Origin of the sequence: Klebsiella sp. BIGb0149 (genome assembly GCF_004362605.1) — a bacterium.
Taxonomy (GTDB): domain Bacteria; phylum Pseudomonadota; class Gammaproteobacteria; order Enterobacterales; family Enterobacteriaceae; genus Klebsiella; species Klebsiella terrigena.
In genome coordinates, this window is sequence record NZ_SNYG01000003.1 from 1 (window position 1) to 57,671 (window position 57,671).

The 57,671-nt window shown below is 58.3% G+C and carries 46 protein-coding genes, 3 tRNA genes and 2 pseudogenes (1 of these 51 running past the window's edge); 18 read left to right on the forward strand and 33 right to left on the reverse strand.

Annotated elements, in window-relative coordinates:
• Positions 1-1,196: molybdopterin-dependent oxidoreductase (locus EDF75_RS11770; RefSeq protein WP_166646172.1), on the reverse strand; the 1,196-nt coding region annotated here is incomplete at its 3' end.
• Between the two features lie 240 nt (positions 1,197-1,436).
• On the reverse strand, positions 1,437-2,882 hold the full coding sequence (locus EDF75_RS11775; RefSeq protein WP_133599468.1) for a nucleobase:cation symporter-2 family protein: 1,446 nt from the start codon (positions 2,880-2,882) through the stop codon (positions 1,437-1,439).
• Positions 2,883-3,294: 412 nt separating this feature from the next.
• On the opposite strand from EDF75_RS11775, the gene ygfT reads away from it, so the two are divergent.
• Positions 3,295-5,235: a formate-dependent uric acid utilization protein YgfT gene (gene ygfT / locus EDF75_RS11780; RefSeq protein WP_133599470.1), complete on the forward strand. Its 1,941-nt coding sequence runs from the start codon at positions 3,295-3,297 to the stop codon at positions 5,233-5,235.
• Positions 5,232-5,708: a 4Fe-4S dicluster domain-containing protein gene (locus tag EDF75_RS11785; protein WP_133599471.1), complete on the forward strand. Its 477-nt coding sequence runs from the start codon at positions 5,232-5,234 to the stop codon at positions 5,706-5,708. The genes ygfT and EDF75_RS11785 overlap by 4 nt, the downstream gene beginning before the upstream one ends.
• Before the next feature lie 489 nt (positions 5,709-6,197).
• Here EDF75_RS11785 and ssnA read toward each other — a convergent pair whose 3' ends face one another.
• Positions 6,198-7,532 (reverse strand): putative aminohydrolase SsnA, encoded by a 1,335-nt coding sequence (gene ssnA / locus EDF75_RS11790; protein WP_133599473.1) that lies wholly within the window; start codon positions 7,530-7,532, stop codon positions 6,198-6,200.
• Positions 7,529-10,633: a putative selenate reductase subunit YgfK gene (gene ygfK / locus EDF75_RS11795; protein WP_133599475.1), complete on the reverse strand. Its 3,105-nt coding sequence runs from the start codon at positions 10,631-10,633 to the stop codon at positions 7,529-7,531. Before ygfK ends, ssnA begins: the two co-directional genes overlap by 4 nt.
• Positions 10,634-11,294: 661 nt before the next feature.
• Here ygfK and EDF75_RS11800 point away from each other — a divergent pair.
• A pseudogene (locus EDF75_RS11800) lies at positions 11,295-12,074 on the forward strand (XdhC family protein); the annotation flags it as partial.
• 83 nt (positions 12,075-12,157) lie between these two features.
• On the opposite strand, the gene arcC reads toward EDF75_RS11800, so the two are convergent.
• The 5 genes from arcC to ygeW form a co-directional block, all read right to left on the reverse strand.
• The gene (arcC, locus tag EDF75_RS11805; protein ID WP_133599477.1) at positions 12,158-13,090 is read right to left on the reverse strand and encodes a carbamate kinase; all 933 of its coding nucleotides are present in this window, start codon (positions 13,088-13,090) and stop codon (positions 12,158-12,160) included.
• Positions 13,091-13,102: 12 nt separating this feature from the next.
• A complete protein-coding gene (gene hydA / locus EDF75_RS11810) occupies positions 13,103-14,509 on the reverse strand; it encodes a dihydropyrimidinase (protein ID WP_133599478.1) in 1,407 nt (468 codons plus the stop codon).
• 51 nt (positions 14,510-14,560) lie between these two features.
• A complete protein-coding gene (locus EDF75_RS11815) occupies positions 14,561-15,772 on the reverse strand; it encodes a YgeY family selenium metabolism-linked hydrolase (RefSeq protein ID WP_133599480.1) in 1,212 nt (403 codons plus the stop codon).
• A gap of 62 nt (positions 15,773-15,834) precedes the next feature.
• Positions 15,835-17,034, reverse strand: coding sequence for a diaminopropionate ammonia-lyase (dpaL, locus tag EDF75_RS11820; RefSeq protein WP_133599482.1), 1,200 nt, complete (start codon positions 17,032-17,034; stop codon positions 15,835-15,837).
• Positions 17,035-17,094: 60 nt separating this feature from the next.
• Positions 17,095-18,282 carry a knotted carbamoyltransferase YgeW gene (gene ygeW / locus EDF75_RS11825; protein WP_133599483.1) on the reverse strand — a complete coding sequence of 396 codons (1,188 nt, stop codon included), beginning with the start codon at positions 18,280-18,282 and terminating at the stop codon, positions 17,095-17,097.
• Positions 18,283-18,766: 484 nt separating this feature from the next.
• Here ygeW and EDF75_RS11830 point away from each other — a divergent pair, with 484 nt between their 5' ends.
• The 3 genes from EDF75_RS11830 (at position 18,767) to EDF75_RS11840 (ending at position 23,254) form a co-directional block, all read left to right on the forward strand.
• Positions 18,767-20,545, forward strand: a complete 1,779-nt coding sequence (locus EDF75_RS11830) for a sigma-54 interaction domain-containing protein (RefSeq protein ID WP_133599485.1) — start codon at positions 18,767-18,769, stop codon at positions 20,543-20,545.
• Between the two features lie 272 nt (positions 20,546-20,817).
• Positions 20,818-22,467 (forward strand): OFA family MFS transporter, encoded by a 1,650-nt coding sequence (locus EDF75_RS11835; protein WP_133599487.1) that lies wholly within the window; start codon positions 20,818-20,820, stop codon positions 22,465-22,467.
• A 151-nt stretch (positions 22,468-22,618) separates the two neighbouring features.
• Positions 22,619-23,254 carry a carbonic anhydrase gene (locus EDF75_RS11840; RefSeq protein ID WP_045858634.1) on the forward strand — a complete coding sequence of 212 codons (636 nt, stop codon included), beginning with the start codon at positions 22,619-22,621 and terminating at the stop codon, positions 23,252-23,254.
• A gap of 66 nt (positions 23,255-23,320) precedes the next feature.
• Here the strand turns inward: EDF75_RS11840 and EDF75_RS11845 are convergent, their stop codons facing one another.
• Together EDF75_RS11845 and EDF75_RS11850 are read right to left on the reverse strand one after the other, a co-directional pair.
• On the reverse strand, positions 23,321-24,538 hold the full coding sequence (locus tag EDF75_RS11845) for an MFS transporter (RefSeq protein WP_133599489.1): 1,218 nt from the start codon (positions 24,536-24,538) through the stop codon (positions 23,321-23,323).
• A gap of 223 nt (positions 24,539-24,761) precedes the next feature.
• Entirely contained in the window at positions 24,762-25,646 is an 885-nt protein-coding gene (locus EDF75_RS11850) for an SDR family oxidoreductase (RefSeq protein ID WP_133599491.1), read from the reverse strand.
• A 499-nt stretch (positions 25,647-26,145) separates the two neighbouring features.
• On the opposite strand from EDF75_RS11850, the gene EDF75_RS11855 reads away from it, so the two are divergent.
• Together EDF75_RS11855 and EDF75_RS27335 are read left to right on the forward strand one after the other, a co-directional pair.
• The gene (locus EDF75_RS11855; RefSeq protein ID WP_133599493.1) at positions 26,146-26,331 is read left to right on the forward strand and encodes a con-10 family general stress protein; all 186 of its coding nucleotides are present in this window, start codon (positions 26,146-26,148) and stop codon (positions 26,329-26,331) included.
• Positions 26,332-26,512: 181 nt separating this feature from the next.
• Positions 26,513-26,668 (forward strand): annotated as a pseudogene (locus EDF75_RS27335) (hypothetical protein); the annotation flags it as partial.
• 49 nt (positions 26,669-26,717) lie between these two features.
• Here EDF75_RS27335 and EDF75_RS11865 read toward each other — a convergent pair.
• Positions 26,718-28,328: an FAD-NAD(P)-binding protein gene (locus EDF75_RS11865; RefSeq protein ID WP_133599497.1), complete on the reverse strand. Its 1,611-nt coding sequence runs from the start codon at positions 28,326-28,328 to the stop codon at positions 26,718-26,720.
• 452 nt (positions 28,329-28,780) lie between these two features.
• A complete protein-coding gene (locus tag EDF75_RS11870) occupies positions 28,781-29,086 on the reverse strand; it encodes a hypothetical protein (RefSeq protein ID WP_133599499.1) in 306 nt (101 codons plus the stop codon).
• On the opposite strand from EDF75_RS11870, the gene EDF75_RS11875 reads away from it, so the two are divergent.
• On the forward strand, positions 29,085-31,352 hold the full coding sequence (locus EDF75_RS11875) for a TonB-dependent siderophore receptor (protein WP_133599501.1): 2,268 nt from the start codon (positions 29,085-29,087) through the stop codon (positions 31,350-31,352). The genes EDF75_RS11870 and EDF75_RS11875 overlap by 2 nt on opposite strands.
• 301 nt (positions 31,353-31,653) lie before the next feature.
• Here the strand turns inward: EDF75_RS11875 and EDF75_RS11880 are convergent.
• The 6 genes from EDF75_RS11880 to EDF75_RS11900 form a co-directional block, all read right to left on the reverse strand.
• Positions 31,654-31,730 (reverse strand) — tRNA-Val (locus EDF75_RS11880).
• A 3-nt stretch (positions 31,731-31,733) separates the two neighbouring features.
• A tRNA-Val gene (locus EDF75_RS11885) sits at positions 31,734-31,810 on the reverse strand.
• Positions 31,811-31,814: 4 nt separating this feature from the next.
• Positions 31,815-31,891: transfer RNA gene (locus EDF75_RS11890), tRNA-Val, on the reverse strand.
• A 400-nt stretch (positions 31,892-32,291) separates the two neighbouring features.
• On the reverse strand, positions 32,292-32,375 hold the full coding sequence (ydgU, locus tag EDF75_RS27605; protein ID WP_455430947.1) for a small membrane protein YdgU: 84 nt from the start codon (positions 32,373-32,375) through the stop codon (positions 32,292-32,294).
• Positions 32,376-32,444: 69 nt separating this feature from the next.
• Positions 32,445-32,927, reverse strand: coding sequence for an acid resistance repetitive basic protein Asr (asr, locus tag EDF75_RS11895; RefSeq protein WP_115192515.1), 483 nt, complete (start codon positions 32,925-32,927; stop codon positions 32,445-32,447).
• A gap of 186 nt (positions 32,928-33,113) precedes the next feature.
• Positions 33,114-33,743, reverse strand: a complete 630-nt coding sequence (locus tag EDF75_RS11900; protein ID WP_133599503.1) for an NADPH-dependent F420 reductase — start codon at positions 33,741-33,743, stop codon at positions 33,114-33,116.
• Between the two features lie 107 nt (positions 33,744-33,850).
• On the opposite strand from EDF75_RS11900, the gene EDF75_RS11905 reads away from it, so the two are divergent.
• Positions 33,851-34,759 carry a LysR family transcriptional regulator gene (locus tag EDF75_RS11905; RefSeq protein WP_133599505.1) on the forward strand — a complete coding sequence of 303 codons (909 nt, stop codon included), beginning with the start codon at positions 33,851-33,853 and terminating at the stop codon, positions 34,757-34,759.
• Positions 34,760-34,794: 35 nt separating this feature from the next.
• On the opposite strand, the gene mdtK is transcribed toward EDF75_RS11905, so the two are convergent.
• Positions 34,795-36,168 (reverse strand): MdtK family multidrug efflux MATE transporter, encoded by a 1,374-nt coding sequence (gene mdtK, locus EDF75_RS11910; RefSeq protein WP_133599507.1) that lies wholly within the window; start codon positions 36,166-36,168, stop codon positions 34,795-34,797.
• 217 nt (positions 36,169-36,385) lie between these two features.
• Between mdtK and EDF75_RS11915 the strand changes: the two genes are divergently transcribed.
• Positions 36,386-37,024 (forward strand): riboflavin synthase subunit alpha, encoded by a 639-nt coding sequence (locus EDF75_RS11915; RefSeq protein ID WP_133599509.1) that lies wholly within the window; start codon positions 36,386-36,388, stop codon positions 37,022-37,024.
• A 200-nt stretch (positions 37,025-37,224) separates the two neighbouring features.
• Here EDF75_RS11915 and cfa read toward each other — a convergent pair whose 3' ends face one another.
• Complete coding sequence (gene cfa / locus EDF75_RS11920; protein ID WP_123708177.1) at positions 37,225-38,373, reverse strand: cyclopropane fatty acyl phospholipid synthase; 1,149 nt, start codon at positions 38,371-38,373, stop codon at positions 37,225-37,227.
• Between the two features lie 297 nt (positions 38,374-38,670).
• Positions 38,671-39,855 carry a purine nucleoside transporter PunC gene (gene punC, locus EDF75_RS11925; protein ID WP_133599511.1) on the reverse strand — a complete coding sequence of 395 codons (1,185 nt, stop codon included), beginning with the start codon at positions 39,853-39,855 and terminating at the stop codon, positions 38,671-38,673.
• Positions 39,856-39,967: 112 nt separating this feature from the next.
• Between punC and punR the strand changes: the two genes are divergently transcribed.
• Complete coding sequence (gene punR, locus EDF75_RS11930; RefSeq protein WP_123708176.1) at positions 39,968-40,879, forward strand: DNA-binding transcriptional activator PunR; 912 nt, start codon at positions 39,968-39,970, stop codon at positions 40,877-40,879.
• A gap of 16 nt (positions 40,880-40,895) precedes the next feature.
• On the opposite strand, the gene purR is transcribed toward punR, so the two are convergent.
• The gene (gene purR, locus EDF75_RS11935) at positions 40,896-41,921 is read right to left on the reverse strand and encodes an HTH-type transcriptional repressor PurR (protein WP_045858607.1); all 1,026 of its coding nucleotides are present in this window, start codon (positions 41,919-41,921) and stop codon (positions 40,896-40,898) included.
• A gap of 294 nt (positions 41,922-42,215) precedes the next feature.
• On the opposite strand from purR, the gene cydH reads away from it, so the two are divergent.
• Both cydH and EDF75_RS11945 read left to right on the forward strand, forming a co-directional pair.
• Positions 42,216-42,305: a cytochrome bd-I oxidase subunit CydH gene (cydH, locus tag EDF75_RS11940; RefSeq protein ID WP_041145917.1), complete on the forward strand. Its 90-nt coding sequence runs from the start codon at positions 42,216-42,218 to the stop codon at positions 42,303-42,305.
• A 163-nt stretch (positions 42,306-42,468) separates the two neighbouring features.
• Positions 42,469-43,635 carry an MFS transporter gene (locus EDF75_RS11945; RefSeq protein WP_133599513.1) on the forward strand — a complete coding sequence of 389 codons (1,167 nt, stop codon included), beginning with the start codon at positions 42,469-42,471 and terminating at the stop codon, positions 43,633-43,635.
• Positions 43,636-43,674: 39 nt separating this feature from the next.
• On the opposite strand, the gene sodB is transcribed toward EDF75_RS11945, so the two are convergent.
• Positions 43,675-44,256 carry a superoxide dismutase [Fe] gene (gene sodB, locus EDF75_RS11950; protein WP_133599515.1) on the reverse strand — a complete coding sequence of 194 codons (582 nt, stop codon included), beginning with the start codon at positions 44,254-44,256 and terminating at the stop codon, positions 43,675-43,677.
• A gap of 120 nt (positions 44,257-44,376) precedes the next feature.
• Positions 44,377-45,261, reverse strand: coding sequence for a C40 family peptidase (locus tag EDF75_RS11955; RefSeq protein WP_133599517.1), 885 nt, complete (start codon positions 45,259-45,261; stop codon positions 44,377-44,379).
• A 337-nt stretch (positions 45,262-45,598) separates the two neighbouring features.
• On the opposite strand from EDF75_RS11955, the gene EDF75_RS11960 reads away from it, so the two are divergent.
• Positions 45,599-45,946, forward strand: coding sequence for a Grx4 family monothiol glutaredoxin (locus EDF75_RS11960; protein ID WP_041145851.1), 348 nt, complete (start codon positions 45,599-45,601; stop codon positions 45,944-45,946).
• 52 nt (positions 45,947-45,998) lie between these two features.
• On the opposite strand, the gene rnt is transcribed toward EDF75_RS11960, so the two are convergent.
• From rnt to EDF75_RS11995, 7 genes are all read right to left on the reverse strand, one after another.
• Positions 45,999-46,646, reverse strand: a complete 648-nt coding sequence (rnt, locus tag EDF75_RS11965) for a ribonuclease T (RefSeq protein ID WP_133599519.1) — start codon at positions 46,644-46,646, stop codon at positions 45,999-46,001.
• Between the two features lie 106 nt (positions 46,647-46,752).
• Entirely contained in the window at positions 46,753-47,160 is a 408-nt protein-coding gene (gloA, locus tag EDF75_RS11970; protein WP_041147656.1) for a lactoylglutathione lyase, read from the reverse strand.
• Positions 47,161-47,359: 199 nt separating this feature from the next.
• Complete coding sequence (locus EDF75_RS11975; RefSeq protein WP_133599521.1) at positions 47,360-48,535, reverse strand: YncE family protein; 1,176 nt, start codon at positions 48,533-48,535, stop codon at positions 47,360-47,362.
• Between the two features lie 71 nt (positions 48,536-48,606).
• The gene (locus tag EDF75_RS11980) at positions 48,607-50,826 is read right to left on the reverse strand and encodes a TonB-dependent receptor domain-containing protein (RefSeq protein ID WP_133599523.1); all 2,220 of its coding nucleotides are present in this window, start codon (positions 50,824-50,826) and stop codon (positions 48,607-48,609) included.
• Positions 50,827-51,051: 225 nt separating this feature from the next.
• Positions 51,052-51,816, reverse strand: coding sequence for an energy transducer TonB (locus tag EDF75_RS11985; protein ID WP_241723565.1), 765 nt, complete (start codon positions 51,814-51,816; stop codon positions 51,052-51,054).
• An 8-nt stretch (positions 51,817-51,824) separates the two neighbouring features.
• Entirely contained in the window at positions 51,825-52,673 is an 849-nt protein-coding gene (locus tag EDF75_RS11990; RefSeq protein ID WP_463671429.1) for a ChaN family lipoprotein, read from the reverse strand.
• A gap of 251 nt (positions 52,674-52,924) precedes the next feature.
• Positions 52,925-53,758: an oxidoreductase gene (locus EDF75_RS11995; protein ID WP_133599527.1), complete on the reverse strand. Its 834-nt coding sequence runs from the start codon at positions 53,756-53,758 to the stop codon at positions 52,925-52,927.
• Between the two features lie 164 nt (positions 53,759-53,922).
• Between EDF75_RS11995 and EDF75_RS12000 the strand changes: the two genes are divergently transcribed.
• A complete protein-coding gene (locus EDF75_RS12000; protein ID WP_133599529.1) occupies positions 53,923-54,855 on the forward strand; it encodes an AraC family transcriptional regulator in 933 nt (310 codons plus the stop codon).
• Here the strand turns inward: EDF75_RS12000 and EDF75_RS12005 are convergent.
• Positions 54,844-55,494 (reverse strand): GntR family transcriptional regulator, encoded by a 651-nt coding sequence (locus EDF75_RS12005; RefSeq protein WP_133599531.1) that lies wholly within the window; start codon positions 55,492-55,494, stop codon positions 54,844-54,846. The genes EDF75_RS12000 and EDF75_RS12005 overlap by 12 nt on opposite strands.
• A 227-nt stretch (positions 55,495-55,721) precedes the next feature.
• Between EDF75_RS12005 and EDF75_RS12010 the strand changes: the two genes are divergently transcribed.
• Positions 55,722-56,582 carry an alpha/beta hydrolase gene (locus EDF75_RS12010; RefSeq protein WP_133599533.1) on the forward strand — a complete coding sequence of 287 codons (861 nt, stop codon included), beginning with the start codon at positions 55,722-55,724 and terminating at the stop codon, positions 56,580-56,582.
• Between the two features lie 12 nt (positions 56,583-56,594).
• A protein-coding gene (locus EDF75_RS12015; RefSeq protein ID WP_045858584.1) for a C45 family autoproteolytic acyltransferase/hydolase crosses the window boundary here: on the forward strand, positions 56,595-57,671 show its 5' portion. The gene runs 30 nt beyond the window's last position; only the first 1,077 of its 1,107 coding nucleotides appear in the window; the start codon lies at positions 56,595-56,597; its stop codon lies off the right edge, out of view.

Sequence of the window (57,671 nt, forward strand, 5' to 3'; positions counted from 1 at the left end):
TAGGCCGCCCGCACTTCGCCGTGCGCCGCCCGGTGCGGCAGCTCGCTGATGCGGTAGCCGGCGTGCGCCGGCAGGCTCTCCACGCCCCAGGCTTTGGCGAACTTCTCCCGGTTTTCCGGGAACTTAACGTACTGGTAGCCCGGATAGGTATCCGGCAGGGCGCCCATATCGCAGGCGCCCTGGACGTTGTTCTGCCCGCGCACCGGGTTGACTCCGACGCTCGGCCTGCCGAGGTTGCCGGTCATGATCGCCAGGCTGGTCAGCGAGCGCACGGTTTCCACGCCCTGATAGAACTGGGTGACGCCCATGCCCCACAGGATGGCGGCGGATTTGGCGCTGGCGTACATCCGGGCGCAGGCGCGGATTTCCTGAGCGCTGACGCCGGTTATCTCTTCCACCGACTCCGGCGTATAGCCTTCAACGATTTTGCGATACTCCCCGAAGCCTTCCGAGCGGCTGGCGACGAAGGATTTATCGTAGAGATCCTCTTCAATAATGACGTGGCCAATGGCGTTGAGCAGCGCGATGTTGGAGCCGTTTTTCAAGGCAATATGCATATCGGCAATGCGCGCGGTTTCAATTTTGCGCGGATCGCAGACGATAATCTTCGCCCCGTTGCGTTTGGCGTTAATCACGTGATTCGCCACGATAGGATGCGAATCGGCCGGGTTATAGCCGAAGATAAACACGAGATCGGTATTATCAATCTCGGTGATGGCATTGCTCATAGCGCCGTTACCGACCGACTGGTGCAGACCTGCAACCGATGGGCCGTGTCAGACGCGAGCGCAGCAGTCGACGTTATTGGTGCCAATAACGGCGCGCGCGAATTTTTGCATCACATAGTTGGTTTCATTCCCGGTGCCGCGGGAGGAGCCGGTGGTCTGGATGGCATCCGGGCCGTACTTCTCTTTAATCGCGCTGAGGCGGGTGGCAACGTAGTCGAGGGCCTCGTCCCAGGAGACGGATTCCAGCCTGCCGCCGCGCTGGCGGCGGATCATCGGGGTTTTCAGGCGCGGGGTGAGGATCTGGGTATCGTTAATAAAGTCCCAGCCGTAGTAGCCCTTCAGGCACAGGGTTCCCCGGTTATTTTTGCCCATCGCCGGCTCGGCGCGGATAATCTGCCCCTCTTCGGTCACCAGCCTTATCTTGCAGCCGGCCGCGCAGTAGGGGCACACGGTTGTTACCATTTTCATTGTGACGGGACTCCTTTCAATCATGCGGCAGCGAGGTCGCGATTAAAAAAGCAAAAAAAAACCAAACCGGCTGCTGATAGCGAGATCGACAGCCGCTCGTACAGCCGGAAAGCTCAACATCAGCAGCAGGGTTGCGGCGAGGGTCAGGCGAAGTAGCATGGTGCTTTCTCCGGAAGCTGTTGTGCTTATTTGCAAAATGAAACGCGGCAGCGGGCCACCCCGATACCGCACCGTTCAGCGCTACTCCTCATGCTGCTGCTTTTTAACCTTGCGCATTAATAACCACATGCGCACCGTGCGCGGCGCGCGATGCGTCCCCTGGGCTTCCGGCACCAGCCCGGTGTGCTTGTTGTAGCCGTTGAAAAACAGGTTCAGGGTGACGGCGCTAAACGTAGCCAGCATGATCCCGCTGTGCAGCAGCGGCTGCAGTACCTCGGGGAATTTAGAGAAAAACTGCGTCGATAGCGTTGGCGTCAGGCCGACGCCAAGGCTGATGGCGACGATATAGAGGTTGTAGCGATTGGTGGAGTAGTTGATGCGCGCGAGAATGCGTATCCCCGTTGCCAGCACCATGCCGAACATGACCAGCCCCGCACCGCCCAGCACGAACTGCGGGATAGAGGCCACCAGTACCGCCATCTTGGGCACCATGCCAAAGATAATCAGAATGGCGCCAGATGCGACGCAGACCCAGCGGCTATGGACGCCGGTGACGCTGACCAGGCCCACGTTCTGCGAGAAGGAGGTGTGTGGAAAGCTATTAAACAGCCCGCCAAACAGGGTACCGATGCCGTCAACGCGCAGGCCGCGAATGATATCCTGCGGCGTCAGCTTGCGGCCGACAATTTCGCCAAGCGCCAAAAACATCCCCATTGATTCAATGAAAACGATGATCATGACGGCGGTCATCGTGATGATTGATATCGGATCGAAGACGGGCGTACCTAAGGCCAGCGGAGTGACCACGGCGAACCAGTGGGCGTCATGCAGGCCGTTGAGGTTCACCTCGTTCATCATCATCGACAGGCCGAAGCCGAAAACGATGCCTAACAGTACGGCGACGTTAGACATAAAGCCTTTGGCAAAGCGGGTGACCAGCAGAATAAACAGCAGTACGGCAAACGAAATGCCCAGATAGATGGGGCTGCCGTATTCCGGATTACCTTTCCCTCCGGCCGCCCAGTCGATCCCCACCTGCATAATGCTTAGGCCGATGGACGTGATGACGACGCCGGTGACCAGCGGGGGAAAAAGCGGCATCAATCGGCCGATCAGCGGCGCCAGCAGGGTGGTTATTATCCCGGCCGCAATCGTCGCGCCGAAAATACCCATCAGTCCGATATCGGGATTCATGCCGATGGCCAGCATCGGCGTCACGGCGGCGAAGGTCACCGACATAATAACCGGCAGGCGAATGCCCATAAAACGCCCGACGCCGATACACTGCAGCAGGGTAACGACGCCGCAGCAAAACAGATCGGAGCTGATCAGCAGCGCGACCGTTTCTTTGCTTAGCCCCAACCGGTCTCCAATCATTAAAGGGACGGCGACGGCGCCGGCATACATAACCAGAACGTGTTGCAAACCAAGAACGACCAGCTTCCCCGGGGATAAGACGCGATCCACCTCATCAATTGTGTGGGGGCTACCAGTGACCGATGGTGGTTGAGAATCAATGGCGCTCATAATGTATTTCTCCTTAATATCCAACGGCGGGCTCAGGAGCCAACCGGGAGGGGGGTGAATAGAGAGAGTGCAAAGCTCGCTATTACCTATGCTTAGGCAGTGCCAGTTTTAATTCCTGCCGGAAAAATAATGTTGAAATGAGTCAACTATCACAGAAAGAGACGATAACGGCGGCGAGTGGCGGGAGAAAAAACGCCGTGGAGAAAATAGCGTCTCATAATGAGAGGGATATAATCATTCTGACTCACAATATGATTCTGAGGCGCTCCTCCCTGATATTTATGCCGGATAAAGGCGATATTTTTTTGAGGCTGCTCGCAAAAATAAGCTCGCCACGATTGAGAATGTAAAAATCGCCTGATTATTGCATCGCGACCCCTTGTCAATTTCGGAATAATAACAAGGGAAGCCAATGAACCGATTTATTGTTGCCGACGCTGCGAGCTGCATCGGCTGCCACGCCTGCGAAGTGGCCTGCGCTGTCGCCCACAGCGAGGACTGCTGGCCGCAGCGGCGGCATGATTTTCTTCCGCGTATCCACCTGGTTTCTCACCGCGGCGTCAGCCGAGTGACCACCTGCCGTCACTGCAACGATGCGCCCTGCGTTGCCTCCTGCCCGACCCGGGCGCTCTGTTTCGCCAACGACAGCATCCAGCTTAAGCCGGCGGCGTGTATCGGCTGTAAAAACTGCGCCGTTGCCTGTCCCTTTGGCGCGATCGAGATGGTGGCCGCCGGCGAGGATGCGCCACAGCTGGCGCAGAAATGCGATCTTTGTCACCAGCATCCGTCGGGCCTGCAGGCCTGCGTCAGCAGCTGCCCCACCGAGGCGCTGCGGCTGATGGATGAATCCGGGCTAAACCAGCTGCGTCGTGAAAGGCAGGCCCGTGCCGCCCAGGGTCAGCCGGTGCGGATGCGGGGCGACGACCGGCGTTCGGCCTTCTTGCGTAAGCCGCCGCGCGTGGGGGGGCAAAAGATCGCCGCCGAGGAGCGCAAGGCGCATTTCGCGGAGATCTATCACCCACTCGGCGCCGGTGAGGCGGAATATGAGAGCGATCGCTGCCTCTACTGCGCGCAGAAAGCGTGGTGCAACTGGACCTGTCCGCTGCATAACCACATCCCGGATTTTATTCGCCTGGTGAATGAAGGAAAGATTATTGAGGCCGCGGAGCTGTGCCATCAAAGCAGCTCATTGCCGGAAATCTGCGGCCGGGTCTGCCCGCAGGACCGGCTGTGCGAAGGGGCCTGTACCATGAAGGAGCGGGGCGGGGCGGTGGCGATCGGCAACCTTGAGCGCTATATCACCGATAGCGCGCTGGCGATGGGCTGGCGGCCGCAGGCAGGGGACGTCAGCCCTCGTGAGGAGCGGGTGGCGGTGATTGGCGCCGGGCCGGCGGGCCTGGGCTGTGCCGATATCCTGGCGCGCGCGGGGGTGCAGGTCGACGTTTTCGACAGGCATCCGGAAATCGGCGGCCTGCTGACCTTCGGTATTCCGCCGTTTAAGCTGGATAAGAGCGTGCTGGCGGTGAGAAGAGAGATTTTCAGCGCCATGGGCATTCAGTTCCATCTTAACCACGAGGTGGGGCGCGACGTGGCGTTCGCCGATCTGCTGGCCGACTACGATGCGCTGTTCCTCGGCGTCGGCACCTACGGCCTGATGGCCGCCGGCCTGGAGGGGGAAGATGCCCCGGGAGTGATTCAGGCGCTGCCGTTTTTGATTGCCAGCACCCGCGAAGTCATGGGACTCGAGGCGTCCGGGGAGTATCCGCTCACCGATATCGAGGGTAAGCACGTTGTGGTGCTCGGCGGCGGCGATACGGCGATGGACTGTCTGCGCACCGCCGTTCGACGCGGCGCGGCGAGCGTGACCTGTGCCTACCGCCGCGATGAGCAGAGCATGCCGGGTTCGAAAAAAGAGGTGGTCAACGCCAGGGAAGAGGGCGTGGCGTTTCAGTTTAACGTCCAGCCGCAGCGGATCCTCCGCACCCGTAAAGGGGCGGTGCGCGCGGTGAGCATGATCCGTACCGAAATGGGCGAGGCGGGGCCTGACGGGCGACGTCGCCCGCGCCCGGTGGCCGGTTCCGAGTTTGAGCTGGCGGCCGACGTGCTGGTGATGGCGTTTGGCTTCCAGGCGCACGATATGCCCTGGCTGCGCGGTCACGGGATCGACCTCGACCGCTGGGGGCAAATCTGCACGGGCGGCGAGGGCCGGGCCAGCACGCAGACCCGCAATGATAAAGTTTTTGCCGGCGGCGACGCGGTACACGGTGCCGATCTGGTGGTGACCGCAATGGCCGCCGGGCGACGGGCGGCGGAAGAGATGCTTGGCCTGTTTAAGCGAAAGGAGAGCCTATGACCCGTTTTATTATCGCCAGCGCGGAGGCCTGCATCGGCTGTCGGACCTGCGAGGTCGCCTGCGCGCTGGAGCATTCCACATCCGCGGCCATGTTTCAGCCGCGTCTGAAGGTCCAGCGTCTCGATAGCCTCAGCGTACCGGTAGTGTGCCATCAGTGCGAGAACGCCCCCTGCGTGGCGGCCTGCCCGGTGGCGGCGCTGAGCATGGGAGAGGATCGGGTTGAGGCGGATGCGTCGCGCTGCATCGGCTGCCAGAGCTGCGCGGTGGTCTGCCCCTTTGGGGCCATCACCGTGGAGATCGTCGCCGCGCATCCGCCGCTGATTATCAAATGCGATCTGTGCGCGAACCGCGAGGGCGGTCCTGCCTGCGTGGCGGTTTGCCCGACGGCGGCGCTGAGCGTGATGACCGGCGAGCGGCTGGCGGCGCTGCTCAAACGGCGCCAGGAGACCGCCGCCAGCGCGCCGGGGATATAGCTCGCTGCGGAGCGTTCCCTGACCGCCCGGCGGGTGAGGAGCAGCTTTCATGCGGGCCTGCGGGGAGATGTTCCGTTCACCGGACGCTTTGCAGAACATGCGGCCCCGGCGCCAGGTGACCGGGTTAAGGGGAAGATAACCGTCTTCCCCTTAACAATCCCCGCGGTCCCGCACGGAAATCGGTGCTGCGCACTGCGCTCACCTCCCGGCCTGCAGCCTGCGGTCGGCTCAACTCGACCTGCTCGCCCGTTCCGGGGCTCGCTCCTGTCTCGATTCGCCTCTTGCCGCCATCCCTGGCGGCCAGCCCTTGTCTTTCGGCCTTCGGTTCGCCGATTTCAGCGGGGAGCCAGGGCCCCGCTGCACGCCTTTTCGCCACCTGGACGTTCATCATTGTGGTTAGTCAGGGGGGTAAAAAAGCCGGTCAGCTGCTCTGCTGACCGGCTTGAGACCTCGTGGACTAGCCAGCTCAGATGTATGGCCGGCGCAGCTTTAAGGCAGCGCGTCCATCCGCGCCCACATTTTCACCGCCGCCTTACGCGCCTCGGCAAAGAGTGGTTCGTGATCGAAGGTAAACCGCCGGTTCTCGTAAATCATCACGCCGTTGACCATCACGCTATGCACGTGGCTGCTGCCGAGGCCAAAGGCGATATGCCCGGCGATATTCTCGGCGATAAGCGGCGTGGGCGACGGATAGTCGCAAATCGTCAGGTCGGCTTTGTATCCCGCCTCGAGGCGGCCAAAGCGGGCGTTAAAGCTGCGGGCGAGCAGCTCGTTGCCGTTGCTTAAGGCGCGGGCAAAGCCGTCCGGCCACAGCGGCCCACCGGCGTCGCGGTGCTTAAAGAAGGCAAACTTCAGCTCTTCAAACATATCAGAGCCCAGGCCGTCGGTGCCCAGCGCCAGGTTGCGGAAGTCCACCAGCCGCTGGTTATAGCCAACGTGGTTGTTCATATTGGAGCGCGCGTTATGCACCAGGAATCCATCCTGAGAATTGAGGATCTCAATATCTTCATCGGAGAGGTACAGGCCGTGGGCAACCAGCGTCCTGCGGTCAATCAGGTTAAATTCCGCCAGCCTGACCAGCAGGTCTTTACCGTAGCGATGATGGCTATGGCTAACGTCGTAACGATCCTCCGCCGCATGGATATGCAGACCGCGGCCGGTGGCCTGCAGCGCCTCGCCGAGCATCGCCAGCCCTTCGTCCGGTAGGGTAAAGGGGGCATGGGCGCCGATGTGCGCCTCAACCAGGTAGGGTTCGCGGCCCATCTCCCGGGCGCTGTCGACTTCGCGGGCAAAGCGAATATTCTCCTCGACGCAGGCCCGGAGCTCCTTAAGCCCGCCGTTGCGATCGGTGGTCTCAAAGCAGGTCATTCCCCGCAGGCCGACCCGCATAAAGGCGCTGCGCAGCTGGCTGAGCGACCCGGCGATATAGCCGGGAGAGGCGTGGTGGTCAATCACCGCGGTGCAGCCGCTGCGCACGGCTTCCATGGCGCAAATCAGCCCGCTGTAGTAGAGCGACTCCTCGTCCAGCGCGCGGTCGAGGCGCCACCACAGATTTTTCAGCGTCGAGATAAAATCGGGGCTGGAGGGGATAGTGGCCTGGATCCCGCGCGACAGGCCGGAATAGAAGTGGTTGTGCGCGCAGACCATCCCCGGCATCACCAGCAGGCCGTGCATCTCTTTGACCCTGGCCTGGGGATAGCGCTGAGCGAGCCCCGGAGCAATAGCGAGAATTTCGTCGTTTTCAATCGCGATATCGATACCTTCCATGACCTTCGCCGGATAGAGCTGCGCGGCGGTGGCATTCTTCAGAATTAAGATACTCATACTTCGACGCCTCCCAGCAGGTAGCGGTGGTTAAGATGAACGTGGCTAATGATGCGGCAAAGATCGGTAACGGCAGGGGGAACGTCAGCGATATGGCCGCTATCGTCGATTTTTAGCAGCCAGGTGTGCTCGTTTTGCCGGACGTGAACGCTGTCGTCCTCGACGAAGAAGCCGGGGTTGCTGCTGTTGGCGAAATCCTGCGCCAGGCTAAAGACGGTAATTTTGTCTTTGTAGGGCTTGCCCTGCCACGGGCAGAACTGCGCGCAGTTGCCGCATTCGTTGCAGTAGGCGTCGAGGTGCAGCGTCTGGTAGCGGTTCTGGAATCCCGGCACGGCGATTGAGACGTTGGCGCGGTTTGGGCATACGTCTACGCATTTGCTGCACACGTAGTTGCATTCCAGGCAGCGCTCCGCCTCCTGAGCTACGAACGCCTCCCGGCGATCCCTTGCCACCTCAGCGATGGCGATACTCCCTTTGCGCTGGTAAATATCCGCCGGATCGACGTTGTTCCACCGCTTATGCTGATGGTGGTTGGCAATATTCTCTCGCGCCAGAATCGCATCCGCTGCCCGGCGGGCGTTGCCGATCGCCGAGACGATGGACGACGGGCCGCGCTGAACGTCGCCGATAAGAAATACCCCCGGCAGCGCGGTTTCGCCCGTAGGATCCGCCGCCGGCCAGCCGCTGTCGTCCAGCGGAATGCCCATCGCCGCCAGCGCCGCAACGTCCTGCTGTTCGCCGATGGCGGTAATGACCGTATCCGCCCGTAGGGTGCGGGTTTGGCCGGTAGCCAGCGGGCGACGGCGGCCTTTCTCATCGGCGTCGCCGAGCGCCATCACCCGGACGGTGAGCGTCCCGTCGGCGTAGAATTGTTCAGGATTACTGAGAAACTCGAACGCGACGCCGTCGCGCTGCGCCTCTTCATACTCTTCGCGCCATGCCGGCATCTCCTGCAGAGAGCGGCGGTAGACGATGGTTGCTTTCTCCACGCCGGGTACCCGCAGCGCGGCGCGGGCGCAGTCCATGGCGGTATTGCCCGCCCCGATGACCACCACCTGTTTCCCCAGGCTCAGCGTCTCTCCGCGATTGTATTCGCGTAAAAACTGCAGCGATTTTCGCACGTTGCGGTTGTCGCCGCCGAGGCTGACGCCGCTGTTTTTGTCGGTACCGGTGCCGACCAGCACGTAGCGATAGCCTTCGCCGCAAAGCTTCGCCACCGTCAGCTGCGGATCGCAGCCGTAGACGATGTTAACCCCGTGGTTGACCACAAAATCGATATCGTGCTGAATCAGCTCCCCGGGAATACGGAAGCGCGGAATGATGTTGCGCACCACGCCCCCGGCGTTGGCTTCGCGTTCAAACAGGGTTACCGGGTACCCTGCCCGGGCAAGAAAGTAGCCGGCGGCAAGCCCTGCGGGGCCCGCGCCGATCACCGCCACCGGGTTCAACGAGCCGGAGCCGGCCGGCCGGTGCCAGCGCCGCCGATACTCTTCCCAGCCTTTCTCGAGCGCGATTTTCTTCAGCTCGCGGATATTGAGCGAACTGTCGTAGTCGAGGCGGGTGCAGTTGCTCTGGCACTGATGATCGCAAATATGGCCGGTAATCGCCGGCAGGGCGTTACGCTGATAGATAAGCTCAAGCGCGTCGGCATAGCGCTGCTCGCCCATCAGGCGAATATACTCCGGGATATCCTGCTTAATCGCGCAGGCGCTCACGCAGGGCGCGACGTAGCAGTCGGTGAGCGGCAGCGGCTCTGGGACCTCGATGCGGTCCGGCGATTTCCAGTGCTTCTGGGTGTACTCCATGCTGATGGCTTTTTCGGCCAGCGCGCTGAGGCGCGGGACGTCCACCTGCTGTAAATCCCAGCCGCTGGCCTGCTCCAGCTCGCGCATGCAGGCGCTTAGCCGCAGATAGCCGCCCGGTTTTAGCAGGTCGGTGGCCATGGTAATCGGGCGGATCCCGGTTTCAAATATCTCGCGGATTGTCAGCTGGCTGGCGCCGCCGGAGTAGGAGATGGGCAGCCTGCCGTCAAATTCGCGGGACAGCAGGGCGGCTACGTTGATGGCGAGAGGGAAGAGCGCGCGGCCGGACATATACATCTCATCGCCGGGCAGCGCCCCTTTGCGATTGATCGTCCCAAGGGTGTTGGTCAGCTTGACGCCGAAACCCAGATTGCGCTCCTTCGCCAGCGCCATCAGGCGGTGCAGCATCTCCAGCGCCTGGCCGATTTTCAGATCGTGGTCAAAGGACTCTTCATTCAGGCCGATGTAGCTAAAGCCGCAGGTATCGAGGATTTCGCGCACGCGCGGGTAGCCAAGCAGCGTCGGGTTGAGCTTCACAAAGGTATTCAGCCCTTTCTCTTCCAGCATATAGCGGCAGATGGCCTCAATTTCATCGGGCGGACAGCCGTGCATGGTCGAGAGCGTGACGCCGCTCACCAGCCGGCTCGGGATGCGCTGGGCCAGCGTCGCCAGCTGCGGACGAATGTCCTCCAGCTGACTACCGATCGCAAAGCGGTCGCTATGCGTCCAGCGATAAAGCGTATCGCGATACTGCGCGAATTTCGGATGAGATCCGGCATCCATCATATTGTCGATAAACTGCTGCATCGGCGGCTGCTTGATGCCCTCGAGGTTATAGCCGACGCTCATATTAAAAATAAACGACTTGCCGGATTTTGACGGCGTGAACGGGAATATCTCCTCCAGCAGATGGAGGATAAACCAGGCCTTCAGATATTCATCCCAGGCTTTGAGCAGCGTAAATTCGGTGGACCATTCGGTGTTAAAACACTCATCTTCGGCGTCAATGCAGGGCTTTTCCAGTTCAAGACGGTCGAGTATCTGCACGGTTTTCAGCTCAATAAACCTTCCGCCGGTGAGCCATGAGGTAATGATATTTTGCGCCAGCTGGGTGTGCGGCCCGGCGGCGGGGCCGATGGGCGTGGCGCAGCTCTCGCCAAATACGCTCAGGCGCCTCGACGTTACCGGGATATAAAACTGCTGCTGCGGAATACCGAATATTGAACGGTGATGCTGGTACTCATCGAAAATACGCGTCAAAAGTTCCTCAAACGGGACGGGACGCATAATATCACCCATAACCCTCTCCTTAGATTCATGTATGCGATCAACGTTGCCGGTACGAGCACGCTATTTTCAAGGCTGCCGGATCGGTAGAAAAATAGCGGGCGGCGTATTCATTCCGACGGATGGGAAAGGAACAGCAACATTCGCACCAGTTATTTAACCGGCGGCAGGATTAGACATAAATTTGTGAAGGAACTCTAAAGTTGACGACGTTATTGTCGTGAGAGCACCTGTTTAAATGAGAATTAAAATCACTCAATAACGCGCGGGGAGAATAGCGTTAAAAATTATCGACGAGCTATCACAATGATAATATTTGCTGTGCGGCTTTATTATTAAACGGGCAAACTATTGCGCTAAATGAATCCGCCAAATGAATAACGACGCGCCGCCGGCAAATAAAGCCGTCCGTCTGACCCCGCTTCCGCGACCCGGTTCACGAATCTGGCCTAAAAGGCGCGGCTGAGCATGAACCTTGCATACTCCACTCTGGCGTTAGGCCGCTGCCGTCAACGCCGTCCGCCGCCGCAGGCCCGCCGGCAGGATGTCGCCGATGGGGGGGGACATCAGCAGTCTCAAAGTGAGAAAACGCGGCCAGCCCGCCGATGACGCAGTGCAGAGTACAGGACCCGGCCCGCCCGGGGTGACCACCGGAATTGCCATTGAGGTTGTTATGAATATTTTCTCAGAAGCCGCAAGGCTTGAAGCACAGAACTGCCCGTTTGCGCTGGCGCAGATTGTCGAGAGCCGCGGCTCAACGCCCAGACACTCAGCGCAGATGCTGATCCGCGCTGATGGAACCATTATCGGCACCATCGGCGGCGGGATGGTCGAACGTAAGGTCATCGATGAAGCGCTGGAGGCGATGGCTGAAAAGGCCTCGCGCATGTTTCACGGCCGGATGGCGCGCAGCGGTACGGATGCCGTAGGTTCCGACTGCGGCGGGGCGATGTCGGTGTTTATCAGCGTCCACTGCCAGCGGCCGCGGCTGGTGCTGGTCGGGGGCGGGCATGTCAATCGCGCCGTGGCGCAGGGCGCGGCGCTGCTTGGGTTTGATATTGTCGTCACCGATATCCATTCTGCCAGCCTCGATCCGCAGCTGTTTCCGCCGAACGCCCGGCTTGTGCATGCCGAAAGCTTTGCCGCGGCCGTTGAGCGGCTGGCGGTGGGTGCGGATGATTTTGTCCTTATCGCCACGAATAATAAAGACCGGGAAGCGCTGGATAAGCTGATCGACCGGCCGGTGGCCTGGCTCGGGCTGCTGGCCAGCCGCCGCAAGGTGCAGGTATTTTTACGCCAGCTGCGGGAAAGCGGGGTGGCGGAAGAGCATATTGCGCGTCTCCATGCGCCGGTGGGCTACAACATTGGCGCCGAAACGCCGCACGAGATTGCGGTCAGCGTCCTGGCCGAGATCCTGCAGATCAAAAACCAGGCTCCCGGCGGCCTGATGATGCCCGCATATCAGGATAGTGAGGGACAGAAAACGCTGGAGACCGCATGATGTGCCCCCCCGCGAGAGCCGAGAGGGGCCGCGGGCTATCCTTCAATCAGGGTTCCCGTTTTGCCTTCTATCCCTTCCCGGGCCTTGCTCAGCATGGTAATTAAGGCCCGGCGCCCCGGCCGGGAGCGGGCAAAGGCCGCGGCGGCCTCGACTTTCGGCAGCATGGAGCCTTTGGCGAAATGGCCTTCGGCAATAAAGCGGTCGGTATCGCTCAGCGAGAGCCGGTCCAGCCACTGCTGATTGGCCTGGCCAAAGTTGATGGCTACTTTTTCCACCGCGGTAAGGATAATCAGCATATCGGCATCGATCGTGGCGGCGAGCCTGGCGCTGGCCCGGTCCTTATCGATGACCGCGCTCACCCCGCGCAGGTGGTTCCCCTCGCGGACCACCGGAATACCGCCGCCGCCGACGGTAATCACCACCTGTCCGGCATCCATCAGCGCCTTCACCGTCTCTTTTTCGATAATATCGACGGGCTCCGGCGAGGCTACCACCCGCCGATAGCCGCGCCCGGCATCCTCTTTCAGCGTGTAGCCCTGGCGGGTCAGGACTTTGGCCTCCGCTGCGCTGAAGAATGAACCGATGGGCTTACTCGGATCGCGGAAGGCCTCATCGGCGGCGTCAACCTCCACCTGGGTGATCACCGTGGCGACCGGAACCTGCATTCCGCGGGCAAGCAGCGCCTCGCGCAGCGCATTTTGCAGATCGTAGCCAATGTATCCCTGGCTGAGGGCGACGCAGACCGACATCGGCAGCATCGGGGTATGGGCCTCGGTTTTGGCGGCGGCTTCGAAGGCCAGATTGATCATCCCGACCTGCGGGCCGTTGCCGTGGGTCACCACGACCTGATGCCCCTGGGCAATGAGGTCAACAATTGCCTGCGCGGTTTGCGTCACCGCCTGCATCTGTCCGGCAAGATCGTCCCCTAAGGCGTTGCCGCCGAGGGCGAGAACAATTTTCTTACTCATCAATTCCTCTCTTTAAAAGCGTGCGTCGCGCGCGAAATCCGGCGCGGCTGAAAAAGGGTTACGGCGTATAAATCGGCCTTGCCCGGCACTGCCGGTAAAGGTGCCGTGGCTGAAAATCACCCGGCCATGAGACAGCGTCTGGCGGATGGCGCCCTGGCAAATAAACCCCTCCCACGGTGAGTAGTCGGCGTTGTCGTGGAGCTGCTCGTGGCGGATGGTGGTGGTTCGTCGCGGGTCGATAATGACCACATCGGCATCCGCGCCGGGCGCCAGCACGCCTTTTCGCGGCCAGAGGCCAAACAGCCTGGCCGGAGTGGCGCTGACGAGCGATACGAAGCGCTCCGGCGAGATCCTGCCGCTCATCACGCCGTGTGAAAACAGCAGCAGCAGGCGGTTCTCAACTCCGGGCAGGCCGTTGGGGCAGCGGCTAAAGTCGCCGCCGGATAGCTGCTGTCGCTGGGCCATGGAGAAGGCGCAGTGGTCGGTTGCCACCACGTCGATGGCGCCATCGGCGATGCCGCACCACAGCGCGTCGTTGTGGCGGGCGTTGCGCAGCGGCGGGCTGAGCAGAAACTGCAGCGCGTCGTCGCGCTCGTAGCAGCGCTCGTCGAGCAGCAGATACTGCGGGCAGGTTTCAACCCAAACCGGCTGCCGGCGCGCCTGGGCAAGGCGGAGATAATCGAGCCCCAGCCCGTTAGAGAGGTGCACGATATACAGCGGGGCGTTGCCGGCAAGCTGGGCCAGGTTGATCATCCTGGCGATGGCTTCGGCCTCGCACTCCGGCGGACGGCTCAGGGCGTGATAGCGCGGCGCGGTTTTGCCGGCGGCGAGAAATTCGGCGCGCTTTTGCGCAACCACGGCATCGTTTTCCGGGTGGACGGTGGTGAGCGCTCCGGCGTGATGCAGATGCTTTAGCGCCTGAAGAACCTCGTCATCGTTAAGCTTGTACTGGTAGGTGAGATAGAGCTTAAAGCTGCTGATCCCCGCCTCAACCATCAGCGGGATCTCATCAAGAATGGCGTGGTTGATATGCTGGATCAGGCCGTGAAAGCCGTAGTCGATGGTTGCTTTGTAGGCGGCGTAGCCGTGGTAGGCCTCAAGCTGGTGGCGCAGCCGGCAGCCGGCTGGCCCGAAGCCCATATGATCGATAATGGTCGTTGTGCCCCCGCAGGCGGCGGCGCGGGTGCCGGTGAAAAAATCATCGCAGCTGCGGGCGAGTCCGGTATCAATATTAAAATGCGTGTGGACGTCCACGCCCCCAGGCATTACGTAGCATCCCTCGGCGTCAATTATTTCGCAGGGCTGCTCCACGGTGATGTCTGCCGCCAGCTGACTGATTAAGCCGTTTTCAATCAGCAGGTCCTGTTTTGCCTGGCCGTCAGCGTTGACGACGGTGCCATTTTTAATCAGTACGCGCATAAAAAGCTCCAGACTCCCGTCGCTGGCGGCGGGAGGTATTGCGGATAATCACTATTCTGTTGCCAGCCAGCTCAGCGGGATGGCGGCATACATTGCGGCACAGGTCACGAGATGCGATTTCCAGGTTTTTTCATTCGGGGCGTGGGCTTCCGGCTCTTTGCCGGGGCCAAAGCCAATGACCGGGATCCCGTGGCGGCCCATGATCGACACGCCGTTGGTCGAGAACGTCCACTTATCGACCACCGGCGCTTTGCCAAACAGGCCCTCATAGGCGTTGCTGAGCGCCTGGACGGTAAAGTGGTTCTCCTCCACTTTCCAGGTTGGGAAGTAGCACTCGGTGGGGTAGACCAGGCCGGTCCAGGAAGGGCGGTCGTAGTTGTACATTGATACCAGCGCCCCCGTTTTTTGTACCGCCGGCAGGGCGCGGATTTCGTCCAGCGCGCCTTCCCAGGTCTCTCCCCAGGTCAGGCGGCGGTCGATGGAGACGGCGCAGCTGTCGGCAACCGCGCAGCGGCTTGGTGAGGTAAAGAAGATTTCCGAAACGGTCAGAGTGCCTTTGCCGAGGAAGTCGTCATTGCCCAGGCGTTGGGAGAGCTCCTGCAGTTCGTTAAGAATCGGCCCCATTTTGAAAATCGCGTTATCGCCGCGCTCCGGCGCCGAGCCGTGACAGCTGACCCCCTGGACGTCCACGCGGATCTCCATGCGCCCGCGCTGGCCGCGGTATATCTGGCAGTCGGTGGGCTCGGTGCTGACCACGAACTCGGGACGAATGCCGGACTGCTCGATGATGTACTGCCAGCAGAGGCCGTCGCAGTCCTCTTCCTGAACGGTGCCGGTTACCAGCAGGGTATAGTCATCCTCGAGGCCCAGGTCCTTAATGATTTTTCCCGCATACACCATTGAGGCCATGCCGCCTTCCTGATCCGAGGTGCCGCGTCCGCCGATCAGCTCGTCGGTCTCCATGCCTTCATAGGGATCGAAATTCCAGTTTTTGATATTGCCGATGCCCACGGTGTCGATATGCGCGTCCATTGCCACAAGGCGCGGGCCGTGGCCGATATAGCCGAGGATGTTGCCCATCGGATCGATTTCAACTTTGTCGAAACCGACCTTCTCCATCTCTTCTTTTATTCGCTGGACGACGCGCTTTTCGTCGCAGCTTTCGCTGGGTATGGCCACCATATCGCGTAAAAAACGCGTCATATCCTGCTGGTAATGGTTAGCTTTTTCGAGGATCAGTTTGAATGGAACATGCTTAGCCATGGCTTGGTTCTCCGGTTCTGATTTTCCCGCCGCGCGGGATGAGTTGAAAAGTATGCTGAGGCCTATCGTACTGCCGGGTGTTTGCCTTCCCAGACCACTTCCCGGTAGTGCTTCACGTCGGTGTCACCTTCGGTGCTGATGACCAGCACGATGGAGTCGCTGTCCAGCCTGAGCTTGTGCATCAGCGCTTCGCGCTGGGGATGAAAATGTACGGCGGCCAGCACCCCGAGCCCGACGGCACCGGACTCGCCGGAAATCACCCGCGGATCGCCGCCGATAGGGTTACCCAGCACGCGCATTCCGAGGGCGGCGACGGCGTCCTGACAGGAGATAAACTGGGTTGCGCAGTTGCGCAGAATTTCCCAGCCCAGCGGGTTGGGCTCACCGCAGGCGAGGCCGGCCATGATGGTGGCCATTTCGCCGCCGACGTTGACGATTTGGCCCTTAACGCCGGAGCGGTAGATGCAGTCGGCCAGCTCGGGTTCGATAATCACCGAATGCAAATTGTTGGCGCCATAGGCGTCCACGAGGTAGCCCAGCACGCCTCCCGCCATGGCGCCGACGCCGGCCTGCAGGAACACGTGAGTGGGGCGGGCAATGCCCATGGACGCGATCTGCTCGACCGCTTCGTCGGCGAGGGTGACGTAGCCCTGCATAATCCAGGTCGGGATGCGGGTATATCCTTCCCAGGCCGTATCCTGCACCACCTCCCAGCCGTTTTGCTGCGCCGTTTGCAGGGTGAAGCGCACGGTATCGTCGTAGTTCATTTCGGTGACGATGCATTCGGCGCCGAGCCGCCGGATGGCGTCGACGCGCTCCTGGGCCGATCCTTTTGGCATATAGATCACCGCATTCTGCCCCAGCTGCTGCGCGGCCCACGCCACGCCGCGGCCGTGGTTGCCGTCGGTGGTCGTCGCGAAGGTCATTTTCTCCGTCATGTCGGGTCTGAACGTGTCGAAGGAAAACTCGTTGATATCCAGGCGATATTTTTCGCACAACAGCTGCGCAATGGCCCAGGCGCCGCCGAGCATCTTGAAGGCGTTCAGGCCGAAGCGCTGCGATTCGTCCTTAACCAGAATCCGGCCGAGGCCAAAGAGGTCGGCAAGGTCGTTGAGGGCGTACAGCGGCGTGGGCTTATAGCCGGCGATTTTTTGATGGAAGCGGCGCGCCTGCTGCGCCTGCTGGCGGGAAAAAAGCGGCGAGCCCGTGGCGTTAAAAAACCGATTATCGGCAATATCCATTTTCAATGAGAAAGCAGACATACTCTTTCCTTATCCTTCATGACGTGAGGGAGAGAGCCGGCCAGCGGCCGGCCTGAGGGGTTATTTGACTCGTTTTTGCGCTTCGTCCAGCAGCTGCTCCAGCAGCAGGCCGGGTTTGGCATATTTACGGCAGAGGATCATCGAGGCGATGATGTATGGCTTCCAGCTCGCTTCTTTATAGGTGGCGATGCGGTATTTTTCGAAGACCGCTTCGCTGACTTCGCCCTCGGCGCAGGAGACGCCGGTGATATCAGCGGGGAGACAGTGCATATAGAGCGCGTCGCCGCCGTTCGTCTGCGCCATCATCTCTTCGGTGCAGTGCCAGTTTTTATGATTCGCGTTCTGCGCCAGGCAGGCGGCTTCCAGGGCCTTCAGTCCGTCGCGATCCTCGGCGCGCAGCAGTTCGGTGCGCTTTTCCATGACCTTGTAGGGCGCCCAGGATTTCGGGTAGACAATGTCGGCATCCTTGAAGGCCTCTTCCATGCTGGTGACCTGGCGGAAGCTGCCGCCGGAGGCCTCGGCGTTGTTTTTGGCCACTTCGATAACGTCGGGGATCAGATCGTAGCCTTCCGGATGGGCGAGGGTGACATCCATACCGAAGCGGGTCATCAGGCCGATGATGCCCTGCGGGACCGAGAGCGGTTTACCGTAGCTCGGAGAGTAGGCCCAGGTCATGGCGACTTTTTTGCCTTTGAGTTCCTCTAGCGAGCCGAAATGCTCCCGCAGCCAGGCGAGGTCGGCCATGGCCTGGGTTGGGTGATCGATATCGCACTGCAGGTTGATAAGCGCCGGGCGCTGGGGCAGCACGCCCTGACGATAGCCGTCGTCGAGCGCTTCACCCACCTCGCGCATATAGGCGTTGCCGGCGCCAAGGTACATGTCGTCGCGGATGCCGATAGCGTCAGCGCAGAAGGCGATCATGTTGGCGGTTTCACGCACGGTTTCGCCGTGGGCAATCTGCGATTTACCCTCGTCCAGGTCCTGCTGCGCAAGGCCGAGCAGGTTCAGCGCCGAGGCGTAGGAAAAGCGCGTGCGGGTTGAGTTGTCACGAAAAACCGAAATGCCCAGACCGCTGTTAAATACGTTGGTGGCAATATTTTCCGCGCGCAGGGTTTTTAATGCCGCCGCAACGTCCAGCACCTGTTTTAGCTCATCCGGGGAGTGCTCCCACGTCAGCAGGAAGTCCTTCTGATGAAGATGCGAATCTAGCTTGTTGATATCCTTAATCAGGTCGTTAACAGTTTTCATTTTTTAAATCCTGGGGTGAGTGACGGCTTAATGATTGCTGTGCGGTCGGAAAAGGGTGGTGACGCAATAGCGACTGCCAGCGCTATATTTCTCCTAACAATAAGCATGCCAGTTCATTCAGCCTCAGGCGTAACTGGGGGAAGTGGCGATAATTATGCGAGGGTTGTCACGAAATATAGCTTCAGGTGGTCAGGGGTAATAATAACTTCACGGTCTTATTCGGATGCGGGCGAAAGCAGGTTAAGTCCCCTAAGAGATATACCCCTGGCGGCGGCGTAAAAAGCCACCAAAGTGATAAATACGCCGCGTCAATTCTCATATTGATATGGAAATGTGATACTTCTTACATATTTTCGTCAAGGAGTGAAAAAGAAACCTGCCTCTGTCAAATATTGTTGGCGGCTGAGTTAGTATCATGGCCGAAGAATAAGAACAATCACATATCCCAGATATCTCAGTTGGTTAGTGATATAAAAGGTCTATTATGATGCCCTCTAACACATTTTCCGTTTTGATGCAGATTCAGCCAACCATCCAGCGCTTTGCGAGGATGCTATCCAGCGTGCTTCAGCTCGAAGTTGAAATTGTTGATAACACGCTGTGCCGGGTTGCCGGGACCGGCGTTTATGCCAAATCACTGGGGCGCAAATTAAATACAGATTCGCGACTTTTGCGCTACATTATTGAAACAAAGAAAGAGAAGGTGGTAACCCATTCCCGCTTCGATCCCCTGTGTAAAGGATGTACCAGTAAAGATAGCTGTAAAGAGAAAGCTTTTCTGGGGACCCCGGTTATTTATCAGGAGCAGTGCATAGGGGTCATTAGCCTGGTGGCATTAACCTGCGAGCAGCAGGAGCGTATTAATGACAACCTGCGCGAGTTTTCCGATTATGTCCGCCACGTTTCATCGATATTTGTTTCGCGACTGCTGGAGGACCAGGGCGGCAGCGATAATATCCAGAAAATGTTTTTAACGATGATTGAAAATATGGACCAGGGGGTTCTGGTTGTCGGTCACGATCAGAAGGTCAAATTTGCCAATCACACGGCGTTAAAGATTCTCGGGGCGAACCAGGGGAATATGATCGGTCAGCTCATTAATTTCAGGCCGCTGACCTTTGAGCATAATTTCACGCGCGGTCATATGCAGCACGTGATCTCATTTGATAACAAGACCGAAATGATTATTGGCCAGCTGCACGCGGTTCAGGACCAGTGGCTTTTTTTAATGGCCTTCCATCAATCGCACTCCTCTTCGAATTTAAGCGCCTCGGTGGAGGAGCCGCAGATTGAGCAGATGGTGGGAGAGTGTCGGCCGATGCGGCAGCTGAAAAAGCTGATTAGCCGCATCGCCCCCAGCCCCTCAAGCGTCATGATTGCCGGCGAAAGCGGCACCGGGAAGGAGGTGGTTGCCAGAGCGATACATAAGCTCAGCGATCGTCAGGCCAAACCTTTTATCGCCATTAACTGCGCCGCTATCCCTGACCAGCTGCTGGAAAGCGAGCTCTTTGGCTACGTCAAGGGCGCGTTTACCGGCGCCTCGGCGAACGGCAAGACCGGGCTTATCCAGGCGGCAAACCACGGTACCCTGTTTCTCGACGAGATTGGCGATATGCCCCTGACGCTGCAGGCTAAGCTGCTGCGGGCGATTGAATCGCGCGAAATCCAGCCCGTCGGCGCCAGCCATCCGGTGCCCGTCGATATCCGCATTATTTCGGCGACTAACCAAAATCTTGAGCAGTTTATCGTGGCCGGCAAATTCCGCGAAGATCTCTACTATCGCCTCAACGTGATTCCTCTGATGCTGCCGCCGCTGCGGGAACGTCAGGAGGATATTGAGCTGCTGATTCACTACTTTCTCCATCTGCATACCCGGCGGCTTGAGCTGGTCTACCCCGGCGTGGCCCCGGAGGTCGTTGCCATGCTGAAGGGCTACCGCTGGCCGGGAAATATTCGCGAGCTGAGCAACCTGATGGAGTATCTGGTCAACGTGGTGCCTTCGGGCGAGGTTATCGACGCCTCGCTGCTGCCGCCCAATATTATCAGCGGCGCCAGGCTTGCCGAGCGTGAGCCCGGCGCAGCCCTCCCGGTGAGCGTGCCGGGAGAAGAGGAGAGCGTCACGGCGCTGGAGGAGATGGAAAGGCAGATGATCCGCGAGGCGTTAACCCGCCACAGCAATAAAAAGCAGGCGGCAGATGAGCTCGGTATTGGTATTGCCACCCTGTATCGTAAGATTAAAAAATATGAGCTGGTGGGGCTGTAAAAGCGCCGGCCGCAGGGGCCGAAAGCGCCCCGCATATCACTCTGAGAATCCGGTTATCAAAATCGCTACCGGGCACCTGCCGCGTTGCCGCTATTTGCTGAATTTGGATTTGTACGTTTTTTGAGCGCGACGTTCAAAGCGATCCGCCGTCGTGCTTGCTCGCTTCAGTCGCCATTTCATAGTCTTAACGGGATGAATGGCACCGTTCTTGCCTTGTGATGTTCTCTTCGGCCGCCGCGGCGGCAGGTAGCAAACATGATAAGGACAGGAACATGGCGCAAACCAATGACAATATCGCTCCCTCATCCGTACCCTCGCGACACGCTTTTTTTTCAAAACCGCGCATTATCGCCCGACCGGGATTTAACCGCTGGCTGGTGCCGCCGGCCGCGCTGGCGGTGCATCTCTGTATCGGGATGGCCTACGGTTTTTCCGTTTTCTGGCTGCCGATGTCGCAGTTGGTGGGCGGCAGCGGATCGCTGCAGTGCCCGGTCACGATGTCCTTCTGGCAGCAGCTTTTTACCCGCGAATGCGACTGGAAAATCTCGCTGCTGGGCTGGACCTATACGCTGTTTTTTGTCTTTCTCGGCTGCTCCGCGGCGCTGTGGGGAAGCTGGCTGGAAAAGGTCGGGCCGCGGCTGGTGAGCTTCATCGCAACGCTATGCTGGTGCGGCGGGCTGCTGCTCTCAAGCGTCGCCATCTATTTTCATCAGCTCTGGCTATTGTGGCTGGGGGCCGGGGTTATTGGCGGCGTCGGCCTTGGTCTGGGCTATATTTCACCGGTCTCGACCCTGCTGCGCTGGTTCCCCGATAAGCGCGGAATGGCCGCCGGCATGGCGATAATGGGCTTTGGCGGCGGCGCGCTGGTGGGGGCGCCTCTGGCAAACGCGTTGATGAATTTTTTCGCCGACGCGACGGGTAACGGCGTCTGGCAGAGCGTACTGGCGCTGTCGGTCATCTATGCCCTGTTTATGCTCTGCGGTACCTTCGGCTATCGTCTGCCGCCGATGGGCTGGCATCCTGCCGGGGAGAAGGCGCTAAAAGTGATGAGCGCGCACTCCACCGTTCAGGTACACGTCAGCGTAGCCTGGCGCACGCCGCAGTTCTGGCTGCTGTGGCTGGTGCTGTGGCTGAACGTGACGGCGGGGATCGGTATTTTAGGGATGGCCTCACCCATGCTGCAGGAGATTTTTGCCGGCAAGCTGCTGGCGACGAGTCTGCAATGGCACGAGCTTAACGCCGACCAGCTGCGGCGCATCGCGACCATGGCGGCTGGCTTTACCGGGCTGCTGAGCCTGTTTAATATCATCGGCCGCTTCTTCTGGGCTTCGGTTTCGGATCTTTGCGGCCGGAAAATGACCTTTGCCATGATTTTTCTTCTCGGTGCCGCGCTGTACGGCACCCTGCCGCTGATCAACCACGGCGGCTACGTCGCCATTTTCGTCTGCGCCCTGTGCGTTATCATTTCGATGTACGGCGGTGGCTTTGCGACTATCCCCGCCTATCTGGCCGATATCTTCGGCGCGCAGATGGTGGGGGCGATTCACGGGCGTCTGCTGACGGCATGGTCCGCCGCCGGTATTAGCGGCCCGGTTTTAGTGAATTATTTACGAGAATATCAGCTGGCCCAAGGGCTTGCTCCGCAGCGGGTGTACGATATTACGCTGATGGTCCTCACCGGGCTGCTGGTTATCGGCCTGATCTGCAACCAGCTGATCCGCCCGATGCCGCAAAAATATGCCATGTCCGCCCAGCAACAGCAGCAGGCGAAGGGGCTGTATACGGTGAATGAGAACGCGCAGCTCAGCTGGGAGCCGCGGCCGTCGCGGGCGCTGATGGCCTTGAGCTGGTTCGCGGTAGGGGTGCCGCTGCTGTGGGGAATAGGGAGCACCTTCCAACAGGCGGTGAAGTTCTTTATGTAGCTATCCGCCAGGCAAGCGCCCGCCGGGGCATTGGCCGGGTGCTCGCTAAATCGCCGTTTATCAAAATAATTCCCATTCGACCCGTCGGTGATACACTACATACTGTGATCTTTGTCATACCGTAATTAAAACAGAGAAAAGAGACACTGCTATGCAACATATCATTGAGGGTTTCCTCAGCTTCCAAAAAGAGATCTTCCCCCAGCGTAAAGAGCTCTTTCGTAGCCTGGCTTCCAGCCAGAATCCCAAAGCGCTTTTTATCTCCTGCTCCGACAGCCGTCTGGTGCCAGAACTGGTGACCCAGCAGGATCCTGGACAGCTCTTTGTTATTCGTAATGCGGGTAATATCGTGCCTTCCTTCGGGCCGGAACCGGGCGGGGTCTCAGCCACCATCGAGTATGCGGTTGTTGCCCTCGGGGTGACCGATATCGTGATTTGCGGCCATTCTAACTGCGGCGCGATGACGGCGGTTGCGACCTGTCAGTGCCTCGACTCCATGCCGGCGGTTTCCCACTGGCTGCACTATGCCGATGCGGCAAGAGCGGTGGTTGACAGCAAAACCTGGGATAGCGAAATCGATAAAGTGAATGCGATGGTGCGAGAGAACGTTATCGCCCAGCTTAACAATATCAAAACGCATCCGTCGGTAGCCGTCGGGCTGCGCGACGGCGCGCTGCGCCTGCACGGCTGGGTATATGATATCGAAAGCGGCGCGATTGGTGCCCTCGATAAAAATACCAAATCCTTCGTCTCGCTCTCTGAAAACCCTGAAGTTTTCTTCGAGTAGCTCTTCTACAGGGCATGGAAGCCCTGCATCCCGCACTTCGCCGTCATCCTCCTGATAAACGCTCCGCTACGCCTGCTCGGGTCTGATAGAGGCTTTGCCGATCGCCAGCAGCGCGACGCTCAAAATAAATCCCGTTCCGCTGAACAGATAGAGCGAGCCGGCGGCTCCGATAGCCTCAGCGCAGTATCCCGCGCCGAGAGAGACGATCGCCGAGACCGTCATTTGTCGCCGGTAGCTTCTGGCGATCGCGGCTGGCACCTGTTGCCGCTCGAAGTTTCTGAGCAGCGCGTAGACGGCGAGGGAGAACACGACGTTAGAGAAAATATGCGCCACAAAGACCAGCGCCAGCGCCGCAGCGGGCCACGGCGCGAAGGGGAGCAGCCCGTAGCACAGCAGAAAAATCGCCAGGCAGCCGATCGACAGCCCGTTGCTGCTGCTGTTTTTTTCAAAACGCGCGGGATTGAGCAGCAGTGGCCCAATCAGCTGGCCGAGACTGCGGGTAAAAAGCAGCGCCAAGGCGATCGTTTGTTCCGGCGAGCCTGATGAGCGCGCCCCGGGGGCCAGCCCCGGCAGCAGCGCCATTGCCGGCGCGCCCGCCGCGGCCAAAAGGGGCAGGAGCAGCATCGCGCGGCGCTGGGAATGGGTCAGGGTCTGCCAGCGCAGCGGGGGTACGCTGCGGATGTGATTGACAAAATGCGCGCTGAAGTACGTTTTCGCCCGCCCGAGGAGGATGAGGGCGGCGGCGAAGCTCAGCAGATCGATAAGCAGAAGATGAGTCGCGCTCATATATCCCCGCAGGACTAATCCCAGACCAATGCCGCAGAGCACGTTGCCGGCAAAAATAATGCTTTCGAGCGTCGTGGCGACCGGGAGCTCCTCTTCGCTCAGGCCGGTTTTGAAGAGTTGACTCAGCGCCGGGAAGGTCATGCCGGTGGTGAACGCTCCGACCGCCTGAGCGATGAGCAGCAGCGGGATAGAGTCAATCGCCACGGCGTAAAACGGCGCCGCCAGTCCGATAAGACCGAGCCCTTCACCGAGTATCAGGATCGTAAAGGGGCTCAGGCGCTGGCAAAAGCGTTCGCCCAGGATGCTGCCGAGCAGTCCGGGGACGGTGGAGAGAACGTAGGCGAGAGCCAGCGATGCGACGGGGGCCGAGAGGCGGATTAGCTCGCCAAAAACGACGATCCAGGTGATGCCGTTGCCTATCGAGGAGATCAGAAACGCGAGAGCGAGCGGGCGTAGCCACGGCTTATTCGCCATGGTCTGGAGAAGGATTCGAATCATTGTCATGTCCGTAATAAGCGAAAAATTGCTTTTCCAGCCACGGGCTAGCCGCCGTTAGCTGAAAATTAATACAACCGTTATCGGGCTTATTGTCAGGACATTACATAACCGGGGATCCGTCGGGGAGGAGTGAATGTGTTAATTTAATATTGCATATTTGTAGCGTTGTCAACGCCGGCGCGCCGACAACGCTATCGGGTCCTCTGCCGTGCTGGCGGACGGCTTACAGCACGCCATCGCCGCCGTCCGAACACCAGACCTGGCCGGAGGTGAACGAGCAGGCGTCGGAGGCCAGCGTCACGTACAGAGGGGCGATTTCGACCGGCTGTCCCGGGCGACCGAGCGGGGTATCCGCACCAAACTGGCGGACCTTCTCCTCAGGCTGGCCGCCGCTGGACTGCAGAACCGTCCAGTAAGGACCGGGCGCAACGGCGTTGACGCGGATCCCCTTCGGACCCAGCTGTTTGGCTAATGATTTAGTGAAGGCCACGAGGCTGGCCTTGGTCTGGGCGTAATCAAAGAGTATTGGGCTCGGCTTAAAGGCCTGAACCGAGGAGGTGTTGATGATAGCGCTATGCTCTTTGAGATGGCGCAGCGCGGCTTTGGTTATCCAGAACGGCGCGTAGACGTTGGTTTTGAAGGTGGCGTCAAAATCCGCCGTCGTGAGTTCTGCCAGCGAGTCGCAGTACTGCTGACGCCCGGCATTATTGACCACAATATCCAGACCGCCCAGCTCTCTGGCGGCCTTTTCAACCAGCGCTTCGCAGAAGGATTCGCTACGAATATCGCCGGGAATAGCCACCGCCTTGCGCCCTGCGGCCTCAATCAGAGCGATGACCTCTTCGGCGTCGGCTTCTTCCTCCGGCAGATAGTTTATCGCCACGTCCGCTCCTTCACGAGCAAACGCAATGGCCACCGCGCGGCCGATACCCGAGTCGCCGCCGGTAATCAGCGCCCTCTTGCCGGACAGCCTGGCCGAGCCAACGTAGCTTTCCTCGCCATGATCGGGAACGGGCAGCATCTCCGAGGCCAGGCCGGGAGGCGTTTGCGGCTGCTCGGCAAAAGGAGGGCGGGGATATTGTGCGCTGAGTTTGGCGTGGTCGCTCATATAATTTCCTCTGTTCAGGTAAATATTAAGCATAGGCCCGATGGCCGGCATGAAAAAATATTTTAGGAATTAAGTAAGCCACGGGGCCGATATTATTATGCGGTTCTCATGGGAATGCCCTGCGCAATTGACTGATTAGTCGTCGGGTTTTTACCCCGGCGACCGATGTGGGCCGAATGAAATTTTAGGATTGTTCCAGCGGCCGGGGCGGGGATTATTATCCGGCGAGCGGATGATATTAATTTTACCTTCTTTACAAATACGCTGGATTTTACCGCGGGAAAGTAGCTCGCCGCCGCTTAATAGGTTGTCCTGTTGAGGGTTATGCCGGATAAATGAGATGTTTAAACTTATTTCTGGCGCCGTTTTTAAGCGGCTGGCCCGCCGGATAAGTGGTCCGGCGGTTTGACACCGGCTTCATATCACTTAGTGTTAACTCTCGACGGCGATGATTTGTCATAGCGAATCATTTTTCATAAACCAACCGAAAGGTAGCATTATGGCAGAGCACAGAGGTGGATCGGGTAATTTCGCGCAGGACCGGGAAAAAGCATCTGCAGCCGGTCGTAAAGGCGGTCAGCATAGCGGGGGGAATTTTAAAAACGATCCTCAGCGCGCTTCAGAAGCCGGGAAAAAGGGCGGTGAGAATAGCCACGGCGGCGGGCGTAAATCAGGCGCCAGCTAATTCCCGCGGTCTGGCATAAAGCGTAACGCGATCGTCAGCGTCATATATCCTGCGGGCCGCTGGCCCGCATTTTTTTGCCCACAGCGTCAACGCACCGGCATCAATGCTATATATCTGCATCGTCTGTTAAAGAGTCTGCTCTTTGCCTAACGACCGCAGCCAGCAGCGGAGGATAAATACTATGTCCCAGTTGTCCCAGTCCAGGGTAAACGATCCTGATAAACCGGCCCGCCATCCGGCAAGAGACGATCCCCGCGAACGGGGGGAAATACCGCGTAAAAGGGATGATAGCGAAGATCGCAAAAAGGACCCCTGGCAGCCGGCTCCCGACCAACGCCAGGGGCGGGGCCCTAGCGCCGATGCCCGCCCGAAAGCGTCAATGGCGGCTAGCGCTCGATAAACGGCAGCCACCGCCGCTGGCGCGCTGCCGGCTGCGATGCGGCTTTAGCCATCGCGGCGCCGATCTCCGCGCAGACCGTAAGCCCCTGAACGAACGGGCGGTCGTGCATGAGATAGGGCAGCGCGCCAAACGCAATGCGCCCGCGAACGATCTCCGGCTCCAGCAGCGTGTAGTCTTCCCCAACGTCGGGAATAGCGTCCCCGACGGCGAGGATCTGCCGGCGCAGCGTCGGAAACGGCAGGTCTTTGGTCTTCAGCGGCTTCTGCCCTCTGGCATCGATAAAGACCTCAAAGGCATACCTGGACTGGCCAACGCTTATTTCCGTCAGGTTATCTTCAATGGCGATGGCGTAATCGGGCCCAAGCGGGAGAATGCTGATAACGCCGGCCTCGTGCAGCGCCAGCAGCCGGCGAATGGATTGCGACGGGATCGCCGCGTAGTTATCGATAAACACCCGCGCCAGGCCAGCGCTAAACCGCTCGCTGTCCCGCGAGTTGAGATGAGGGACGATGGCCTGGACCGCTTCATGCAGTCTGAGGATTGCGTAGCGCCAGGCCACCGTGCGCCTGTCGCGCTTGTTGCGCTCGACCTCGATGAGATTCGCCTCAGCCCAGCGGAAAGGGTCACTCTTCCTGCGCGCGGCGAACCAGGCATCGTGGAAGCTGTCGGCGTTAAGCGAGCGCAGCGCTATCTCCCGGCTCCACTGCGGGTCGGCGGCGTCAATTTCCTGCGTCATCAGCGCGAAGACCCGGTCGAGCAGCCCCTCGGTTCCGGCGGCGATGTGCCGGGCAATCGCCTCGTCGCTGGCGATCGTTAAGGGCTCATAGGGGATGGGGCAGTAGAAGTCGGCTTCAGGCAGGATCCCGGAGCGGGACATCATCACCATTTCCAGCGCCTCGCTGTCGCGATCCAGCCGGAAGCTCAACGACCGGTCCTCGGCCTCCACAAACTCCCCGTGCTGCGCGGCAACTGCCATGGCGGCATCGATTCCGCTGAGCGACGTTCCCATAATTCCAACCCGGCAGGGTGCGATGCGCGCGCTCATTAGCCCCGACCACGGGCTCGGGAAGTGGGCGCGCGGGGTGGTATCGTCATCAGGCCAGACGTGGCCGGTGGCGATAACCGCAAGGTCAAAATGCGCGGGTTCTGCAACCCCCTGGGCGCAGAGCATCACGCCTTCGGGGGTGACCTGCAGATCCTCCACCCGGCATGATTCATGGATCGCGACCTCAAATCCGCGCCGTCGGGCCGTCGCCACCAGCTGCAGAAACTGGTCATGGAAATATTCACCCAGCAGCAGGCGCGGCAGGAACTGCCGGACATGCAGGGATTCTTTGCGCACCCCGTAACGCGCCAGATGCTCAACGCTCAGCCCCTGCAGCCAGTCGATATAGGTTGAGAAAATGGGGGGGATTTCGATGCTGGCAATGTTCGCCAACATCATCCGCGCGGTGTCTTCCTTGCTATAGGGCATCCCGACGCCGGCCCGGTCGGCCTGTTCATAGATGGAGACGGCAAGCGGTACCGCGTTCTGTAAAAGGGCGTGAAAAGTATAAATCCCCGTCGGTCCGGCGCCGATAATCGCAATTTTCTTCATTGATATGGGCTCGTTGTTTTAGGCGCAGACATCCGTTATCGGGCTGACGCTGAAGGCGTAACTAAGGGCACTGACCAAAGTATAAACGAGGGATCGCGGGGCAACGGTAAAATGCCTGTATCTGCTGGCGAATAGTTGACTGAAGCTGCGGGAGCCGCCTTTCATTAAAGGGGACTTAAAATCATCTTTTGTTGTTGTCAATTGCGCAGCGTTAGCCTGCAGGCATGAGGAGCTGAAAATCATGGAGAGGGTGGGGGGAATTAACGCGGGCGGTATTGTTCTTGAGGTAATAAACGAATCGAAAATTTAATGATTGTGATGATATTATGCTTAAATTGTGTTTATTTAATGTGGATGTAATTCATTGGATTTTATTGTCTGTAATTAAGTTGTCTTGAGTGTATTTGTATCTTTCTGTTTTTATTGGTATATTTTGTTTTTATTTCTGTTTGTTAATTATCGGCTTGATAATGAATCTCATTTTTAATAACGTGGAGCGGCACAATAATCCTATTGGGCGCTGTTCGGAATACGCTATCAAAGAATAGCGTGGTGCGTTTGTCTCTTCGTTTTTCCAGGGCGGAATTTTTATTTTTGGTGAAAAGGGGTAATTGATATCCCGATATAATATCGGGAGGCGCCTGCTTACGCCAAAACCAGAGAAGATGTTCTGTGCCTGGAGGTCGCTGCCGTTGTTTATCTGACGGATGAAGAAGGCGTGCCCCGACGGCAAAATAAGAAAACAGGGCATATTCCATGAAACATTATTCACACTACTCGCTGGCCGTGCTGATTCATATGGCTATCTGGGGAGTGGGGTTGCCGGCGCAGGCCGCCGACGACAGCACGCCAGATGAAACGAAGAAATCCGCTGCGGCAACCGCATCGGAGAACCACGACGAAACGATGGTGGTTACCGCGGCCGCGCAGACTCTCCAGGCCCCCGGCGTCTCCACCATCACTGCCGATGAAATCCGCAAACATCCACCCGCCCGCGACGTCTCCGAACTGATTCGCACCCAGCCCGGCGTCAACCTGACGGGCAACTCCACCAGCGGTCAGCGCGGCAATAACCGCCAGGTCGATATTCGCGGGATGGGGCCAGAAAATACGCTGATACTGGTGGACGGTAAACCGGTGACCAGTCGTAACTCCGTGCGCTATGGCTGGCGCGGAGACCGCGACACGCGCGGTGATACCAGCTGGGTACCGGCGGAAATGATCGATCATATCGACGTTATTCGCGGCCCGGCGGCGGCCCGCTACGGCAATGGCGCGATGGGGGGCGTGGTGAACATCGTCACTAAACCGACCAGCAGCGAGTGGCATGGTTCCTGGAATACCTATATGAACGCCCCTCAGCACCGTAAAGAGGGCTCGACGAAGCGCACGAACTTCAGCCTGAACGGTCCGCTGTCGGATGCGGTTAGCTTTAATTTATGGGGTAACCTGAGCAAGACGCAGGCCGATGCCCAGGATATTAACTCCGGCCATGAAGCGGCACGAACCGGAACCTATGCGGGATCCTATCCTGCAGGGCGCGAAGGCGTCGTGAATAAAGATATCCACGGCAAGCTGCGCTGGGAGTTTGCGCCGATGCAGGCGCTGGAGTTCGAAACCGGCTACAGCCGTCAGGGCAACCTTTACGCCGGCGACACGCAGAACACCAACACCAGCACGCTGGTGAAAAGCATGTACGGCAAGGAGACCAACCGCCTCTATCGCCAGACCTACGGCGTGACCTGGACCGGCGGCTGGGATAACGGGGTGACCAGCAACAGCTACGCCCAGTATGAACATACCCGCAACTCGCGGATGAGCGAAGGGCTGGCGGGCGGAACGGAGGGCATCTTCTCCAGCAGCGAATTCTCGGATATCGACCTCTCTGACGTGCTGTTGCACAGTGAAGTGAATATTCCGTTTACCCTCGGGGTTGAGCAGAATCTGACCCTGGGCACCGAGTGGAACCAACAGCGGATGAAGGATGGCGTGTCGACCACCCAGTCTCTCTCCTATGGCTCCATCGACGGCATCCCGGCAACCGGGCGCAGCCCGTACTCCAGCGCCGAAATTTTCTCGCTGTTTACCGAAGACAATATCGCGCTGACGGATAGCACCATGCTGACGCCAGCCCTGCGCTTTGACCACCACAGTATTGTCGGCAATAACTGGAGCCCATCGCTGAACCTCTCCCAGGGGCTCTCCGATGACTGGACGCTGAAGCTGGGGATTGCCCGCGCCTATAAAGCGCCGAATCTCTACCAGCTCAACCCGAACTACATTCTGTACAGTAACGGCCAGGGCTGCTACGCCAGCAGTTCCGCCTGCTATCTGATGGGTAATAGCGATCTGAAGGCCGAAACCAGCGTTAACAAAGAGATCGGCCTTGAGTATAAGCACGAGGGCTATCAGGCGGGGCTGACCTGGTTCCGCAACGACTACCGTAACAAGATTGAATCAGGTTACTCGGCGGTAGGCACGGCCAGCAACGGCACGACCAATATCTATCAATGGGAAAACGTGCCGAAGGCGCTGGTAGAAGGGCTGGAAGGCTCGCTAAGTCTGCCGGTGAGCGAAACGGTTAGCTGGAGCAACAACCTGACGTGGATGCTGCAGAGCAAGAACAAGACCACCGGCGATCGCCTGTCGGTAATTCCGCAGTTCACGCTGAACTCGACCCTTAGCTGGCAGGTGCGTGACGATCTCTCTTTACAGAGCACCTTCACCTGGTATGGCCGCCAGAAACCGAAGCGCTTTAACTATAAAGGTGAGGCGGTGTCCGCAAGCGAGCTAAACGAAGTCAGTCCATACAGCATTGTTGGGCTAAGCGCGACCTGGGACGTCAATAAGAACCTGAGTCTGACCAGCGGCGTGGATAATCTGTTTGATATTCGCCACTATCGCGCCGGTAATGCGCAGACCACAGGGAACTCGACAACCGGGGCTTATCTGTATGGCGCCGGCGCGGAAACCTACAACGAGTCGGGGCGGACGTTCTATGTGAGCGTGAATACGCATTTCTAAGGCATCATCGATCGCGGGCCGGAATATTTTGCTATTCCGGCTTTTTTGCCGTCAGCTAAAACGGCAAAGGGAAGCTTGATGAGTTGTCCGTAGCCTTTGCCGAGTGGATTGCTGGCGCTAAAAGCATCTGCGGTGCGTGCCGCTGACGGATCTGGTCACGACTGGAGTTTGGGATCTCCGGGTAGCATCAGGCGTAGGGTATTAAATAGGTTTTAATGTCGTGGAACTGGGGATATCGAATAGGGCTTAACGGCTGCAGAAAGCGCTTCTTTCGAGGGAAATGCACCAGATTAAGAAAATCTGGTGCGTCCGAGTGGACTCGAACCACCGACCCCCACCATGTCAAGGTGGTGCTCTAACCAACTGAGCTACGGACGCATTTGGTGCGTTTAATTGGACTCGAACCAACGACCCCCACCATGTCAAGGTGGTGCTCTAACCAACTGAGCTATAAACGCTTTATGGTGCGTTCAATTGGACTCGAACCAACGACCCCCACCATGTCAAGGTGGTGCTCTAACCAACTGAGCTATGAACGCAATGTTGTGGTGACAACGGGGACGCATATTAGCGATCGGGAGAGGTTGTGGCAAGAGGCAAACGTCACTTTTCTTGCAGAACAGACGCGATTGCGGAAGTTTTACTCATATTGTCTATATTTTGCTGATGATAAAGGATATTTCTTGCCCTGTTTGCCCGCGGGCTATGCCTGCTGACGCGGATTAATGCGGTAGTGCAGCTTGAAGACCGGGACGTGCAGGCGAAGCCGTATACCTCAACCGGGACTTCATACAGACAGTTCGCGGTGATTGAAGTTGTGCCAGGGGTCTTTGAAGTGACGCGTCGTACTTAATAATAAGCATTGGCATAACGCTTTTGTATTTTTGATATGAGCAAGGTCGCTACTGCGGCCTTTTTAATTAAGGGGAACGCTGGGCGTTATTTAAATATAAGACGAAGAGTGAAGAGGGCACAGATTATCAGCAGGATCAGAATGAGCTCAAAACGATAGCGTTGCAGCATAGTGCTCTCCTAAAAAAATCGGCGCTGAAGCAGCGCCGATTTATTACGATACCAGACTAACCGGGTTAATTATGCAGCCGGCTGTGCAGCAGGTTTAGCGGCAGCGTGGTGTTTAGCTTTGTGGTGTTTTTTAGCAGCCTGAGCTTTCTGAGCTACGGCCGGTTTTGCTGCGGCTTTGTGGTGTTTTTTAGCGGCCTGAGCTTTCTGGGCTACGGCAGGTTTAGCTGCGGCTTTGTGGTGTTTTTTAGCGGCCTGGGCTTTCTGAGCTACGGCAGGTTTAGCGGCGGCTTTGTGGTGTTTTTTAGCAGCCTGGGCTTTCTGAGCTGCAGCCGGTTTAGCTTCTGCTTTTTTGTGTTTTTTCACAGCCTGAGCTTTCTGCTCTGCGGCCGGTTTAGCGGCAGCTTTATGATGTTTTTTGTGATGAGTGGTCTTGGCAACGGTGCTGTGAGTTGCAGCAGCCGGAGCCTGAGTGGTGCTTACCGCATCAGCGGCGAAAGCAGCAGAAGACAGACCCATAGCAGCGGCAACGACCAGAGCTAATACTTTTTTCATTCTGATATCCTCGAAAATGTTTCTTCAGTTAACCCCACTGCGGGGCTGTTGAAACAACTATATGCCGGTCATGGCGCGAGTTCAGTGAGTGTTTGGTATCGGCAGGTAACCGAATGTACGATGAGGTGGCGGGAGAGCGTAAGAGGTTATCCGCTAACGAGAAAGCGTTAGCGGAGTGGGCCGTGATTAGCGGCGAGGCGTTCGGGCAAGCGTTGAGACAAGCTCCTGGCGGGTCATGCGTACGCAATAGGCGGGTGTGCCGCGTTCAAACCGCCATCCTTCGCTGAGCGGCCCGACGTCAAGGGCATCAAAACCAAAGGCGTCGTACAGCGCGGCGGCGATGGCTTTCCCCTCTGCGTCATCGCCCGCCAGCGGCAGCGCCCGGCGATTTTCCGCCCCTGCGGGTAAGCCATCGCTTTCCAGCTGCGTCATCGGAATGGCGTTAAAGGCTTTGGTTATTCTGGCGGCGGGCAGGATCCGCGCCAGTAATTCACTGGTGGTGGTTTGCCCGGAGTCGAGCTCGGCAATGTCGCCGTCCCGCTGCGGGTAGTAATTGACCGCATCGATAACGTGCTTATTTTTAATACCGGCGACCGGCAGCGCGCTGACGGCGCTGAGGGGGACGGCAATCACCACCACCTCGCCAAACTCGGCGGCCTCGTCCGCGCTGCCCACCTGACAGCCGATCATCGGCCCCAGGCTGAATAGCGTCTGCGGTCCCCGTGAGTTGCTGAGCATCACGTCGTGGCCGGCCTGCAGCGCAAGCTTAGCGATGGAACGTCCTACAAACCCGGCGCCTATTATTCCGATCTTCATCTTTGACTCCTGACAAATTGCCTCATTGAGGGAATAAATTTAATTCCCTCGTCACAGAAGATAAATCGTAAGATGGTTGCATGATAAACAACTAAAATGAGTGAATCATGGATCAGCTCACCAGCATGAAGGTTTTCGTCAAGGCGGCAGAAACCGGCTCATTTGCCGCCGTCGCCGAGCAGCTGCAGCTGTCGCCGCAGATGGTTGCCCGCCACGTAGCGGCCCTCGAGGCGCATCTCGGCACCTCGCTTATCGCGCGTACGACGCGGCGGCAAACCCTGACCGATATCGGCCGCAGCTACTATGAGCGCTGCCGCCTGGTGCTGGACGAAGTCGCCGAGGCCGACGCGCTGGCGCTGGAGATGAAGGCGACTCCCTCCGGTATTATCAGAGTCAATGCGCCGGTTACCTTTGGTTCACACGCGCTCTCGACGTTCATCACCGACTATCTCGCCCGCTACCCCGAGGTGCAGGTCGAGCTGACCCTCAGCGACCGCATCGTCGACCCGATAGAAGAGGAGTTCGAGGTGATCATACGCATTGGCGAGCTGGCCGACAGCACCATGGTTGCCTGGCCGCTGCGCCCTTACCGGTTAATAGCCTGCGCCTCTCCTGACTATATTTTGCGCCACGGCGAGCCGCAGACGCCGGCGGATCTGCAGCACCACTCCTGCCTGGTCTACGGTCACTGGTCGGCCATGAACGCCTGCCGCTGGCAGTTCACCAGGGAGGGCGCCACGGTGGAGGTTAAACCCGCCGGGCGCTTTCGTTCGAACGACTGGAAAGCGCTGATGAACGCCGCTCTCGCCGGGCACGGCATCACCCTCGGACCGGAAGAGGTGCTGAGAGTTGAGGTTGAGGCGGGCAGGCTGGTGCAGGTTTTATCGGGGTTTTCCGGCCCTTCGCGACCGATGCACGTGCTGGTGCCGGCAGGACGCCGACGAACGACCAAAATCAAATGCTTTGTCGAGGCGCTGAGAGAGGCGCTGGGCCCGCGCGGGCCCGGCTATCGCTGAGAAACGGCGCCCCGAAAACGGGGCACCGCTGCCGGTTAGCGCGCTGCGCGCTGTAAAATGACGCTCGACGGCTGACGCTGGAGGAAGCGCATCCGCAGCATCATCAGGATTGCCGCGGAGGTTAAGCCGATAATAAACCCGCACCAGAAGCCGGCAGGCCCCATGCGCGGGACGACAATATCGGTTAACGCCAGCACATAGCCGCTTGGCAGTCCCAGAACCCAGTAGGCGGTAAAGGTAATAAAGAAGATTGAGCGCGTATCCTTATAGCCGCGCAGGATCCCGCTGCCGATGACCTGGACGGAGTCGGAGATCTGATATATCGCCGCCAGCAGCATCAGCTGGGAGGCCAGCACCACCACTTCCGGGTTGTCGTTGTAGAGCAGGGCGATCTGTTTGCGCATCAGGATGGTGAAAATCGCGGTGATCGCGGCCATGCAGACGCCAACGCCGACGCCGGTTCTGGCGGAGGTTTGCGCATCGAGGGTTGAGCCCTGGCCGAGGCGGAAGCCGACGCGGATGGTGACCGCCGCCGCCAGCGACAGCGGTAAAACGAACATCAGCGAGCTGAAGTTAAGCGCAATCTGATGGCCGGCGACATCGATAATGCCCAGCGGAGAAACCAGCAGCGCAACCACCGCAAACAGGGTCACTTCGAAAAAGAGCGCCAGCGCGATCGGCAGCCCGAGCTGGACCAGGCGCTTGAGGACGGCAAAATCCGGCTTGCTGAACCCCTCGGCGCCCCGAATATCACGCATTGAGCGCGCCCGACGCACCCAGGCGATCATGCTGAAAAACATCACCCAGTACACGGAAGCCGTTGCCACGCCGCAGCCCACGCCGCCCAGCTCCGGCATGCCGAAATGACCGTAGATAAAGATGTAGTTGACCGGGATATTCACCAGCAGCCCGATGAAGCCCATGACCATCCCCGGCTTGGTTTTCGCCAGGCCTTCGCACTGGTTACGCGCAACCTGGAAGAAGAGGTAGCCCGGAGCCCCCCACAGCAGCGCGCGCAGGTAGCCGACGGCTTTATCCGCCAGCGCCGGGTCAATATTATGCATTGAGCTGATGATATAGCCGGCGTTCCACAGCACCACCATCACCAGCACCGAGACGAACCCCGCCAGCCAAAAACCCTGGCGCACCTGATGCGCAATGCGATCGCGGCGCCCGGAGCCGTTGAGCTGTGCAACGACCGGCGTTAGCGCCAGCAGCAGGCCGTGGCCAAAGAGGATAGCCGGCAGCCAGATGGAGGTACCGATGGCGACGGCCGCCATATCGGTGGCGCTGTAGCCGCCCGCCATGACGGTATCGACGAAGCCCATTGAGGTCTGGGCTACCTGCGCAAGGATGACGGGAATAGCCAGTGCTAACAACTGACGCGCTTCAATGAAGTACTTCTGCACCTGTACACCTTTATATTGTTGTTATTTTGAGACTAAAAAAGCCGCCGTTAATGGCAGCAAGAAGAAAAAGCAGAGGGATTAGCCAGTCTATTGTAGCGAGGATTAGCCATTAAGCCAGTGAAAAAATGGTAGGGCACTATGCGTGCTGGCAACCTTATTTACCACCTGTTATTGTTCCCGATTAATATATTGTGAGCCATTTCTACAGGAGCAAAGCATGTTTACTGGCATTGTGCAGGGGACCGCTAAAGTGGTGTCCATCGATGAGAAGCCCAATTTTCGTACCCACGTGGTGGAACTGCCTGAGCACATGCTCGACGGACTGGAAACCGGCGCGTCGGTCGCCCATAACGGCTGCTGTCTCACCGTCACCGAGATCGACGGCGCGCGCATCAGTTTTGACCTGATGAAAGAAACCCTGCGCATCACCAACCTCGGCGCCGTGCGTCAGGGGGACGTGGTCAACGTTGAGCGCGCGGCAAAGTTCAGCGATGAAATCGGCGGCCATCTGATGTCCGGCCATATTATGACCACAGCGGAGGTGGTTAAGATCCTGACCTCGGAAAATAACCGCCAGATCTGGTTCAAGGTCCAGGATCCGACGCTGATGAAGTACATTCTGTATAAAGGCTTTATCGGCGTTGACGGCATTAGCCTGACGGTTGGCGAAGTCACGCCGACGCGCTTCTGCGTGCACCTGATCCCGGAAACGCTGCTGCGCACCACCCTGGGCGTGAAAAAGCTGGGGGATCGGGTCAATATCGAGATTGACCCGCAGACGCAGGCGGTGGTCGATACCGTTGAGCGGGTGCTGGCGGCGAAAGAGGCGGTGCAAAAGGCGTCGGAAGAGTCATAGTCGCCGGCTGTTCGCTACGGTGGGGCTGCCGTTTAGCTCCCGGCCTGCAGCCTGCGGTTCGCCGATTTCAGCGGGATGCCAGACTCCGCGGCACCCTTTCTCATCGCTGAACGTCCGCTATTGCGGAAACAAATACGGGACGGGAAAAAAAATGCCTGTCGGTGAGAGCACCGGCAGGCATGATGAGTGCAGGTCAGGATCTAGCGCGCGACGCGCAGGCCGCTCTCGGCGCCGCGAGAAAACACCACCTGCCACAGCTGAATATCGCGCGCGCGAAAGGCGCCGGCGCAGGCGTTGAGATAATAGCTAAACATGCGCTTGAAGCGCTCGGTGTAGTTATCGGCAATATCCGGCCAGCTGGCGAGGAACCGCTCGTACCAGGCCATCAGCGTGGTATCGTAATCGGCGCCTATATTGTGCCAGTCTTCCATCACGAAATGCGTTTCGCTGGCTTTTGCAATATGGCGAACCGACGGCAGGCAGCCGTTAGGGAAGATATATTTATTGATCCACGGATCGACGCTCAGGTCCGTTTTGTTTGAACCGATGGTGTGCAGTAAAAAAAGACCGTCCGCTTTCATATTCCGGTCGACGACATCGAAATAGGTGGCGTAGTTTTTCGGCCCCACGTGCTCAAACATACCGACGGAAACAATGCGATCAAAACTATCATGTAAGTCGCGATAGTCCTGTAACAGGATAGTGACGTCTAATCCCTCACACCGCTGCTGGGCCATTTTTTGCTGTTCGGCAGAAATGGTAACGCCAACCACGCTAACGTGATAATTTTTTGCCATGTAATAGGCCAGACCGCCCCAGCCGCAGCCAATATCCAGCACCCGCATCCCCGGTTCAAGCTGCAGCTTACGGCAAATAAGATCTAATTTAGCCTGCTGAGCCTCTTCCAGAGATTGCGCCTCTTTCCAGTAAGCGCAGGAATATTGCATATAGGGGTCGAGCATCTGACTAAAGAGGTCGTTGCCGAGATCGTAGTGCTCTTTGCCGACTATCCAGGAACGTTTTTTACTTTGCAGATTGAACAGGCGAGCGGCAGCAATACGCAGCGTATCTTTGAGGTGGCGGGGAAGCTGGTTTTCCAGCCCGGCGCGCAGCACCTTGTGGAAGAAAATATCCAGACGCTCGCAGTCCCACCAGCCGTCCATATAACTTTCACCTAACCCCAGAGACCCTTCCTGCAGCACGCGCTTAAAAAAGAGGGGGTTTTTTATCCGTAGATCGGAGGGAGCGGGGCCATTAATTTCAATACCCGCACGACCGAGCAACTCAGCTGTAATTCGGTACCAGTCGTCATTTGGTACACTTACTTCTTCTATACACGATGAACTCATAGCTTCTCCATCACGCCCAAGTGATCAGAACCTTAAAACAGCGTAGACGCTTTTTTTGGCATTGTGAGAAATCTCACGGAAAATCCGTGAAGCTGCTATCCGACGTAGAACAGAGGAAGGGAGATAACCCTTGCCGAAAGGCCTTCCATGGTGAAACGGGAGGCGTCCTGCCCCCGTTAATATCGATAAACTTTCTATTTATGTGATACGGGATCCAGTATAGGCCCCTATTTTAAGGCTTTCAATAAAAACATATTAGCAGGCTAATTACTGGACCTTAACATCGCTGAAACCATTCTATGCATGCGACGACTGGGTGCTGAGACGGGCGCTCCTCAGCTGCATCGCATATCCCAGTCCGGCCAGCACGATGGAGGCCAGCATCACGCTGGTGGTGGTGAGCAGCGGAGTGGCAATCAGCGTGGATACCAGCAGGCTGGTCAGGAAGCACAGTCCGAGCTGCAGGGTATTCTGCAGCGCGGCGGCGCGACCCGTGGCCTGAGGGAACGGCCGCAGCGCCTGGGCGACGACAATCGGGTAAATGGCGCCGTTAACGATAGCCATCACGCAGAAGGGGGCCATCAGCGCGACGATGGAGACATCCTGCTGCAGGCCCACCAGCCAGGTGGCGGCAACGCTGATGGCAAAAACGACCAGTAGCCACGGCAGCAGCTGCTGCCCCTGCCATTTCTGCAGCGCCGCACGACAGCCGTATCCGCCGATTAAAAAGGCGATAGTCTGCGGCACGTAGCTCAGGCCGATGGCGGTTGGCCCGTAGCCCATGTCGTGCAGAATAAACGGCGAACCGGTCAGCCAGGCGAAAAAGCTGGCGGAGCAGGCGGCGTAGATCAGCACGTTGCCGCTGTATTCGCGCGAGCGCAGCAGCGCCAGGAAGGTGAGCTTTTTCTGCGTGCTGCTATCGGGTCTGCTCACCGGCTTGAGGCGTAATGCAGGCAGCATCAGCAGTAGAGTGATGGCAAACAGGGTCGCGAAGATGGCCTGCCAGTCGAAATGGGCGAGCAGCCAGCTGCCGAGCAGCGGCGCCAGGGCCGGGGAAAGGCCCACCAGCGGCATGATGGTGGCGAATATGCGGTTGGTGCGCTGGGCAGGATAATAGTCGGTAACCATCGCCTGCCAGGTAACCGCCGCCGCGCAGACGCCGATGGCCTGCACAAAACGCAGCCCCAGCATCAGGGTCGCGTCCTCGACCCACAGCATGCCAAGGCAGCCGACGGCGAAGATCGCCAGGCCGCTGAGCAGCACCGGCTTACGCCCATAGCGATCCGATACCGGGCCCCAGAACAGCTGGCCAAGGGCGAAACCGGCGAGAAACACGCTCAGGCTGGCGCTGACCGAGGCCGCCGAAGTATTCAGATCCTGTTGGATAGCCGAAAACGCCGGCAGATACATATCGGTTGCCAGGAAGCCGAGCACGCTGAGGCCCGCCAGCCAAACCAAAAATCCTTTCCCAGGTTGTTGCATAAAGTTCTCTTTCTTCTGATGCAGGTAAGATGCCGCAGAGTGTAGGGAGTGCATTCTGGCTTGTGAAACGCTAATATTTGTTACATGCGTTCAAAAAATTTGCAGGCAGAATATGTGGTCCGAATACTCCCTTGAAGTGGTTGATGCGGTTGCGCGCAACGGCAGCTTTAGCGCAGCGGCTCAGGAGCTGCATCGCGTACCCTCGGCGGTCAGCTACACCGTGCGTCAGCTCGAAGAGTGGCTGGCCGTTCCGCTCTTTGAGCGCCGGCATCGCGACGTGGAGCTCACCCCTGCCGGAGTGTGGTTTCTACAGGAAGGGCGTTCTGTTATCAAAAAAATGCAGATCACCCGCCGCCAGTGCCAGCAGATCGCCAACGGCTGGCGCGGGCAGCTCTCAATTGCGGTTGACGATATCGTTAAGCCGGCGCGGATGCGGCAGATGATCGTCGATTTTTATCGCCACTTTCCGGACGTCGAGCTGATTGTCTTCCAGGAGGTGTTTAACGGCGTCTGGGACGCGCTGGCCGACGGCCGGGTGGAGCTGGCCATCGGCGCGACCCGCTCGATTCCGGTCGGCGGACGCTACGCCTTTCGCGATATGGGCATGCTGAGCTGGCACTGCGTGGTCGCCAGCCACCATCCGCTGGCGAAAATGAGCGGCCCGCTGAGCGATGATACGTTGCGCAACTGGCCGTCGCTGGTCAGGGAAGATACTTCACGATCGCTGCCGAAGCGCACGACGTGGCTGCTGGATAATCAGAAGAGGGTGGTGGTGCCGGACTGGGACGCCTCGGCAACCTGCCTGTCGGCCGGGCTCTGCATCGGCATGGTGCCGTCGCACTTTGCCCGCCCGCGGATCGACAGCGGCGAGTGGACGGCGCTGGAGCTGGAAAATCCGTTCCCGGACGCCGCCTGCTGTCTGACCTGGCAGCAGAGCGATATCTCGCCGGCGCTCTCCTGGCTGCTGGACTATCTTGGCGACAGCGAAACGTTAAATCGGGAGTGGCTGCGGGCGCCGGAATAGCCGACGCCCGGCAGGGTTAGCGGCGGTAGTCGACGAACGGGCCGTCAATCACCGAGCGGCGCTCGACCAGCCGCGGGTGGACTTCGATAGACTGCGACTCTTCGCGCTTGTTAACGATGCGGTCCATCAGCATATTGAAGGCGGCTTCGCCGAGAGAGTCCTTTGGCTGATGAATGGTGGTCAGCGCCGGGCTAAAGTAGCGGGCGTTGCGCACGTTGTCATAGCCAATCAGCGAAATATCCTGCGGCACGCGCAGGCCCATTTCGTCGGCGGCGCAAATCGCCCCCATCGCCATGATGTCGCCGCCGCAGAAGATGGCGGTCGGACGATGCTGCTGGCTGAGGATCTGCTGCATCGCGCGGTAGCCGGACTCCGGCTCGAAGTCGCCCTGAACCACCCAGCTTTCCGGGACGCTAATCTGCGCTTCTTCCATCGCTTTCATAAAACCGGCCAGGCGTCCGGCGCCGGTATTGCGCTCCAGCGGGCCCGGGATCACGCCGATTTCACGGTGGCCGCGCTCAACGAGGTAGCGACCGGCCATATAGCCGCCTTCAAAGGCGTTATCGATAACCGAATCGGTAAAGTCGGCCTTGGACTCACCCCAGTCCATGACGACCATCGGGATGTTGCGGTACTCTTCGAGCATCGAGAGCACCGACTGCGGATATTCGGAGCACATCACCAGCAGGCCGTCGACGCGCTTTTGCGCCATCATTGACAGGTAGGCCTGCTGCTTTTCCGGATCGTTCCAGGCGTTGCCGAGAATCAAGGTGTAGCCCTTCTGGAAGCAGCTCTTCTCGACGGACTCGATAATTTCGGCGAAATAGGCCGCTTCGCTGCTGGTAGCCAGCAGACCGATCGATTTGGTGTGATTAACCTTCAGGCTGCGCGCCACCGCACTCGGAGAGTAGTGCAGCTCTTTGATGGCAGCCCATACCGCGTTGCGCGTCTCTTCAGCGACAAAGCGGGTTTTGTTAATTACATGTGAAACTGTTGTAGTGGAAACGTTTGCGCGCTTCGCTACATCTTTAATTGTTGCCATTACTTCTCTCTCCAGACCTTGACCTGATCGTCTGATTATCGATACGGAAACGTTTGCCTATACACACCCTGAGCACAATGTTCAACATTGCATCACGTCGGGAAACGACACAGAACGACAGGAAGGGGTCAATGGCCGATACGCTTTCAAATTAGCGTGGGATTTTGTCCGATCTTGCGGCAAAGGGGAAGAGTAAAAATGTGCATCACCCTAAATCTCAGAAGATTTTTATACAATATTGTGCAAAAATGAGCAGGCTCACTTTTCTTGTGGGGATAATCAGGGGGAAAATTGATGGATACAGATTTAAAGTTTTCGCTGACCACGACGATTATTGTTCTGGGCCTGATCGTGGCCGCAGCGCTGACCGCCGTACTGCACTAATTTTTTCGGGGGAGAGGCTCCTTTCCCCTTATTTCCGCGCATTATTATCAAATTCGCAAAAATCTTTTGCCATTTCGTTTACTTTTGTTTTTCTGTGATTGATGTCATGCTTTTGGCTTCTGATGAGATACCGTCGCTGAGGACGGTCTGCTGGAGTCATTGCATGAAGATCAACTTTCCCCTGTTAGCGCTTGCCATTGGGGCATTTGGTATTGGTACGACCGAATTTTCCCCGATGGGACTACTGCCGGTTATCGCCAAAGGCGTGGATGTATCCATTCCCGCCGCGGGGATGCTGATCAGCGCCTACGCCATCGGCGTGATGGTTGGGGCGCCGCTGATGACGCTGCTGCTGTCGCACCGCGCGCGCCGCAGCGCGCTGATTTTCCTGATGGCTATTTTTACCCTTGGCAACGTCCTCTCATCAATGGCGCCGGATTACACCACGCTGCTGCTCTCGCGCATTATCACCAGCCTGAACCACGGCGCCTTCTTCGGCCTCGGGTCGGTGGTCGCCGCGAGCGTGGTTCCTAAGCACAAGCAGGCCAGCGCGGTAGCGACCATGTTTATGGGGCTGACCATCGCCAATATTGGCGGCGTTCCGGCGGCGACCTGGCTCGGTGAAACCATCGGCTGGCGCATGTCCTTCCTCGCCACGGCGGGTCTTGGCCTGGTGGCGATGGTCAGCCTGTGGTTCTCGCTGCCAAAAGGCAGCGCAGGGGAGCGGCCAAACGTGAAGGAGGAGCTGGCGGTATTGATGCGGCCGCAGGTGCTCTCCGCGCTGCTGACCACCGTGCTCGGGGCCGGGGCGATGTTCACCCTCTATACCTATATTTCGCCGGTGCTGCATACCATTACCCACGCTTCGCCGCTGTTCGTCACCGCGATGCTGGTGCTGATTGGCGTCGGCTTCTCCCTGGGCAACTATCTTGGCGGAAAATTTGCCGACCGCTCGGTTTCCGGCACGCTGAAGGGCTTTTTACTGCTGCTGATGGTTATCATGCTGGCGATCCCGCTGCTGGCGCAGTCGCAGGTCGGCGCGGCTATCAGCATGGTGGTGTGGGGCGCGGCGACGTTCGCCGTGGTGCCGCCGCTGCAGATGCGCGTGATGCGCGTGGCTCACGAAGCGCCGGGGCTCTCTTCTTCGGTGAATATCGGGGCGTTTAACCTCGGCAATGCGCTGGGCGCGGCGGCCGGGGGGGCGGTGATTTCCGGCGGGCTGGGCTACGCATTTGTTCCGGTGATGGGGGCAATCATCGCCGGCGTGGCGCTGATGCTGGTGCTGTTCAGCGGTCGCGGACGGCCGCAAGAGGCCTTAGCCAGCCGCTAACAATCACCGCAGAAGGGTTTCCCCTTCTGCGGTGCAGTTTTATGCCGCCAGATTAGCCGCGACAAACTTCCAGTTTACCAGCGCCCAGAAGTGCTCCAGATAGTTCGGACGGGCGTTACGGTAGTCAATGTAATAAGCGTGTTCCCAGACATCCACGGTCAGCAGCGGTTTAGCGCTGCCGGTGAGCGGCGTGCCGGCGTTGCTGGTGGAGACAATCGCCAGGCTGCCGTCGGCATTTTTGACCAGCCACGTCCAGCCTGCGCCGAAGTTTTTCGCCGCCGCATCGGTGAACTGCGCTTTAAAATCAGCGAAGCTGCCGAAGGATTTAGCGATGGCTGCCGCCAGTTCGCCTTCCGGCTCACCGCCGGCATTCGGCGCCAGACAGTTCCAGTAGAAGGTGTGGTTCCAGACCTGGGCCGCGTTGTTAAAGACGCCGCCTTCGGAAGAACGAACGATCTCTTCCAAAGAGTGGCCTTCAAAAGCGGTGCCCTTGATCAGGTTGTTGAGGTTAGTGACGTAGGCCTGGTGATGCTTACCGTAATGGTACTCCAGGGTTTCAGCGGAAATGTGCGGCGCCAGGGCGTCTTTCGCATATGGTAATGCAGGTAATTCGAACGACATTGCTACTCTCCTTATTATATTAATGCGTGCAATAACCATGTAATGCACAGGGAGATAGTAGCAAATTAAAAGATGTGGCAAAAGAGAGAGTTAACCTGCCGCAGGCGCGGCAGGGGGTCGTCAGCGGATGGTTTTAGGCGTCATCACGCGGCGGGCGCCAACGTAGTGGCGAACCCAGTAATCTTCGCTTAACGAGGTAATCTGAATATCGCGTCCGGTACGCGGCGACTGGATAAATTTGCCGTTGCCGACGTAAACGCCGACATGATCCGCCGTGCCGCGACCGCGGGTGCGGAAGAAGACCAGATCGCCGCTCTGCAGCTCGCCGCGATCGACGGGGCGAGCATCGCGCAGGTGATACATTTCGTTCGCCGTGCGCGGGATATGAATCTTCACCAGGTCTTTGTAGGCGTAATAAACCAGCCCGCTGCAGTCAAAGCCGGTGCGCGGCGAGGTGCCGCCCCAGCGATAGGGCTTGCCAATTTGGTCCATCAGCTTCGACATCGCGGTGCTCTGCGCTTTTTGCACCCGTACCTTATGCGCATCGGCCAGCGTCAGCGGCACTTCTTCTTCGGCAACCGGCTTGCAGCGCTTTTTATAGCCTTTACGCACGACGCACTTCTGCTTCACGCTGGCCATCGCCCGCGTCGGCTCGATATTGGCATTAGCCGCGGTCGCGCACTGTTTTTTATAGCCTTTGCGCAACACGCACTTTTTCGTTCCACCGGCGGCCTGACGGTTTAATGCCGTCTGGCTCGAAGCGGTAGTGCGGGTAGGGTGTTTGGCGCGGGAGGAGGTCGATGCTTTCTTGCTGGAGGTTTTGGCGCTGGATTTTGTTTTCTGAGTGGAGACTTTTTTCTTGCGTTCGGTGGTGCCCTTTGCCTGATGCGATTTCGGCGTGGCGGAGGCGTGCGTATGCCCTGAAGCATGCGCCAGTGGTGTAAATGAGATAGATGTAAACAGTAATGCGCAGAGCGAAATCGCGATTTTGTTTAGCCGCGCCACCGAGCACTCCCCTGATTAATTACAGACATGTACACATACCTGACCATGAATGACAAAACCCAACGATTCTAATGCATAAAAACCCTGAAAGTTAATATTCTTTTGTATCTAAAGTGTCGTTTGATTAACAATTGCAAAAAAATATGCCAGACATTGACCTGCTTGTACACAAAGTGCGCAGCGCGACGGCGCGCTGGCTGATAAAGTGATATTTATAAGGCAACTTCTGGGCACAGAAGATAAAATATAGTGAGTGAAAAAAATGTTATTATCTGTCCTGCGTTCAGCACGCTACAATGACAAATTACTGCCGTATAGAAGTTAAGGAAGCATGACAATGAGCACTACCGTAGAAAAAATCGAACGTCAAATCGCTGAAAACCCGATCCTGCTGTACATGAAAGGATCGCCAAAACTGCCAAGCTGCGGCTTTTCCGCTCAGACCGTGCAGGCGCTCTCCGCGTGCGGCGAACGCTTTGCCTACGTCGATATCCTGCAGAACCCGGACATCCGCGCGGAGCTGCCGAAGTATGCAAACTGGCCGACCTTCCCGCAGCTATGGGTTGATGGTGAGCTGGTTGGCGGTTGCGACATCGTGATTGAAATGTATCAGCGTGGTGAACTACAGCAGCTGATCAAAGAAACGGCGGCGAAGTATAAAACTGACGAGCCGAAAGCAGAATAATTTTGCTACCAGTAAAAAAGCGACTTCCGATGAAGTCGCTTTTTTTTGTCTCTTATTCCGCCTCGGGCAGCGGCAGCGGCCATCCGCCAAGGCGCTTCCAGCGGTTAACTATCTCGCAGAACAGCTGGGCAGTCTGGTCGGTATCGTACAGCGCAGAGTGCGCCTTGGTGCCATCAAACTCCATACCGGCGGCGAGGCAGGCTTTGGACAGCACGGTTTGACCGAGCACCAGCCCGCTTAGTGCGGCGGTATCAAAGGTGACGAAAGGGTGGAACGGATTGCGTTTTAGCCCGGCACGCTCGGCGGCAGCCATGGTAAAGCTGAGATCGAAAGTGGCGTTGTGGGCCACCATGATGGCGCGATTACAATCGCTGTCCTTCATCCCCTTGCGGACCATTTTGAAAATCGCGTGCAGCGCGTCGTACTCGCTCACCGCCCCGCGTTCAGGGTCGTTAGGGTTGATGCCGTTAAATGCCAGCGCTTCGGGCTGCAGGTTCGCACCCTCGAAAGGTTCAACATGAAAATGCAGCGTTTCGTCCGGCATCAACCAACCCTGCTCATCCATTTTCAAGGTAATGGCAGCGATCTCAAGCAGGGCGTCGGTTTTGGCATTGAACCCGGCGGTTTCGACATCGATAACCACAGGATAAAAACCGCGAAAACGGTCGCACAGACCATTAAGTTGAACGTTCTCGGACATCAGATTCTCTTTACTGGAAAAAAGTAGCGCGCATTATGGCAAATTTTGCCGCGCCTTGCAGCAGTCAGGGGATAAAACAGCGGGCGCCGATCGGCGCCCGAAACCGTTAGTGGCCGAGGCCTTTTCCGGCGTCTTTCTCTTCGATCAGCTCGATTTTGTAACCGTCTGGATCTTCAACGAAGGCAATAACCGTGGTGCCGCCTTTAACCGGGCCGGCTTCGCGGGTGACGTTGCCGCCGTTCTGGCGAATACGTTCGCAGGCTTCTGCCGCATTATCCACGCTTAGGGCGATATGGCCGTAGGCGCTGCCGAGATCGTATTTGTCGACGCCCCAGTTGTAGGTCAGCTCGATAACCGCCGTATCGCTCTCCTCGCCGTAGCCAACGAAGGCCAGCGAATATTTATATTCGGTGTTTTCGCTGGTACGCAGCAGCTTCATGCCGAGCACGTTGGTATAAAACTCGATAGAACGCTGCAGATCGCCAACGCGCAGCATGGTGTGAAGTAAGCGCATGTTTGTATACTCCTGTTTTACAACAGCCTGTTGGCCGTCGTATTTGAAAATGGCCAGAGTGGCATCAGAAACGGACAGGGCGTTTCCGGCACCGGAGCACTATAACGTAAAAAGGCGGCCTTTTCAGGCCGCCCGTCCGATAAGAGGCATCATGCGCTAAAAACGAATGGCCGCCGGGCCCTGAGCGCGTGCCGGTCGTCTATGATTTGCGCAAATCGATGCGCAGGATGCGTTCCTTCGCCCCTTCGACAAATACGTCAGGATCCCAGTCGCGGTTGAAGCCTTCCTTTATTCCGACGTACAGGGTATCCCCGTCCGCCGATAGCACCATCTGGTTTGGATAGACCGGCGTGCGGAATTCACGGGTCACGGCATAGGTCGTGGCATCGACAACGCTGAGGGTGCCGCTGGTGAAATTGCTGACGTAGAGCTCGTTATATTTCGGGTTGTACCTTACCGCGTTGGCCCCGGCGCCGGTACGCACGTAGCCCAGCTGCCTACCGTCGCGCAGATCGAAAATATAGAGCCCGTCGCGGGGGCCGCTGCGGTCGTCATGGTCGAAGGCCACGACAAAGACCCTGGCGGAGTCGGCGTCCACCGCCAGATTCTGCGCGCTGGGCAGCCGCGGCTGCGTGTTCTTGAGGGCAATGGTGCGCAGCACCTGCTGCTTTTTCGCGTCGATCTCGTTGATGTAATCCCGGCCGCCAACGTAGATTTTCTGCGTTTTTTCATCGAGCGTCAGCCCATAGGCCGTGCCTTTATAAGCTTCTTTAACCTCGCCTTTGAGCGCCAGCGTGGTGCCGTCGAGCATCAGCAGCCTGTGCAGCGGCTGCGTACCCTGCGCCGTTTTCAGCATATTGCTGTAGCTGACGAACAGGGTATTGGCATCCTGGCTATAGACCATATGGCGCAGATGCTCGAAGCGAGAATCCGCGGCGTTAGCCATTTTAAAGCTGAGCCTGTCGCTGGTTTTTGTCAGCTTCCCGGTGGCGGTATCCAGCATGCTTATCCGCAGCGAGGCCGACTGGGTGTGGCCGATATAGAGCCGATGCTGCGGCTGATTCATCGCCAGTGAAAACGCCCGGTACGGCATTTCGTAGCGGTGGGCAACCTCCAGCGACGTCGGGTTAAAGGCGTATAGATAGCCTCTGTTCGCTTCGCGGTTCACGCGATCGGTCACCGCCGCAAAGACGTACTGATTGGCGTTATCGAAAGCCAGTTCGTAAATCCCTTCATCCGCCTGCTCGAGATAATTGGTTTTCAGGGCGAAGCGTGAAGTCTCTCGCGCTGGCGGATCGATGGCTAACGCCGATGCGGGCAGGAGCGCCGCAACAAGCAGGCATCCCAGTCGTGTGCTTAAGTTGGAACGATTCATTGTTTATTCCTGATATGAACAGTGGGCGGCGCGGGATAAAACCAGGGCTTTATCCGGCACCGGGTTTTAACTCAGAACTGGATCTCACCGCCGAAGATCCAGGTTCGCCCGCGGGCGGTGGTATTCACCGACGTCCCCTCCCGGGCGTTATCGAGGCTCTGGTTCATGCGGTTCAGCGCTTCGGCGTAATCGCGGTTGGTGACGTTCTGCACGCTGAGGCGCAGCTGGACGTTGTCGGTTGCCTGCCAGCTGCTGTAGAGGTCGATAACGGTCGGGATAGTGGGCATGCGCTCTTTCGGCACGGTATTGTCGTCGCTGCTGAATCCCTCGGTGCTCAGGCGTTTGGTTTTACCGGTGAACTTGACCAGGCTGCCGACGGTCAGACGCCGGTCGAAGAGGCGGCCGCCGACGTCGAGCGTGGCGTAGCTTTCGGGCAGGTCGCTGAGGTCGCCGTAGGCAAAGCTGTAAACCGTGCTGGCGATCGAGGTGGGCTGATCGGTGTGCTGCTTGCTCCATGAGAGGTTCGCGTAGGCGAAGCCGATATCATATCCGGCCTCAATTTCGTAACCTTTGCTGGTGACCTCTGAGGTGGTGTTGACGTAGACGTTAGCGTTAAAATCGCCCAGAGAGTTGTCGAAATCCTTGCACAGCTGACCGTTGTTGCATAGCAGGAAGGACTCGCTGTTAATGTAATCCTTAATCCGCGTGCGGTAGGCCAGCGCCTTTAGATGAAAGCTGTCCTGCTCGTGCAGCAGGCCCTGCTTATTGATATTAAAGCCGGCCTCCCAGGTCTGGGCTTTTTCCGGCTTGAGGAACGGGTTCATCGATGCGCCGCCCTCGTTAGCGAAGAAGACCTCCTGGACATTTGGCGCGCGAGAGGAGCGGCTCCAGCTGACGAAGGGCTGCAGCCACGGGGTGACCTGAGCCGAAAACGTCGCCGAAGGATTTAGGCTGTTATCATCAAGATTGAGATGGCTCTCGCCCTGTGGGAAACACTTTTCATTGTCCGCGCAGGCGGGCTTGAAGCCTGTCACCTGGCTGCGGGTATAGTTAAGATTGAGATCCAGCTGATAAATATCTTTGTTCAGCGTCAGGCTGCTGTACAGGGCCGATATCTTTTGCTTGCCGGCGGGAGCAAAGGCGTTGTGGTCGGTTTCAGTATTCTGCTCAAAGCGCCGGGTATAGCGGGTATCCATTAACTTGCCGCCGACCTGGAATACGGCAAACAGGTCCTCGCTCATTTTAAATCGGCTGGTGTTGCTAAGATCGATAGCGTTAGATTTATTGGTGGTGGAAGAGCTGTTGAAGTTATACAGCGACTCCGGTTTATAGGCCTGATTTCCGCGGCTGGTGCTGGCCAGCAGGTTTAATTCCACCAGCTCATTCAGCGGGGCGTAATTATAGCGCAGGGCGTAATCGTCGCTGGTGATGTCGCGTCGGGTAAAGCTGTTGCTGTAATTACGGCCGGAAAACTCAATTTTATTGAACTGGTCCGGGTTAAAGTTCAGCTTATAAAGCTGGGAGCGGGGCTCCTGGCGCAAATATTTATTATCTTCGCCGATAAAATCTTCGCTGCTGCGCCCGCCGCCGTTTTTATAGGTCGCATAGGTTCGGCTACCGCTGATGCCGACCAGCGCGCCGAGGGCGCCGCCGTTTTCGAAGGTATCGGTCCTGCCGGCAACCGCCACCATTCCGGTGCGTCCCAGGCCGTTATCGCCCACCGAGAAGCGGGAAAGTGCCCCCGCCTGGCGCCCCTCGCGCAGCACGTCGTCGATGCCGATGGTGCGCATATTGGCGCTGCCGGCGAGGGCGTTAACGCCCTGAGAGCCGGCGCTGCTGCCGCGCGTCACGTCAACTTCGGCAAGAAAGTTCGGGTCGAGCGGAACGCCGGCGGCGGTGTTGGCGCCGCCGTGATAGTTGGCAGGCGCCATGCCGAAGTAGGTCTGGGTGACGCCATCGACCATCGTATTCACCCGGCCCAGCCCGTTCATGCCGCGAATATTCACGCTGATCGAACCCTGCAGGGGATCGATTTGCGTATAGGTCCCTGCCATACTGCGCAGCGACGCATCCAGGCTCTGCAAGTTTTTATTTAGCGTACGCGAACTGTAGGCTCCGGGGCGGGTATAGCTCTCCTCAGAGGAGCCGACCTGATTTTTTTCAGCCAGCGGGTTATCGGTAATAGTGAGCGGAGAAAAGACCGATTCTCCCTCGTTTTCTGCCGCAAAGGTGTGGCCGTTGACAATAATAAGCCCGGCCATAATCCCTTTGGCTATTTGCGATTTTTCCATAATCAATTCCTGTTTTTGTATTTTATCAATGCACCAAATGAACAAGGTTACCCCGCGCAGCCGAACGGCTGCGCAACGATAAATTGCTCATAAATAAAAATAAAAGTTCCGCCACCGCCAGAGGATATTCTCCCCGCAGCGGCCGGTTATTCAGAAATGAATCAATTAAATGACGCTATTTAAGTTTGTTAACCGACCAGCGGTTAATACAGGTAACGCTCATTGTTATATTTTTAACAGCCCGAACTCCACCGGTAGCGTGACCTTCTGGACGCCGTTTTTGAGCATCTCTTTTGGCGGCGGCGGCAGCGGTCGGGCGCTTTCAAGCGCAATGAGCGCCGCCCGATCCAGCGACAGGGTGCCGGATGAGGTGACCAGTTTTGTACTAAGTATTTCGCCGCGCTCATCGACGCTGAAGGCAATGACGGCCGTCCCGGTACGTTTACGCCGCCTTGCATCGTCCGGGTAGTTGCGCATTTTGTTGATTTTGCCCTTCACCAGCGATTCCCAGCTGATTTTACTCTGGCTGGTGCTGGCGGCGTCGGTGTCCAGCGGCGCCGTATTGCGCTGCGTCCGCGCGGACTGTATCGGCGGGGCGGCCAGGCTGGTGGTGGTCGAGTTTCCCTGCTCTTCTTTACGCTCCTGGGCCGATTTCTTCTTTCTTTCCGTTTTCTTTTTGCGCTCTTTTTCCGGCGTTGCTGCCGCCAGCTTAAGCTCAGCGTCCTCGTGCTCGCGCAGTTTCGGCAGCTCTTTATTATGGAGCGACTCGCGTTCGGTCATGGCTTCTACCCTGCGCTGCTGGCTGACGCCCGGCGGCAGCTCGGGGCGAATGAAGGAGACCTCCAGCTCGGGCGCGTATTCAATCATCACCGCGGCGGGCGTCGATTCAGGCTGCCTGAGGGAAAAATGGAGAATAAACGGCAGCACCAGCGCCGCGTGGAGCAGCACGCTGCCGGCGGAGCCCTTTATCCACGGCGCGCGTGTATTCATCGGGCTCTTCATTTTGCCGCCGGCACGGGCCAGATATAGTCAGCCTGTTTGGCCGTCAGGGCGGTGCCGTCGGTGGTGAGCATCACCACCAGCGGTTTCTCCGCGCCTAAATCGGCCAGATGCAGGGGGACGCCGACATCTTTGGCGGCGTGGTAGCCGCCGGCAATCAGCAGCGCCGGGCGCGGCGCCTGGATGAGCTGTTTGGCCATAAAGCGATCGCGATTCTGCTGAATGGCCATCATCGCGGTAACCTGCTCGCCGCTGATTTGACCGTCGTGCATCAGGAAGATGATAGCCGACAGGGCTTCATGCACCTGCGGGCGAGAAGAGCGCTCTCCGCTCGGGAAAGCGGGACGCTGATAGAGCTCGTTGACCTGCTGGCGGCTGATGTTGGCGGCCATCAGCGGCCAGGGGCCCTCGAGAGCCGTCATCACCAGGTCACGATAGAGATCCCACGGCCAGCCGCTGTTCCAGCGCATCGTTTCCGCCGCGCGGGTGGCGCTGACCGGCGCTCCGGCCGCGCTGGCCTGCTTGACCCGATTGACCGCCTCCTGCTGGCTGATATCGATCATCTCCAGCAGCACGCTGCCCTGAGGGCGGGATTGCGCCAGATTTTTTAGCAGCCACTGCTCAATCTGATGATGGCGGACGTTGGTGTGCTCTTCGCCGACGATGACTATCGGGGCGCTGCGGATCCTGGCGATAAGCTGTGCCGGCGTCAGGGTGCTGCCGGAGGCCGTATCCACAATACAGGTGCAGTCCTGAACCGGGGTGGTTGCCGGGGCTGACGTCGTCGAGGACGCCCCGTGGCATGCCGTCAGGGCCAACGCGCCGCTAACAACCAGAGATTTTAACAAGCATTCCATATTAAACATAAATATCCGTTTTCTGTTTTATTGTTAGCATTTATTTTTATGCTGAGTGTTTTTGCAGAATTATATGTAACAATGATAATGATTATCAAGATCATTCGTATTATCGTTAATCGTATGGGTTTAGCCGAAACGTCGGGCCGCGCGGCAGAGGGGGGGCACAGAGGGGCAGGAGGCGGGGAGCGTTAAACGGCGGGCGGGTTCTCGTCCTTCCCTGGACGGAGTCCCGGCGTCTATTAGCCATCCGTGGAGCGGCTGATCTCCTCCCAGGCGTCTATCCCGGCGCTCATCTGCTGAAGCTTCTCTTTCACCAGGGTCACCGCGTCACTCCCTAACAGCAGCGACGCCGGAGGGGCCGGATGGTTAATCAGCTCCAGCATCGCCCGCGCCGCCCGGCGCGGATCGCCCGGCTGATGGCCGCTGCGCTGCATCCGCGTTTCGCGAATGGGGCCGAAGCTGCTGTCGTAATCGTCAATACTGCGGGCAGCGCGCACCATTGAGCGCCCGGCCCAGTCGGTGCGAAACGATCCCGGCTGCACCGCCGTCACCGCGATATTAAAAGGCTTAAGCTCTTTGCTTAGCGTTTCGGAAATCCCCTGCAAAGCGAATTTGCTGCCGCAGTAGTAGCTGATGCCGGGCATGGTGATGAATCCGCCCATCGAGGTGATATTCAGAATATGGCCGGCGCGGCGCGCGCGGAACCTGGGTACAAACGCTTTAATCATCGCAACTGCGCCAAATACGTTGACGTTGAATTGCGCCACGAGATCCTCGAGCGGCGACTCTTCCATGATCCCCTCATGACCGTAGCCGGCGTTATTGACCAGCACGTCAACCGCGCCTATTTCCCGCTCTACGGCCTCAACGAGCGGCGGGATGGCGGCAAAATCGGTAACGTCCAGCACTCTGCCAAAGCACTGACCCGGCGACAGGGCCTCAAACTGCTCCCGGTCGCTCCCGTTTCGTAGCGTTCCGACCACCCGATGCCCGGCGCTGAGCGCCTCTTCGGCCAGCGCCCGACCAAACCCGCTGCTGACGCCGGTGATGAAAAATAGTTTTGTTGAATGCATACGGCTTCTCCTTCGTTACATTGAGCAGGCAGAATAGGGCCGAACGGTGCTCTGGCGTAGCCCCGATCCTCTGCGGTCTTTGCCTGTTCCTATGAGCCGTCTGGACGCGACGGGCTGGGAGTGTCACACTTCGCGCAGGTTTCCGCTTCTTTAACGCAGGCTTTATGACAACGACCGCTGACCGGCAAATGGTAATGCTGCTGGACCATCTGACCCCTCAGGAGGGCTACAACCTTACCGCGCTGCCCGACGTTCGCTTTTTGCGATCGAACCGACCGCTGCAGCGCACGCCGGTTTTATACGAGCCGGGGATCGTTATTGTCGTGCAGGGGAGAAAGCAGGGGTTTCTCGGCAATGATGTCTATTTGTATGACGCCCGGCATTATCTGATGGTCTCCGTGCCGGTGCCGTTTACCATGGAGACCGACGCCAGCGCAGCCGAGCCGATGCTGGCCATTTACATTCGCCTGGACTTCACCTTAGCCGCAGATCTCCTGCTGGAGCTTGACGGCCGCGGCGCATCGGCGGCCGCCGCGCCGCGAAGCATGATGTCGAGCCTGATGGATGAGCAGATCGGCGGCTCGGTTTTGCGTTTTCTGCAGATTATGTCTTCGCCGCTGGATGCGGAAATGCTCGGACCGTCGATGCTGCGGGAGATCTATTACCGGGTGCTTACCGGCGAGCAGGGACCGGCGCTGCGCAGCGCCCTGCGGATGCAGGGCCAGTTTGGCAAGGTGGCGAAAGCGATACGAAAAATTCATGCGCAATACGCCGAGAGCCTTGACGTTAGCGCCCTGGCAAAAGAAGTTGGGATGAGCGTTCCGACCTTTCACAGCCACTTCAAGGCGGTAACCAACACCTCGCCGATGCAGTACCTGAAATCAACGCGCCTGCATCAGGCCCGGCTGCTGATGCTGCGCGGCAACCTGACCGCCTCCGCCGCCGGCGTGCGGGTCGGCTATGAGAGCATTTCTCAGTTCAGCCGCGAGTTTAAGCGGCTTTTTGGCCTGACGCCGGTGCGTGAAGTTGAGCGCATGAAGCGCAATTTTTCCCTGCCCCCCCCGGTTACGCCCTCCGCGTTTATCTCATCGCATTGAGCCGTCCGCCGGGGCCGGCACATCGTCATCCTGCAGGATATGCTGGCGCAGCAGCGTCGCCAGGGCAGAAGGGTCGCCTTGTTCTATCGCCTCGACCATCGCGAAATGTTCCTGTGAAGACTGGACGATCCTCGCATGCGAGTTCCATTGCCCCAGCGCCGCGGAGGGAACCCGGCTGCGGAGTTCGAAAATCAGTTCAATCATGTCTTTGTTCGAGCAGGGGGCAAGCAGCGCGCGGTGAAAGGCGAGGTTGGATTCATACTGCTGCAGGATCGTGCCGAACTGAGTGTAGTGGTCAAATAATTCGGCGCTCTGGCGCAGGGCGGCTAGCTGCGCGGGTTGGATATGCTCCACAATATCGCTGGCCGATGCGCTCTCCAGCACCGCGCGGATGCGCGAAATATTGCGGCGCTGCTGCACGTCGGGCGAATAAACATGGTATCCGCGATTGGGAACATGCTGCACCAGCCGTTCAATGACCAACTGATCGAGGGCGCGGCGAACATCGCTGCGCGTACACTCATAGCGCTCAGCCAGCTCGACCTGTTTCAGCCAGGCGCCCGGCTGGAAAACCCCGGTATTAATATCCATCGCCAGCAGGTTGGCAACGTGCACCAGAGTGCTTTTACCTTGCATCATATCCTCAGCTCCTTGTCCTGGTTCCCGCGATTTTTTGCAGCCTGATAATGAACGGTTCCCGGCTTTGGCACCAGTTTAAACCGTCTGCCTATTGGCTTTTGCTCTGACCCAAAGCTGAATTGTGACATGAACCAGATCTTTTGTTAATAAATTGTTTATTAAATTGGCGCCAATTTTGGTTTTGTGTTTGAATCAATTTTGAACAGTCGATGAACGAGAAACAATTTATGGAACTATCAGTAATTAAGAATGATTCTGAGCATGCCGCCGGGCGTAGCCAGGCGCTTTACTATCGCGGCAGCACGACGATTTTTTCCAGCCGACACGATCCCCGCTTCCAGTACTGCCTGTACGTCCCGCCCGGATTCGATGGTGACAAAACCGGATATCGCCTGGTCGTCGCGATGCACGGTACCGGTCGTTCGATGGTGCAATATCGGGATGCTTTTACCGAGTTCGCCCGCTACAACCGCTGCGTTGTTCTGGCCCCTCTGTTCCCCGTTGGGCCGCTAGGGGACGGGAATTCACACGGCTTTAAATACATCATTGAGCAGGATATTCGCTATGACCTGGCGCTGCTGGCGATGATTGATGAAGTGAGCGAGCTGCTGGATTACGACTTTGGCAAGTTTCTGCTGTTTGGCTACTCGGGAGGCGGTCATTTCGCCCATCGATTCCTCTACATTCACCCGGAAAAGCTGCTGGGGGTCTCCATTGGCGCGCCGGGTTCCGTCACGCTGCTGGACGACAGCAAGGCCTGGTGGCCGGGGGTGCAGAACTTTGAGCAAATCTTTGGCAGGCCTCTGGATTACCGCGCCTTAAAAGAGGTGGCGGTGCAGCTGGTGGTCGGCAAGGTCGATCTGGAAACCTGGGAGATCACCCATCAGCCCGGCGGCCGGTACTATCTGCCGGGATGCAATGATGCCGGCGCTACCCGAATCGAACGTAATACCGCGCTGCTCAACAGCTTACGTGAACACGGCGTGCAGGCGGAACAAGAGATCGTGCCAAACGTCGGCCACGACGGCATGAAGGTGCTGGATGAAGTAAAAGATTTTTTCCTGCGCGTACTGCAGGCAAATCGCTGAGGAGCGAATAACGTGACGCAACCTTTTCCCTTAATCGAAATTTCCGGCACGCCGTACGAGCGGGGCTGCCAGTACGGTGAGCAGGCTAAGGCTCGGATCCACGCCAGCGTGGCCATTTACGGCGACCAGCTCAACGCCCTGCGGATCGGCCAGGAACAGCGCGATCGCCTGATTAATAGCTTCAGCGCCATCATCCGCGAGTTTGACGCGGACTATCTCGACGAAATGCGCGGCATTGCCTGCGCCTCCGGGGTTTCGCTGGAAGCGATTGTGATGATCAACGCCCGTACCGAAGTTATCGCCCAGGCGCGCAGCATGCAGCAGTGCCAGACGCCGCACGACGACAGCATAAAAGATGGCTGTACCGGCGCGGTGATCCTGCCGCAGCGCAGCCCGCACGGCAAACTGATTCATGGCCAAAACTGGGACTGGCGCGCGGAGTGCGCGGAGAGTTCGGTAGTGGTGAAAATTAAGCGTCAGCAGGGGCCGGATGTCCTGACTTTTGTGGAGGCCGGAGGGCTTGGACGCAGCGGCATGAACAGCGCCGGTATCGCCATCACCGCGAACTATCTGCGGTGTGAGCGCGATTATCAGCAGCAGGGCGTCCCGCTGTCGCTGATCCGTCGTAAGGCGCTGGAACAGCAGCACATGGCGCTGGCGATGAAGGTGGTCGCCACCACGCCAAAGTCGTGCTCCAACAATATGATCCTCAGCACAAAAGAGGGCTTTGCCATCGATTTCGAATGCGCCCCGGACGAAAGCTTCACCCTCTATCCGCAAAATGGCCTGCTGGTGCATGCCAACCACTGGGAAAGCCTGCCCGCACGCTGCAAAGTTCGCGAAGAGGGCATCGATGCCTCGCCGGATTCGCTGTACCGCAGCTGGCGCGTCCATGAATTACTTAATGCCCATGCAAAACCGGGAGAAGAGGAGATGAAAAACGCCTTTTTCGATGACTTCGGCTCCCCCTATTCCGTATGTCGTCCGCCGCGGCCGGGGTTCAGCAGCGATTTATCCGCCACGGTGGCGATGATCGTGATGACCCCCGCCGAGGGGATGATGGATGTGGTCCCGCTTCCGGCACTTAAT

Coding starts and splice junctions, on each gene's coding strand:
- ygfT (WP_133599470.1), top strand. CDS start 3,295: ATGAACCGATTTATTGTTGCCGACGCTGCGAGCTGCATCGGCTGCCAC.
- cydH (WP_041145917.1), top strand. CDS start 42,216: ATGGATACAGATTTAAAGTTTTCGCTGACCACGACGATTATTGTTCTG.
- EDF75_RS11855 (WP_133599493.1), top strand. CDS start 26,146: ATGGCAGAGCACAGAGGTGGATCGGGTAATTTCGCGCAGGACCGGGAA.
- EDF75_RS12005 (WP_133599531.1), bottom strand. CDS start 55,494: ATGATGCAAGGTAAAAGCACTCTGGTGCACGTTGCCAACCTGCTGGCG.
- asr (WP_115192515.1), bottom strand. CDS start 32,927: ATGAAAAAAGTATTAGCTCTGGTCGTTGCCGCTGCTATGGGTCTGTCT.
- punC (WP_133599511.1), bottom strand. CDS start 39,855: ATGCAACAACCTGGGAAAGGATTTTTGGTTTGGCTGGCGGGCCTCAGC.
- EDF75_RS11815 (WP_133599480.1), bottom strand. CDS start 15,772: ATGGCTAAGCATGTTCCATTCAAACTGATCCTCGAAAAAGCTAACCAT.
- EDF75_RS11830 (WP_133599485.1), top strand. CDS start 18,767: ATGATGCCCTCTAACACATTTTCCGTTTTGATGCAGATTCAGCCAACC.
- EDF75_RS12000 (WP_133599529.1), top strand. CDS start 53,923: ATGACAACGACCGCTGACCGGCAAATGGTAATGCTGCTGGACCATCTG.
- arcC (WP_133599477.1), bottom strand. CDS start 13,090: ATGAGTAAGAAAATTGTTCTCGCCCTCGGCGGCAACGCCTTAGGGGAC.
- EDF75_RS11845 (WP_133599489.1), bottom strand. CDS start 24,538: ATGATTCGAATCCTTCTCCAGACCATGGCGAATAAGCCGTGGCTACGC.
- cfa (WP_123708177.1), bottom strand. CDS start 38,373: ATGAGTTCATCGTGTATAGAAGAAGTAAGTGTACCAAATGACGACTGG.
- EDF75_RS11775 (WP_133599468.1), bottom strand. CDS start 2,882: ATGAGCGCCATTGATTCTCAACCACCATCGGTCACTGGTAGCCCCCAC.
- sodB (WP_133599515.1), bottom strand. CDS start 44,256: ATGTCGTTCGAATTACCTGCATTACCATATGCGAAAGACGCCCTGGCG.
- hydA (WP_133599478.1), bottom strand. CDS start 14,509: ATGCGCGTACTGATTAAAAATGGCACCGTCGTCAACGCTGACGGCCAG.
- ssnA (WP_133599473.1), bottom strand. CDS start 7,532: ATGAGTATCTTAATTCTGAAGAATGCCACCGCCGCGCAGCTCTATCCG.
- EDF75_RS12010 (WP_133599533.1), top strand. CDS start 55,722: ATGGAACTATCAGTAATTAAGAATGATTCTGAGCATGCCGCCGGGCGT.
- purR (WP_045858607.1), bottom strand. CDS start 41,921: ATGGCAACAATTAAAGATGTAGCGAAGCGCGCAAACGTTTCCACTACA.
- EDF75_RS11875 (WP_133599501.1), top strand. CDS start 29,085: ATGAAACATTATTCACACTACTCGCTGGCCGTGCTGATTCATATGGCT.
- EDF75_RS11975 (WP_133599521.1), bottom strand. CDS start 48,535: ATGAATCGTTCCAACTTAAGCACACGACTGGGATGCCTGCTTGTTGCG.
- ygeW (WP_133599483.1), bottom strand. CDS start 18,282: ATGAAAACTGTTAACGACCTGATTAAGGATATCAACAAGCTAGATTCG.
- EDF75_RS11995 (WP_133599527.1), bottom strand. CDS start 53,758: ATGCATTCAACAAAACTATTTTTCATCACCGGCGTCAGCAGCGGGTTT.
- EDF75_RS11835 (WP_133599487.1), top strand. CDS start 20,818: ATGGCGCAAACCAATGACAATATCGCTCCCTCATCCGTACCCTCGCGA.
- EDF75_RS11840 (WP_045858634.1), top strand. CDS start 22,619: ATGCAACATATCATTGAGGGTTTCCTCAGCTTCCAAAAAGAGATCTTC.
- EDF75_RS11980 (WP_133599523.1), bottom strand. CDS start 50,826: ATGGAAAAATCGCAAATAGCCAAAGGGATTATGGCCGGGCTTATTATT.
- EDF75_RS11900 (WP_133599503.1), bottom strand. CDS start 33,743: ATGAAGATCGGAATAATAGGCGCCGGGTTTGTAGGACGTTCCATCGCT.
- EDF75_RS11985 (WP_241723565.1), bottom strand. CDS start 51,816: ATGAATACACGCGCGCCGTGGATAAAGGGCTCCGCCGGCAGCGTGCTG.
- EDF75_RS11945 (WP_133599513.1), top strand. CDS start 42,469: ATGAAGATCAACTTTCCCCTGTTAGCGCTTGCCATTGGGGCATTTGGT.
- punR (WP_123708176.1), top strand. CDS start 39,968: ATGTGGTCCGAATACTCCCTTGAAGTGGTTGATGCGGTTGCGCGCAAC.
- EDF75_RS11905 (WP_133599505.1), top strand. CDS start 33,851: ATGGATCAGCTCACCAGCATGAAGGTTTTCGTCAAGGCGGCAGAAACC.
- ydgU (WP_455430947.1), bottom strand. CDS start 32,375: ATGCTGCAACGCTATCGTTTTGAGCTCATTCTGATCCTGCTGATAATC.
- rnt (WP_133599519.1), bottom strand. CDS start 46,646: ATGTCCGAGAACGTTCAACTTAATGGTCTGTGCGACCGTTTTCGCGGT.
- EDF75_RS11960 (WP_041145851.1), top strand. CDS start 45,599: ATGAGCACTACCGTAGAAAAAATCGAACGTCAAATCGCTGAAAACCCG.
- EDF75_RS11915 (WP_133599509.1), top strand. CDS start 36,386: ATGTTTACTGGCATTGTGCAGGGGACCGCTAAAGTGGTGTCCATCGAT.
- ygfK (WP_133599475.1), bottom strand. CDS start 10,633: ATGGGTGATATTATGCGTCCCGTCCCGTTTGAGGAACTTTTGACGCGT.
- gloA (WP_041147656.1), bottom strand. CDS start 47,160: ATGCGCTTACTTCACACCATGCTGCGCGTTGGCGATCTGCAGCGTTCT.
- EDF75_RS11785 (WP_133599471.1), top strand. CDS start 5,232: ATGACCCGTTTTATTATCGCCAGCGCGGAGGCCTGCATCGGCTGTCGG.
- EDF75_RS11870 (WP_133599499.1), bottom strand. CDS start 29,086: ATGGAATATGCCCTGTTTTCTTATTTTGCCGTCGGGGCACGCCTTCTT.
- EDF75_RS11865 (WP_133599497.1), bottom strand. CDS start 28,328: ATGAAGAAAATTGCGATTATCGGCGCCGGACCGACGGGGATTTATACT.
- EDF75_RS11850 (WP_133599491.1), bottom strand. CDS start 25,646: ATGAGCGACCACGCCAAACTCAGCGCACAATATCCCCGCCCTCCTTTT.
- dpaL (WP_133599482.1), bottom strand. CDS start 17,034: ATGTCTGCTTTCTCATTGAAAATGGATATTGCCGATAATCGGTTTTTT.